Here is a 57,671-nt window from a genome sequence, read left to right as displayed (position 1 = left end):
GGTCGATCGCGGTGCCGTCGGTGCCGTCGTCGACGGTGGCGAGTGCGGCATGCAGCCCGGTGAGCAGGACCGCGCGGTCACGTTCGCCGTCGTCGTCAGGTGCAGTGTCGCTGTCGGCGTCCTCGCCGTCGATGAGCTGGAGCATCCGGGAACGCACCTCTTCGACCGTCGGGGCGTCTGCGAGGGCCTCGAGTGTCCGTGCCCCGCAGTCCTCCGGGGGGTGCCCGTCACGGTCGGTGCCGCACTGGCGGAGGATCTCCCCGGAGATCGCCTCGGACTGGTCGGCGAATATCGCCGTGCCCCCGGCGACGGGTGTGCCGTCGAGGGCGTCGAGCTGTTGGACGAGAGTCTCCAGGTTCTGGTCGGGCCGGGGAGGCTCTGTGGAACAAGCGGTGACCGACGCTGACGCGACGGTGAACGCTGCGCCGACGGCAAGCACCCGTCGGACGGTGGGACGGCGCCGCCGCTGGATCGCGGTGGCGGAGGCGAGGGTGGGTGAGGAGACGTGCACGGTCCCATAGTGCCATCCCCGGTCGGTGATAGGGTTCACGGCATGGCTTTCCCTTCTGAACAGGACCTTGCCGAGGTCGTCGGCCCGCTGGCCGGAGAGCTCGGCCTCGACCTTGAATCGATTACCGTGACCAGGGCGGGGGCGAAGTCCGCGGTCCGGGTGGCCGTCGACGCCGACGACCGGCCGGACCTCGACCAGCTCGAGGAGCTCAGCAAGGCGGTGTCCGAGGAACTCGACGCCCGTGAGTCTTCCGGGGCACTGAACTTCGGACCGGGCTACACCTTCGAGGTGACCACGCCCGGACTGGAGACCCCGCTGACCGCACTGCGGCATTTCCGGCGCAATGTGGGCCGCCTGGTGAACATCGACGGGACGCAGATGCGTATCGCAGCGGTCGACGGGGACACCGACGAGATCTGGCTGATCCGTCCGGGGGAGAAGAAGAAGGACGCCCCGCAGGTCGAGGTCCGCGGATTGGCGTCGGTGGCGGGGGCTTTGGTAGAAGTTGAGTTTTCCGAACCCCCGGTCGACCAACGTGACCTGGTGGGCCTTGATCCCGAGAAGTACCGTGCGCTCCGAGCGCAGAAGGACGACAAGTGAAAATTGACCTGAGTGCCCTGACCGCCCTGGAGAACATCGAGCACGTGCGCAGAAGCGCGCTGTTGGGCGCGATCTCCGCGGCACTGCTGGACTCCTACCGCGAGCTGACCAAGGTGGACGGGCCCGCCCGCGTGGAGATCGACCGTACCGACGGGACGGTCACCGTCCTGCGCCTGGAGAAGGACGAGGACGGCAACACCACCGGCGAGTTCGACGACACTCCGGAGGATTTCGGCCGCGCCGCCGCGAAGGCAGTCCGGGACGCCATCCGTGGGCAGATCAACATCGCCCGGGCGGACACGACGTACACGAAGTACGCGGACCTGGAGGGCACCGTGGTCTCGGGAGTGGTGAACCGGGACGCACGAGCCAACGACCGCGGTATCACCGTGGTCCACCTCGGCACCGAGGCGGACGGGCAGGACGGTCTGATTCTCGCTGCCGAGCATATGCCCGGTGAGAAGCTGGAGCACGGTGACCGGGTGAAGTGCTACGTCACCGCCGTGAACCGTGGCCAGCGTGGCGTGCAGATCCTGCTGTCCCGGACCCACCCGGAACTGGTGCGCGGACTGTTCGCCCTCGAGGTTCCGGAGGTCGCGGACGGGTCGGTCGACATCACCGCGATCGCCCGGGAGGCAGGTCACCGGTCGAAGATCGCGGTGACCTCCACGGTCAACGGTCTCAATGCCAAGGGCGCCTGCATCGGTCCGCGTGGACAGCGGGTCACCGCGATCATGGAGGCACTCGGCGGAGAGAAGATCGACATCGTGGACCACTCCACCAACCCGGCGGTCTACGTGGGTAACGCGCTGGCACCGGCGAAGGTTGTCAGGGTCGACGTCACCGACCATGACATGCAGATCGCCCGGGCCGTCGTACCGGATCACCAGCTGTCGCTGGCGATCGGCAAGGAGGGGCAGAACGCGCGTCTGGCCGCACGGCTGACCGGCTGGAAGATCGACATCCGCCCGGAGTCAGCCCCCGATGACGGTGCTGACGGTGCCGGTAGCTCCGACGGCACTGACGAAGCCCTGCCGCAGATCTGACACCGTTGTCATTCACGGCCGGCTGTGCCGGTAGATGTGGATGACGTACTTTCGCCGCGCGATGGCTGGTCAGGAGCGTCCCCGGCACTCCTGCAGAGATGTCTCGTCGTGGCGGTTGGCTCCGCGGGGCCGTCGCACGTTAGACTGTGTACCGGTCTGACGACGAGGAGAAGGAGAACACGCATGTCTGATCGTGTTCCCGACTCTTCGCCGGATGCGGGTCCGCTACGGACCTGCATCGCCACCCGTCAGGTTCATCCGGCGACGGCGCTGTTGCGCTGTGTCGTCGAGAGGGACGGTGCGGGTGGAGGATCGGGGTCGGTACGTGTCGTCCCCGATCCCGGACGGCGCCTGCCCGGTCGTGGTGCGTGGATCACCGCGACTGTCAGTGCGTATGAGACCGCCGTACAGCGTCGTGCTTTTGCGAGGGCGCTGAAAGTGCCTGTCGAGGCGGACACGACTCCGGTTCTGGAGTATCTCCGGCGCCCCGGTGAGAACCCGGGGAACGGAGCGTCGATGTCTCGGAGGGTGCCGCATCTGACCACCAGCCCGGTGGCCGAGAAGGAAAAGGAAACCGATTACTGATGAGCGCACGATGAAGCAGCATCAGCGATGAGTGTCCAACTGACCTGGAGTCGTACGTAGTCGTCCTCGTGGAATGAAACCACGGGTGGCCGGCCTGCGACTCCACCATTACGAAGGAGAGCAGTGCCCGGAAAGCTACGTGTCCATGAGCTTGCGAAGCAGCTCGGAACGACAAGCAAGGAACTTCTCGCCACGCTCAAGGAGCAGGGTGAGTTCGTGAAGTCGGCGTCCTCGACGGTGGAACCGCCGGTCGTCAAGAAAATGAAGAACCACTACGGAGCGGGTGCGGAGTCCAAGAAGGACGATGCCGCGCTTCCGGACCTGAGCGGTCAGCCGACCGCCCAGGCGTCCAGCTCTGCGGCGCCGACGGGCGAGCCGACCGGCTCAACCCCCGGCGCTGCGAAGCCGGGTCCGAAGCCCGGTGCCGCCAAGCCGGGGGCCGCGAAGCCCGGTGCCTCGGCCAAGCCTGGCCCCGCCAAGTCGGCGGCCAAGCCCGGAGCGTCCGCCAAGCCGGCGCCTGCCGATGCACGCCAGGCAACGCCGGCGGATGCGTCACCGGCGGCAGCCGAGAAGGCTGCACCGAGTCCGAAACCGCAGGCTGAACGCCCGAAGCCGGGCGCGGCGAAGCCTGCCGCAAAGCCCGCCCCGCAGGACGCGGCGTCCTCGAAGCCGGGCCCGCGTCCGGCCCGAAGCCCGGTGCAGCCCGTCCGGGTGCCAAGCCGGGTCCGAAGCCGGGTGGCCGCGCACCCCGTGTCGCCAACAACCCGTTCTCCTCCGGGACCGAACGGCCGTCCCCCCGTCCGCAGGGCGGTCAGGGCGGCCAGGGTGGTAAATCCGATATGCCGCGCCCCGGCGGTTCAGCCGGACGCCCGTCTCCGCGTCCGGGTGGTAGCGGGGCAGCGAAGCCGGGCGGACGTCGTCCGAGCCCCGCGTCGATGCCCAGCCACCCCAGCCCCGGGCAGATGCCGGCCAAGGCCAGCACCGGTGGTGGCGGCGGTCGTGGTCGTGGCGGCCAGGGCGGTCCCGGCACCGGTGGTCCGGGAGGTCCCCGCGGTGGTCGCGGCGGACGTCGCGGCGGTACCGCAGGTGCCTTCGGCCGTCCCGGTGGCGCACCGCGTCGTGGACGTAAGTCGAAGCGGCAGAAGCGGAACGAGTACGAGGCGATGCAGGCTCCGAGTGTCGTCGGTGGCGTCAAGCTGCCGAACGGCAAGGGTGCCAAGATCCGTCTGCGTCGCGGTGCGTCGCTGTCGGACTTCGCCGAGAAGATCAACGCCGATCCGGCTGCGCTGGTGCAGGCGATGTTCAACCTCGGTGAGATGGTCACCGCGACCGCGTCTGTCCCGGACGACACGCTGAAGCTGCTCGGCGACGAGATGGCCTACACCGTCGAGGTCGTCTCCCCCGAGGACGAGGACCGTGAGCTGCTGGAGTCGTTTGACCTGCAGTTCGGTGAGGATGTCGGTGGTCAGGACGACCTGCAGCACCGGCCGCCGGTGGTCACCGTCATGGGTCACGTCGACCACGGTAAGACCCGCTTGCTCGACACCATCCGCAAGACCAACGTCGGCGGCGGCGAGGCCGGTGGCATCACCCAGCACATCGGTGCCTACCAGGTGCCGGTCGAGGTCAACGAGGAAGAGCGACTGCTCACGCTGCTCGACACCCCCGGTCACGAGGCGTTCACCGCCATGCGTGCCCGTGGTGCCAAGGCGACGGATATCGCGATCCTGGTTGTCGCCGCGGACGACGGCGTCATGCCGCAGACCGTGGAGGCGATCAACCACGCCAAGGCGGCGGACGTCCCGGTCGTGGTCGCGGTGAACAAGATCGACAAGGAGGGCGCGTCCCCGGACAAGATCCGTGGTCAGCTCACCGAGTACGGCCTGGTTCCCGAGGAGTACGGCGGCGAGACCATGTTCGTCGACATCTCGGCGAAGCAGGGCACGAACATCGAGAGCCTCCTCGAGGCAGTGGTGCTCACCGCCGATGCGTCGCTGGAGCTCGTCGCCAACCCGGACATGCCCGCCCAGGGTGTGGCCATCGAGGCGCACCTCGACCGTGGACGTGGCCCGGTGGCCAACGTCATCATCCAGCGCGGTACCCTGCGCGTCGGCGACTCGATCGTCGTCGGTGACGCCCACGGTCGTGTGCGTCGTATGGTTGACGAGCACGGTGAGGACGTCAAGGAGGCGGGCCCCTCGATGCCGGTGCAGGTCCTCGGACTCACCAGTGTCTCGGGTGCCGGTGACAACCTGCTCGCCGTGGACGACGACCGGACCGCCCGGCAGATCGCCGACCAGCGCAACGCCCGTCGCCGTAACGCCATGCAGGCACGGTCCCGTAAGCGGATCAGCCTGGAGGACCTGGACAAGGTGCTCAAGGAGACCAGCCAGCTCAACCTCATCCTCAAGGGCGACAACGCCGGTACGGTCGAGGCGCTGGAGGATTCGTTGTTGCAGATCGACGTCGACGACGAGGTCAGCCTGAACATCATCGACCGTGGCGTGGGTGCCGTCACCCAGACCAACGTCGACCTGGCTGCAGCGTCCGACGCGATCATCATCGGCTTCAACGTCCGCGCGGAGGGCAAGGCCACTGAGGTCGCGAACTCCGAGGGCGTCGAGATCCGCTACTACTCGGTCATCTACGACGCGATCGACGAGGTCGAGCAGGCACTCAAGGGCATGCTCAAGCCGGTGTACGAGGAGCGGGAGATCGGCACCGCCGAGATCCGTCAGCTGTTCAAGGCTTCCGCTGTCGGCCTGATCGCCGGTTCGATGGTCCAGACCGGGAAGATGCGTCGCAATGCGCAGGTGCGTCTCATCCGCGACGGCAATGTCGTCACGGAGAAGGCCACGATCGAGTCGCTGCGACGTGAGAAGGATGACGTCACCGAGGTCAACCACGGCTACGAGTGCGGTATGGTCCTGTCCTACCCGGACATTCAGATCGGGGACACGATCCAGGCGTACGAGCTTGTCGAGGTTCCGCGCGACCAGGTGAAGAAGGACGGCAAGGACGGCAAGGACGGCAAGGACAGCTAGGACAGCTGGAGATCCTTTCCGCCCGGCCCTGACACCCCGGTGCCGGGGGACGTATGAAGATATGTCCCCGCACCGGGGTGTCGCCGTGTCTGCGGCTAGAATCATCGTCGGGAAGCTCGACCACACCAACAACCAGAAGGGGTGCCACCGATGGCAGACCACGCCCGCGCCGCCCGTATGGCCAAGCGCATCATGACCATTGTCGCGTCGGCGATCGAGCGCGACGTGAAGGACCCACGGCTGGAGTTCGTCACCGTGACGGACTGCCGGGTCACCGGCGACCTGCACGACGCCACGGTGTTCTACACCGTGCGCGGTCGGACGGTGGAGGAGGAGCCGGACACCGAGGCTGCGGCTGAGGCTCTCCACCGCGCCCGCGGGCAGCTCCGGAAGATCGTCGGCGACCAACTCTCCGTCCGGTTCACTCCGACGCTGCGGTTTGAGCTGGACACCGTACCGGAGGCGTCGGCGCACCTGGAGGAGCTGCTGGCCAAGGCCCGCGACATCGATTCCCGGGTACGGGCCCAGGCGGAAGGCGCGACCCCGGCGGGGGAGGCGGACCCGTACCGCTCACCCGCGGACGAGTCAGAGGAGTGAGTGCAACACCTCCTGCCGGCGTGAGGGCGGACACCCGGACCATTCTCGGTCTGGCGTGGCCCGCCCTCGCGGTGTTAGCGGCCACCCCGCTGTACCTGCTGTGGGACACCGCGGTGGTCGGACGGCTCGGTGCCACGGACCTGGCCGCCCTGGCGGCGGGCGCGACCGTGCTGGCCCAGGTCACCGTGCAACTGACCTTCCTGTCGTACGGGACGACGGCCCGTGCGGCGCGGAGGTACGGAGCAGGGGACAGTGCGGGGGCCGTCGCCGAGGGCGTTCAGGCGTCCTGGGTCGCCGTCGGTGTGGGGGCGGTCCTCGCGGTCCTGGTCGCGGTCTTCGCCACACCGGTGACGGGGTGGTTGACCGGCGGATCCGCCGACGGTGGATCCGTGGTGGCCGACGAAGCGGCGTCCTGGTTGCGGGTGACGTCACTGTCCGTGATCCCGGCGTTGCTGACGATGGCCGGTAACGGGTGGTTGCGTGGCGTGGCCAACACCCGCGCTCCGCTGTACTTCACGTTGGCGGGTGTCGTGCCGATGGTGGTGACGGTTCCGTGGGCCGTGGACCGCTACGGTCTGGTCGGTTCGGCCTACGCCAACGTGCTCGGTGAGGTGATCACGGCGACATGTTTCGTGGTGGCGGTCATCGTGACATGGCGCAAGGTCGGCGACGGCCGGTCCGTGCGGCCCAGCTGGGCGGTCATCCGCCCCCAGTTGTCGATGGGCCGTGACCTCATCCTGAGGTCGATGAGCTTCCAGGTCGCTTTCATCTCCGCCGCAGCGGTCGCCGGTCGGATGGGGGACGCGTCCCTTGCCGCCCACCAGGTGATGCTGCAACTGTGGAACTTCCTGACGCTGGTGCTGGATTCGGTCGCGGTCGCCGCCCAGACCCTGGTCGGGGCGGCCTTGGGTTCTGCGTCGGTGCGGGCTGCCTGGCAGGTCGGCCATCGCGTTCTGCGTTTCTCCGTGGGGGCCGGCCTGGCCCTCGCGGCCCTGTTGGCGGTCGGCGCTTTTGTCATCCCGGGGGTCTTCACGGCCGACGAGACGGTGTTGTCGACGATGTGGGGCCCGTGGTGGATCCTCGTGGCGATGGTCGGGCTCGGCGGTGTCGTCTTCGCGATCGACGGCGTCCTGCTGGGTGCGGGGGATGTAGCGTTCCTCCGGACCGCCTCGATTGTCTCGGTGCTGGCAGGTTTCCTCCCTGGCGTGTGGCTGTCCTGGATATTCGACCTGGGGCTGACCGGGGTCTGGTGCGGTCTGCTCGCTTTCATCGTGATCAGGTTGGCTGCGGTGGTGTGGCGCTACAGGAGTGGACGGTGGGTCCGCACTGGAGAGTGATTTCTGTTTTAGAAGTGACGTATGTGTTTGCAGTGACTAGAGTGACGTAAATGATGAGTGGGAGCGACGTGGAAGAGGGTACAGAGACAGACACCGGTGTGCAGCGCCGGACGCTGTGGGCTGTCTCGGACCTCCACGTGGCGGCCCGCGGGAACCGGGAACTCGTCGAGCGCACCGTACTCCCGGAGAACCCCGGGGACTGGCTGATCGTGGCCGGTGATGTCGCGGAACGGACCTCCACGATCTTGGAGACCCTCCGATCGTTGTCGGAGAAGTTCGCCCAGGTCATCTGGGTGCCCGGCAACCACGAGCTGTTCTCCCGGTCGTCCGATGAGGTACATGCGGTCCAGAAGTACGATGAACTGGTCAAAGGCTGCCAGTCGATGGGCGTGCTCACCCCTGAGGACCCGTACCCGAAGTTCGCCGGCCACACCATCGTGCCGATGTTCACGCTGTACGACCATTCGTGGCGGGACCCGTTGGTCACGGTGGAGCGTGCGCTTTCCGCGGCAGAGGGCAATGGCGTGGTGTTCACCGATCAGGTCGCGATCGCCCCCTATGTCGACGTTCCGCTCTGGTGCCAACGGCGCCTGGGATACACTGTGCGTCGACTGTCGAAGGTGTTGGGGCCGACGGTACTGGTCAACCACTGGCCGCTGGTGCGTGAGGTCACTGCACGGCTCCGGCTGCCGGAAGTTGCGTTGTGGTCGGGCAGCCGGCATACACAGGACTGGCCGGTGCGCTTCGGTGCGGAGACGGTGATTTACGGGCACCTGCATATCCCGGTCGTGACCGAGGTGGACGGTGTCCGCCATGTCGAGGTGTCGCTGGGCTACCCGCGGGAACGCCAGCGGACCCTCGACCAGCGCCGCGAACGGAACCTCTGGCCGTATCCGGTGCTGACCGAGTCAACCGGAGAGGAAGCGGGATGATCATCTCAGCACCGTATGTCGCCGTGGGTTTCGGTGACACTGACCGGACTCCGGTCGTTCCCCGCGACCTTATCCCCGCCGACGCCGGCCTGGTGGAGTATCACCCGGGGCGGGTCATCGATCTCACCCACTACGACGAGCTCGACGAGGAGGAGAGGCGAATCGTCGGCGCGGCAGTGGACTCCCGCAAGGCCGAGTTCGGCGACGGCCGGTGGTGCGCCCACCGCGCACTGCGCGGTCTGGGGATCGACGGTCCCATCCTGCGCGGTGACAAGGGACGGCCCCTGTTTCCGGGGCCGGTCACCGGCACCATCTCGCACACCCGGGGCCTGCGTGTCGCACTCGTCGGCAGGACGGACCGGTGGCGCAGCCTGGGCCTGGATGTGGAGGTCGCACAGCGGCTGCCGGACGGTGTGTTGTCGGCTGTCAGCTCTCCGCTGGAACGCCGCTCACTCCAACGCGCGGCGCAACGGGCACCGGGGCGTTCACTGGGCACTGTGCTGTTCAGCGCGAAGGAAGCGGTCTACAAGGCGTGGTTTCCCCTGGTCGGGCGGTTCCTCGACTTCGATGAAGTCGAGCTTCACCTTGATGTGGGCCCGCGGGACGACATAACCTCCGTCGACGAGGTCGGCGGAGGTTGGCATGCCCGTGTGCTGTCCCAGCCGAGCCCGGTGCCCACCATCGAGGGGCAGTGGGTGATCCGGGACGGTTTCGTGGTGACCGTCTGCGCGATCCCGGGGTGACCTCAGGGCATACCGGCGTGGTTCAACAGGGGGATGTCAGTAGTACCCGCCCTGGCGGAAGTCCCAGGAGTTGAACTGGTCGGCGAGGATCAGCACGATCTCGTCGTTGTAGATGCCCTTGCGGATGAGTGTGGGGCAGGGGGTGATCCCGCGCTGGCCGTTCTGCTCGGGCACCAGCGTGCCGTCGTCGTCAACCATGGAGACCATGACGCCCTGCTCGTACCGGGTGTCGATGTTCTTGTCCGGCTGGATCGAGGCGACATAGTCGTTGCCTTCGATGATCAGGTCGGCTTCACCGGCGATCTCCTCGCCGATGCCTTCGATCAGCCCGCGGTTGCCCTGGCCGGAGGGGTTGGCCGATGACGCGAAGACCAGGCGGCGGTCCTTCTCCCACAGTTCCCGGGCGATGTTCTCGCCAGGGGTGCCGAACTTGAGCACGAAGCAACTGGTGTTGCGGGTGTCGGACGCGAGCTCGCCGGCGCCTTCCGGCATGTACTTGTCCTGGGCACCCTCCTTCCACGGGAGGATGCAGCCCATCAGGATATCGCGGTCCACGCAGGTCTGGTAGAACTTCTCGATCTCGGGGGTCAGTTGAGCGAGTTCCTTGAGCTGCTCGATCGACCCACACAGCACGACGCCGGGTTTGTTGCGCTTGCGGTGCTTGACAGCGAACTTGCGCTCCAGGCCCTCGCGGTCACTCGTGGCGATGATGTAGCCGACCTTGGTCGGGGTGACCACGATATGCCCCGGGGTACGGAGCAGGTCGACGGCCTCCTGCTGCAGTCCACCATTCCACTGGATCTGGCGGGAGTTCTCGTTCTCTGCCATGTGTTCCTCTCTGAAGTCCAACTGTTGTTCGGGTGCATCTCGGGGCGACAGTGTCTCACTGGTCGGGAGAAGCTATCTCACGTTCTGGCATTCTAGTGCACCGTTGCGACGCCTGCTGAATCGGGGCCGGGGTGCACCGTCGTGTCGTCGGAACCCGGGTGCGATATGTCACAAAGGGTTGAACTCGGCGCCATGAGGTCCAGTATGGGAGGTGAGGCAAACCTAACGGGCACCCTCGTCCGTTCGAGGAGGCCTCAGAAGAAAGGAGCAGGTGATGACGGAAGTACAGGAACTCGCCACTTTCGTGGAAAAGGCAGATCTCGGCGACCTCAGTCCGGAAGCTCTTGAACAACTCAAGATCCGGGTGCTCGACACACTCGGAGTTGCTGTCGGTGCGCTCGACGCTGAACCGATCGACGCGATCAGGGGACTCCTGGATGACCTCGGCGGGACTGAACAGGCGACATTGATCGGCGGGGGAAAGACCTCGCCGGAGAAGGCGGCGTTCTTCAACAGTGCCCTCAGTCGCTACCTCGACTTCATGGACGCCTATCTCGCGAAAGGCGAGACCAACCATCCCTCAGACAACTTCGGGGCGGTCCTCGCCGCAGCCGAGAGTGTTGGAGCCAGTGGGGCGGATCTGCTCACCGCTTTCGCGGTGGCGTACCAGGTCCATACCCGCCTGTCGGACGTCGCGCCGGTCCGCGCCCTCGGATTCGACCACACCACCCAGGGGGCGTTCGCTGCAGCGTGTTCGGCAGCCAAGGCACTCGGTCTCGATGCCGACCAGATTGCGAATGCCGCGGCCATGGCGGGCACGGCGAACGTGGCCCTGCGTGTCACGCGCACCGGCAACCTCAGCCACTGGAAGGGGCTGGCGTACCCGCACGTCGCCAAGGAGGGGGTGTGGTCGGCACTGTTGGCGTCCCGAGGCATCACCGGGCCCGGGGAGGTCTTCGAGGGCAACAAGGGATTCAAGGATCTCGCCGGCGACTACACGCTGGACTGGTCGTCCGAGGACCTCGAGAGTGTCACCCGGACAATCATCAAGAAGTACAACGCCGAGATACATTCGCAGTCCGCCCTGGAGGCGGTCCTGGATATCCGCTCCCGGGAGGGTTTCGACCCGTCGCGTATCGACACTGTCAGGCTGTCCACGTTCGACGTCGCGTACTCGATCATCGGCGGCGGCGAGGAGGGGGACAAGCAAACCATCCGTACCAAGGAGGAGGCGGACCATTCGCTCCCGTGGATGCTGGCCGTTGCGCTCCTCGACGGTGAACTCAATCCCCGTCAGTATGACCCGTCTCGCATCGTCGCCGAGGACGTCCAGCAGCTCATGACCAAGGTCACGATCACGCCGGACGATGCGTTGTCCGACCGTTTCCCGGAGGAGATGCCTGCGGAAGTCACCGTCACGCTCGATGACGGGACGGAGTTCAGCGCCGAGAAATCCGCCTACGACGGATTCTTCACCCGCCCCCTGGACTGGGACGCGGCCTGCGTGAAGTTCAACGTCCTCACCGCGCCATTCGCTGACCGGGCGCTACGCGACGAGATCAGTGACATCGTCCACGACCTCGACAACCGTCAGGTCACCGAGTTGACCACTGCTCTGGCGAAGATCTCCACCACGCGCACGGAAGGGCAGCCGTGACTGCCGACCCCACCGACACCACCGGGCGACTCAGTCCATCCCCGCCGGGCGTGCCACGAACACGCTGGATGCGCGCGTGCCCTTCTCCTCGAGAAGAGCCACGGCCCTGCCGTCAGGAGTGACGGCGGCATAGACGCCGCGCATCCCGACCGGAGAGAGCCATTTACCCAACGACAGTGCGTCTCCGTCCGTACCGGAGACCTCACGGACCGGGAAGCAGATCGACATGGCCTCGTCCAGGGACATCGTCAGTGCGGGGGAGGCGCCGGTGTCCTCGCGGACGGCGAAGAGCTCCTCGAGCGTCCGGGCCTCGGCCACGGCGAACGGCCCTGCGCTCGTACGCCGCAGCGCGCTCAGATGGCCACCGACACCGAGGGCCTCGCCGACATCCCGAGCGATCGACCGGATGTAGGTGCCTGACGAGCAGTGCACGCTGATGTCGGCCTCGGCGACCCGCTCTCCGCCCTCACCGTCGATACGCACGTCAGACACCGCGAGTTCGTGGACGGTCACGGGGCGTTCGGGAAGTACGACGTCCACACCCTCCCGGACGAGTTCGTGGGCCCGACGGCCGTTGACCTTGATTGAACTGACACTGCTGGGCCGTTGCATGATCTCGCCGGACTGTGCGGCGAAAGCCTCCCGGACACCGTCGACCGTCAGGGAGTCCATCGCCTGGGCAGGTGCCGTTGAGACCGCGTCGCCCTCGATGTCGTCGGTGACGGTGGCGGACCCGAAGCGGACCGTGGCGTCGTACCGTTTGTCGTGTGTCACCACGTGTGCGAGGAACTTGGTGCCCCGTTCGACTCCGACGACGAGGACGCCGGTTGCCATCGGGTCCAGCGTTCCGGAGTGTCCGACCCGTCGCGTGCCGAAGATACGTCGACACCGTGAGACGACATCGTGACTGGTCATTCCGGCGGGTTTGTCGACGATGACGAGACCGGAGCGGGCGATGATCCCGTCGGCTGATTCTCTTGCAGGCATGGAGCACAGTCTAGGTGGTGACCGGAAGTGTCGTAGTGTGGTGTCCGTGGATATCTGGAACGGACTGGACGAGGTTCCCTCGGACCTCCAGGGAAGCGTGGTGACGATCGGTGTCTTCGACGGAGTGCACCGTGGACACCAGACGTTGATCGACACGGCGGTCACCAAGGCACGGGAGCTCGGTGTGCCGGCGGTGATGATGACCTTCGACCCCCACCCGACGGTGATCTTCCTGCCGAAGAGTGTCCCGCCGTTGCTTGCCACGGTCGAACAGCGGGCGGTGAGTGCCGCCCGGTACGGTATCGACGCGATGCTCGTGGTCGCCTTCGACGACGAGATCATCTCCTGGAGCCCGGAAGAGTACTTCCGACGGGTCATCGTCGATCTCTTCAAGGCTAAAGCCGTGGTGGTGGGGGACAACTTCACCTTCGGGAGCCAGGCATCCGGCACCTCGGAGACGATGAAGGAACTGGGGGAACGTTACGGTGTGGACGTCACCGTCCACGGACTGCTGCGTGACGGCGACGGTACCGACGGCACCGACGGCCACACGGTGTGTTCGTCCTGGATCCGTGAGCAGCTCGCCGCTGGAAACGTTGCGGGTGCTGCAGGGGCTTTGGGCCGGAACTTCACCGTCCGCGGCGTCGTGACCAGGGGCGCAGGCAGGGGTGGCGCCGCCCTGGGTTTCCCGACCGCGAACCTGTACTTCCCGGACAGCCAGGCCCTGCCGGCGGACGGAGTCTATGCCGGAGACCTCCGTATCCTGCCGACCCAGAAAGACCCCGTCGGCGCCCTGGTCGGCGACATGCCGGTCGACGTCCACCTCCCTGCGGCGATTTCAGTCGGTACGAACCCTACGTTCGGCGACGAGACGCGCAGCGTGGAGGCATTCGTCCTGGACCATGAGGCCGACCTCTACGGCAGGAAAGTCACCGTCAGTTTCATCGACCACATCCGTGGCATGGAGAGCTACGACGGTCTCGAGGAACTTGTCGAGGCCATCGGCAATGATGTCGAGGCCACACGGAGATTGGTGCCCCGCCAGCGGGGATGATAGTGTCATCCGGTCTGTGACTGTGGTTCGCGGTAGTCACAACGGCGCCCGCCCCCGGGGCGGTGTGTCCTCATCTTTCGCGCGGACTGAAACAACCATCAGGAGAATCACCATGGCTCTGACCAAGGACCAGAAGGCCGAGACCCTCAAGGAATTCGGCGTTCACGAGACCGACACCGGCTCACCTGAAGCACAGGTCGCGCTGATGACGGTGCGTATCCGTCAGCTGACCGAGCACCTCAAGTTCCACAAGCACGACCACCACTCCCGCCGCGGACTGCTGCTGCTGGTCGGTCGTCGCAAGAGGCTGCTGAAGTACCTGCAGGAGAACAACGTCGAGCGTTACCGTTCCCTGATCGAGCGCCTGGGCCTGCGTCGCTAGACGTCCCCAGCGCTGGCACTGACCCCGTAGACCGTCACCGACGGTGTGCGGGGTTTCGTCGTCCCAGGATTCGGGGAGGGTGTTTCGGCCGGTGGTGGTGTAGGATGATCTGCGGTAATTGTCCAGAACACGAGAATCCGTACCCGAGGCCGGCACCGACGACCGGCACAGGGACCGAAAAAGACGCAGAAGGTATACGCACCAACGTGACATCGCAGAACGAGAACGACACCCAGCCGAAGAAGGCCTCGACGAAGAAGGCACCGGCCAAGAAGACCGCCGCGAAGAAGGCGCCCGCAAAGAAGACGGCTGCCGCGGGGGCGACGGGAGCTGCCAAGGCCCCCGCCAAGAAGGCTCCCGCGAAGAAGACGCAGGCGAAGAAGGCTCCGGCGAAGGCTGCAGCGGAGAAGAAGACGCCGGCGACCAAGACGCCGGTCGCGCCGACCCACAAGGCTGAACTCATCGACGCCGAGTCCGGTATCTGGGAGTCCACCGCCACCATCGACAACGGTGACTTCGGCACCCGGACGGTCTCCTTCGAGACCGGTCTGCTGGCACGCCAGGCGGACGGCGCCGTCACCGCCTACCTCGACGACGACACGATGATGCTGTCGACGACCACTGCATCGAAGAAGCCGAAGGAGAACCTCGACTTCTTCCCACTGACGGTCGACGTCGAAGAGCGCATGTACGCCGCAGGGCGCATCCCCGGCAGCTTCTTCCGGCGCGAAGGCAGGCCGGGCACCGAAGCCATCCTCGCCTGCCGTCTGATTGACCGGCCGCTGCGCCCGACCTTCGCCAAGGGAATCCGTAACGAGGTCCAGGTCGTGGTCACGGTCATGTCCATGGATCCCGACGACATGTACGATGTGGTCGCCATCAACGCCGCCTCAGCCTCCACGCAGCTCTCCGGCCTGCCGGTCTCCGGCCCGGTCGGTGGCGTGCGGATGGCCCTCGTCGTCGACGAGGACCATGCCGAAGGCCAGTGGGTGGCCTTCCCGACCCGTCAGCAGCAGGAACAGGCCGTCTTCGAGCTCGTCGTCGCAGGCCGCGTCGTCGAGCCGGTCCGTAAGGGACGTGGTCGCCGCAAGCCCGTCCCCGGTGAGAACGTCGCCATCATGATGGTCGAGGCCGGGGCCACCGACTCCGTCGTCCAGCGCGTCTCCGAGGGAGCGCCGGCGCCGACGGAGGCCGTCGTCGCCCAGGGCATTGACGCCGCACGTCCCTTCATCGCCGAACTCTGCGGTGCCCAGGCAGCACTGGCCACCGCGGTCGACGCCCAGGCACGCGCATTCGAGCTGTTCCCGCCCTTCGGCGAGGACGTGTTCGCCGCCGTCGAGTCCGAGTCCGCCGACAAGCTCTCCGGCATCATGTCCATCGCCGACAAGGCCGAGCGCGATGACGCGCTGTCCGAGGACATGGCCGCAACCGTCGAGGCGCTGGAGGCGCAGTTCGAGGGCCGCACCTCCGAGATCCGTAACGCCCACAACGAGGTCACCCGCCAGCTGGTGCGTACCCGCATCCTCACCGACGGGTTCCGCATCGACGGCCGTGACGCCACAGCCATCCGCGATCTCGGCGTGATGATCGACCTGGTGCCGCGTGCCCACGGTTCTGCTCTCTTCGAGCGGGGCGAGACTCAGATCCTTGGTGTGACCACACTGGACATGCTCAAGATGGAACAGAGCATCGACAGCCTCGGGCCGGTGGACTCCAAGCGGTACATCCACCACTACAACTTCCCGCCGTACTCCACCGGTGAGACAGGACGTGTCGGATCCCCCAAACGTCGCGAGATCGGTCACGGTGCCCTGGCAGAGCGTGCCCTGCTGCCGGTGATCCCGTCCCGTGAGGAGTTCCCCTACGCGATCCGGCAGGTGTCCGAGGCACTGAGCTCGAATGGGTCGACGTCCATGGGTTCGGTCTGTGCGTCCACCCTGTCGCTCTACAACGCCGGCGTGCCCCTCAAGGCCCCGGTGGCGGGTATCGCCATGGGTCTGGTCACCGGCGACGTCGACGGCAAGGAAAGCTACGTCACCCTCACCGACATCCTCGGTGCTGAGGACGCTTTCGGCGACATGGACTTCAAGGTCGCCGGCACCGCCGACTACGTCACGGCCCTGCAGCTGGACACCAAGGTCGACGGCATCCCGTCCGATGTCCTTGTCGCCGCTCTGGCTCAGGCCCGCAGCGCTCGCCTGGAGATCCTGTCCACCATGGGTGAGGCCGTGGCAGGACCGGAGGAGATGAGCGAGTTCGCCCCCCGGATCACCACCGTCAGCGTCCCGCAGAACAAGATCGGCGAGCTGATCGGGCCGAAGGGCAAGACGATCAACCAGATCACCGAGGAGACCGGTGCGAACATCTCCATCGAAGATGACGGAACGGTCTTCATCTCTGCCGCGGACGGCAAAGCCGCCGACGCAGCGGTTGACAAGGTGAACTCGATCGCGAACCCGCAGTTGCCGAAGGTCGGGGACCGGTACCTGGGCACCGTGGTGAAGACCACCGCCTTCGGCGCCTTCATCTCCCTGCTCCCGGGCAAGGACGGGCTGATCCACATCTCGAACCTCGGCGGCGACCGTCGTGTCGAGAAGGTCGAGGACGAGGTCTCGGTCGGTCAGGCCCTCGAGGTCGAGATCGCCGACATCGACAACCGGGGAAAGATTTCCCTGGTCCTCGTTGACGCCAACTGACCTCTCCGGACGTCAACCGCCAGCCACACACCACCGGAATGATTCAGGAGTAGATGTACATGACGAAAGTCGGAGTTCTCGGAGCCCACGGCAGGGTCGGCACCGCCGTCGTCGCCGCCGTGGAGAAGACGGACGGTCTCGAGCTGTCTGCGGCCCTCGACCACAGGGATGACCTCGCGGCTCTGGTCGACAGCGGCACCGAGGTTGTCGTCGACTTCACCGTTCCGGACGCCGTCATGGACAACCTGGAGTTCTGTGTCGCGAACGGTATCCACGCGGTCGTCGGGACCACGGGCTGGACGCCGGAACGCTATGACACGGTCCGGGAGTGGCTGGAAGACTCACCCGCGACCGGAGTCCTGGTCGCGCCGAACTTCGCCATCTCCGCGGTGCTCACGATGAAACTCGCCGAGATCGCCGCGCCGTACTTCGATTCCGCCGAGGTCATCGAACTACACCATCCCAACAAGAAGGACGCGCCCTCGGGGACCGCGGTGCACACCGCGGAGGGCGTGGCACGCGCTCGGCGTGCGGCAGGGCTGGGCGCCCAGCCGGACGCCACCGACCAGTCACTGGACGGGGCCCGCGGCGCCGATGTCGACGGTGTTCCGGTTCATGCGGTACGTATGACCGGTATGGTCGCTCATGAGCAGGTCATCCTGGGTGCCGCCGGACAGACCCTGACCATCAAGCAGGATTCCTACGACCGGGAGTCTTTCGTTCCCGGCGTGCTGCTGGGCGTCGACAAGATCGCGTCGAATCCGGGGCTGACCGTCGGTCTGGAGAAGTTCCTCGGTCTCGACTCTCTCGGTAGTCCCGCCGAGTAGGTCGCGCCACCCTCTCCAGACACCTTCGACCGACAGGGAAGCGTACACAGGCGATGCCCACCACCTCCGAGTTCTCCGCCAGGCTTGTTTCACAGACGACGTTCCTGCCTCCAGAGGATGTGCCCTGGGAGCCCTCGGAGACGGGCGGAGACGCCTCGAACCTCGTCGAGTTCGCCGGTCGCGCGTGCTACGAGACGTGGGACCGTCCCAACCCGCATACCGCGGAGAATGACGCCTACATCCGGCACATCCTTGATGTCGGTCACCTGAGTCTGCTGGAACATGCCTCGGCCGGGGTGTACCTTCGCGGTGTCTCGCGGTCGTGCGCGCACGAGATCATGCGGCACCGTCACTTCTCCTTCAGCCAGCTGTCACAGCGCTACGTGCCGCCGGGGCAGTCGGAGGTCGTGGTCCCCGACACGATCGCCGCCGACCCTGAGATCGCCGACCTGCTTCTCCACGCCACCGACGTCGCACGGGACGCCTACGAGGAACTGCTGGAGGCACTTGAAGCCCGCTCCACTACGGAAACCAACTCCGTGCTGCGGGCCAAGCAGGCCCGTCAGGCCGCCCGTGCGGTCCTTCCCAATGCCACTGAGACCCGTTTCGTGATGACGGGGAACATGCGTTCATGGCGTCATTTCATCGGGATGCGTGCCGCGGAGCACGCCGACCCGGAGATCCGGCGCGTCGCCGTGGCATGTCTCGGCCTGCTGCGCGGGGTCAGTCCGGCGATCTTCGATGACTTCACGGTCACTGAACTGCGTGACGGCACGATGATGGCGACCAGCCCATACGTCGCCGACATCTGACGACTCCGGCGCGTCGCGGGGGTCCTGGTACACATCGGGGGCCGTGGGCGGTAACCTATGCTGACATGAGCACAGGTATGACAGCGACAAGAGGAGCCGAGTTCTTCGGCACGGTCTCTGTGGCGATGGTGACGCCCTTCGCGAAGGACGGCAGCATCGACCTGGACGCCGGTGTATCCCTGGCGGGACACCTGGTGGACCAGGGTTGTGACGCTCTTGTTCTGAGCGGCACCACGGGTGAGTCACCCACGGTCCGCCCCTCGGAGAAGATCGACCTGCTCAAGGCGGTCCGCGCTGAGCTCGGTGACCGGGTGAAACTCGTCGCCGGCAGCGGTACCTACAGCACCGCGGATTCCGTGGAGCTGTCGAAGGCATCGGCAGCTGCCGGTGCGGACGGCCTGCTCGTGGTCACCCCCTACTACTCCCGACCGAGTCAGGAGGGGCTCTACCAGCATTTCACCGCTGTAGCGGATGCGGTAGACACCCCGATCTGCCTCTACGACATTCCGTCCCGGTCCGTGGTCCCGATCGAGTCCGACACGCTTCGTCGGCTCGCCGACCATCCGAACATCCAGGCGGTCAAGGACGCCAAGGGCGATTTTCCTGCAGCGATGCAGTTGCTGGAGGAGACGGAACTGGCGTGGTATTCAGGGGATGACCCGTTGAATGTGCCGTGGCTCGCTGTCGGCGCAACCGGCATGATTTCCGTTATCGGACATGTCGCTGCCCCGCAGCTGCGCGCACTCCGCGACGCCGTCGACGCCGGTGACATCACCGGCGCCCGGTCGATCGCCAACCGCCTGATCCCACTGACCCGCGCCCAGGCCCGGCTCGGTGGGGTGGCATTCGCCAAGGCGGCACTCACACTTCATGGAATTGAGGTGGGCGCACCGCGCCTGCCCATCATCGAACCCACGTCGGCGGACATCGACCGACTGGCAGAGGACCTGCGGAACGCAGGGGTATAAGGACACTATGACTGAGAACCGTTCCCGGGCACGCAAGGTGACCCGGAAGGCCGCTCCGCCGAGCGCTGACACCAGCGCTGCGGACGTGACCGCCACTTTCAATGACGGCGGACAGGCCACCAACTCCGCACCGGAGACGAACAGCAATGCCGGTGACACCGACGGCGCGTCCGACTCCGGTCCTTCGACGTCCTCCAACGCGGACGCAAACTCCGGCAACAACTCCGGCGGTGGAAACCGGTCCCGGTCACGCCGGTCCAGGGGCCGCGGTAACGGCGGCGGAAACAACGCCAACAACGGTGGTAACAACCAGGGCGGTAACAACCGCAACCGCGGAGGCCGTAACCAGGGCAACCAGAGCAATCAGGGCGGCGGCAACCGTAACCGGGGTAACCGGAACAACCAGGGTGGCGACCGTCGTCGCAACGCCGTACAGACGATGCAGGGCGCCGACCTGACCCAGCGGCTGCCCAAGCCGCCGAAGGCCCCGAAGGACGGCCTGCGCATCATCGCGCTCGGCGGTATCTCCGAGATCGGCCGCAACATGACGGTCTTCGAGTACCACAACCGCATCATCATCATTGACTGCGGTGTGCTCTTCCCCTCGTCGGGGGAGCCGGGCGTGGACCTGATCCTGCCGGACTTCTCGTACCTCGACGACAAGTGGGACCGGGTGGAGGCACTCGTGGTCACCCACGGCCACGAGGACCACATCGGCGCCATCCCGTGGCTGTTGAAGCAGCGTGCGGACATCCCGATCATCGGCTCGCGGTTCACCTGTGCGCTGATCGCCGCGAAGTGCCAGGAGCACCGGCTACGTCCGAAGCTCATCGAGGTCGACGACACCTCCCACGAGAGCCGCGGTCCCTTCGACCTCCGTTTCTTCAACGTCGGTCACTCGATCCCGGAGTGCCTCGGCATCGCGTTGAAGACCGGTGCCGGACTGCTCGTCCACACCGGTGACGTGAAGCTCGACCAGACGCCCGCGGACGGGCGTCCGACGGACCTCCCGGCCCTGTCCAGGTTCGGTGACGAAGGCATCGACCTGTTCCTCTGCGATTCGACCAACGCCACGACACCGGGTGTCTCGCCGTCGGAAGCGGCCATCGGGCCGAACCTCCGGCGCATCGTCACCGAGGCGAAGCAGCGCGTGATCATCGCGTCGTTCGCCTCCAACGTCGCTCGTGTGCAGATGGCTGTCGACGCGGCCGTGGCCGCCGGACGCAAGGTCGCGTTCAACGGTCGGTCAATGATCCGCAACATGGAGATCGCCGAGCGGCTCGGGCTGCTGACCGCGCCGCGAGGCACCATTGTCTCGATGGACGAGGCCAGCCGTATGGCCCCGCACAAGGTCGTGCTGATCACCACCGGGACCCAGGGTGAGCCGATGGCCGCCCTGTCCCGTATGGCGCGTCGTGAGCACCGCCAGATCACCGTGCGCCCGGGCGACCTGATCGTCCTGTCCTCCTCGCTGGTCCCCGGCAACGAAGAAGCCGTTTTCGGGGTCATCAACATGCTCTCGCAGATCGGCGCAGAGGTCATCACCGGCAAGGATGCCATGGTGCACACCTCGGGTCACGGCTACTCCGGCGAGCTGTTGTTCCTGTACAACGCCGCACGCCCGCGCAACGCCATGCCGGTGCACGGCGAGTGGCGGCACCTGCGTGCCAACCGCGAACTGGCGGTCTCCACCGGTGTGGCACGTGACCACACCGTCCTGGCGCAGAACGGTGTCGTCGTCGACCTCGTGAACGGTCAGGCTTCGGTCGTGGGGCAGATTCCGGTCGGTAACCTCTACGTCGACGGCGTCACCATGGGCGACGTGGGAGCTGAGGAGCTCGAGGACCGGACCGCGATGTCGGAGGGTGGCCTGATCTCGGTGACCGTGGTCATCGACAACCGCACCGGGCGGCCGCTGGAGGACCCGCAGGTTCAGGCCCGCGGCTTCTCGGACGCGTCCAAGGACATGATGCGTCAGGTCGCTGAACTTGTCGACAACGTCATGCTGGACCTCTCCGGCCAGGGCGAGAACGACCCCTACCGGATGGCGCAGACACTGCGCCGGAAGGTAGGCAAGTTCGTCAAGGACAAGTGGAAGCGTGAGCCCTTCATCGTTCCGACGGTTGTGCCGATGACGAGCGAGATCGTCGAGGAGCTCGACCCCGAGGACCACGTCCCCTCCCTGTAGTCACCCGCCTCGGACGACAACGGTCCGTCAGCAGCCCGCGTAGCATCGGGAGACATGACAGTCTCCCATGATGAACGCCAGGCGCTGGCGGACCTTCTGTTGTCCCTGGGCCCCGACCGGCCCACGCTGTGTGAGGGGTGGATGACCCGCGACATGGCGGTCCACCTCGTCCTGCGAGAGTACCGTCCGGACGCGATGGCCGGTATGTTCCTGCCGCCGTTGGCGGGGCACCTGGCGTCGTTGAGCCGGCAGTACGAAAGCCGGGACTTCGAGGAGCTGGTGGAGCTCTACCGTGCAGGACCGCCGGTGTGGAACCCGATGCGCCTCGGCGACCGGTTCATCAACCTCGGGGAGAACTTCGTCCACCATGAGGATGTGCGTCGAGGGGGAGGGGAGTGGTCGCCCCGCGACCTGCCCCGAGAGACCAGGGACACACTGTGGGGAGCGGTCAGGCAGATCTCCCGCGGCCTGATCCGGGGCTCTGGTGTCGCGGTGACTCTGGTGCGTACCGATGGGGCGGGTGAGTCCGTGAGAGTAGGGAACGGCTCACAGGAGGTCACCGTGACGGGTGAAACGGGCGAGTTGTTGCTGTGGATTTACGGGAGAATCAAGGCCTGTGCCGTGACTGTGGTCGGAGATGAGGATGCCGTCCGCCGGATCAGTCTCTGAGTGATGGTGTTATGAGTGTCACCGGAGTGACGCGTGTTGCGACTGTTAAAGGTGGTGTTCTCGGGCTAAACTGGCGCGCATGTCAACGACCAGTCGTACGCGTACCTCTCCCGGGTCCTCCTCCCGGCGCTCCACTGGGCGATCATCCCGTCCGTCAGCGGGCTCGTCGACGAAAGCATCGTCAGCCACGGTCCGCACGCGACGGACGCCGTCATACGACACCGCCGACTTCGAACGGACCGGCGGTGCCTTCGGTGCGGTCGGCTCGTCGGTCGGTTCGATGGTGGGGGGAATGTCCCGTGGCCTCGGCGGTCTCGCGCGGAAGCTTTCGGTGAAGGTTCCGGACGTGCCAGACACCAGCGTGGGGCAGGACGACGCGCCCGACGAGTTGCCGACCACCGTGCTGGACCGTGCCAGTGCCTCGAAGAAGAAGAAAGCGGCCCGTACCCGGTCGAAAGGAGCGGATGACGACGTGGAGGCACAGGCCACCCCGGATGATGCTGAACAGCTGCCGGAACACGACGACAGTCAGGGGAGCCGGATTCGTGTCGGTGGTCATTCCGACGGTGCCGCCCTGGGGGCTCTCGCGCTGGCGCTGATCATCGCGGGCACCTCGTGGTTCGGCGTCGGTGGCGCGGTGGGAAGCGGCATCGACTTCGTGCTGACCTACCTCATCGGCGCGGCGGCATTGCTCGTCCCGGTCGTGCTCGCAGCGACGTCGTGGGTGCTCATGGTGGGTGTCGACACCACGCAGCGTTCGCGGCTGCGTCTCGGTGTCGGTATCGGCATCATCGTGCTCGCCGTCCTCGGGACGATTCACATCCTCGCCGGGCAACCGTCGGAGATCGAGGGACGGGCGTCCGCCGGCGGGATCGTCGGACAGTTCGTGGGTACGCCCATGGCCGTCGGGTTCAGTGAGTACGTTGCCGTCCCGCTGTTACTGATGGTGATCGTCTACGGCGCTCTCCAGCTGACGGGCATGACGGTCCGGCAACTGGTCGGCTCGCTTGCCGGCTGGTTGGGGTACCGTGCACGCGGCCGTCGCGGCAGCTACGACTCCTATGATTCCTACAACGAGTCCGACGACGAGTACGACGAGTACGCGTCCGTGGACCGTGAGTTGGACGATGCTGTGAGGCAGGACCGTGCACCGCGGGCGACGTCGCGTGACCGTCGCAGCCCGTCCGCCGACGCTCAGTACCGACCGAGATCCCGCCCCCGGCCGTCGCGCGCAGCGACGCCCATGGACAACTACCCCGTGGATCCGGAGGCTGACGATCAGGCGACCCTCGTCTTCCGCGGCGAGGCGTCCCCGGCTCCTGTCGAGGACGATCTCGAGGCGCCGACAGTGGACGACCCGGCGTCCGCGGACACCGGGCGGGCACCGGTGGCACGTCCGTCCCGGTCAGCCCGGACAGCCCGGCGAACTGCCGAGACGACGTCGACCATCGACGACGACCTGCTCGCCTCGCCGGTCACGTCCACGGCAATCCCGGGTGACGAGGAAGCGACGCAGACCGAGCACACCGCTCCGGCACCGTCGGCCCCCGCGGTTCCGGCGGAGCGGCCGACGTCCGGTGCACAGTCGGCCGCCGACGAACGGGAGGAGACCAGGCGACGCATCCTGGCACGTTCGGGTGCCGACGTCGCTGCGTCGTCCGCCACCAGTCCCGGTGCCGTGACGGACCGCGCCAGCGAGGACGTCGAGCGTGCCCCGGACGTCACCTCCGCAGAGTACCTCCTGCCGTCCACGGAGCTGCTCGTTCCGGGAGAGACGGCGAAGACCCACAGCGCCGCCAATGACCGCATGATCGAGGCAATCACCGACGTCTTCGAGGAGTTCAAGATCGACGCCCAGGTCACCGGATTCTCCCGGGGTCCGACGGTGACGCGCTACGAGATCGAACTCGGACCAGGGGTGAAGGTCTCCAAGATCACCAACCTCCAGTCGAACCTGGCGTACGCTGCAGCGACGGACAACGTCCGGCTGCTCACCCCGATCCCCGGCAAGTCCGCTGTGGGTATCGAGGTGCCGAACTCCGACCGCGAGATGGTGCGTCTCGGTGACGTGCTCACCGCCCAGAATGTGAGCGCTGACCCTGACCCGATGCTCATCGGACTGGGTAAGGACATCGAGGGCACATTCGTGGCCCACTCGATCCAGAAGATGCCGCACCTGCTGGTCGCGGGCTCGACCGGTTCGGGTAAGTCCGCGTTCGTGAACTCCCTCCTGGTGTCGTTGCTGACCCGCGCGACCCCGGAGGAGGTGCGCCTGATCCTCATCGACCCGAAGATGGTCGAGTTGACCCCCTACGAGGGGATCCCCCACCTGGTCACGCCGATCATTACCCAGCCGAAGAAGGCTGCTGCGGCACTGACCTGGCTGGTCGAGGAGATGGAGCAGCGGTACATGGACATGAAGTCCACCCGGGTGCGTCACATCAAGGACTTCAACCGCAAGGTGAAGTCCGGTGAGATCACCACTCCGGCCGGGTCCGAGCGGGAGTACCGTCCCTACCCGTACATCGTGTGCGTGGTCGACGAGCTGGCGGACCTGATGATGACGGCCCCGAAGGAGATCGAGGACGCGATCGTCCGGATCACCCAGAAGGCCCGCGCCGCAGGCATTCACCTCGTCCTGGCGACGCAGCGGCCCTCCGTCGACGTGGTCACGGGCCTGATCAAGACCAACGTCCCGTCCCGTCTGGCCTTCGCGACGTCCTCGCTGACTGACTCGCGCGTGATCCTCGACCAGGGTGGGGCGGAGAAGCTCATCGGCATGGGTGACGGACTCTTCATCCCGCAGGGTGCGGGTAAGCCGTTGCGGATGCAGGGCGCCTTCGTCACCGACGAGGAAGTCCAGGCCGTGGTCGACGCCGCCAAGGACCAGGCTGAGCCCGACTACACCGACGGTGTCACCGAGGACAAGGCCGCCGAGGCGAAGAAGGACATCGACCCGGACATCGGTAATGACCTTGAGGACCTGCTGCAGGCCGTCGAACTCGTCGTCACCAGTCAGTTCGGGTCCACCTCGATGCTGCAACGCAAACTGAGGATCGGATTTGCCAAGGCAGGACGGTTGATGGATCTCATGGAGACCCATGGTGTCGTGGGGCCGTCCGAAGGCTCCAAGGCCCGGGACGTGCTGGTGAAGCCGGACGAACTGGATACCATCATCTGGATGCTCAAGGGAGCTGACCCTGCCGAGGCGCCCAGGGAACTCCAGGGGGACGCAGTCGACGGTGGAGAATACGATGCACCCGCTGCGACCACGGGTGGGTACACCGGCCAGGACGGTGATCCCACCGGTGAGATCCCCGTGGTCGACGACGGGCAGACCAGAGTTGTCCGGGCAGATTCCTCTCACACGACGGGTGCTTTCTAGCATACTTCTGGTAGAATCCGGATCTGTCAGGAGGGGAGTACCCCGCCCGCGGCACTGATCGTCAACACGGCGACCGCCTTCGGTCCCCGGTCGTGCCGGCCACCACGAGTAGTTCGCGGTGGTGGGGGAGACCTCCGGTCCACCTAGCCGACCGGAGGTTTCGACCAGTCATGGAAGTCAACGCACTCACCTGGATCATCACCATTGCGGTGATCGCCGGGTTCTTCATCTTCGATTTCTACGCCCATGTGCGTACACCCCACGCACCATCCATCAAGGAGTCAGCCTGGTGGAGCCTGTTCTACGTCGGGCTGGCCTGCGCGTTCGGCGTCTTCCTCTGGTTCACCTGGGGTGAACCGGGGGACCCGCACGCACACGGTGTCGAGTTCTTCACCGGGTACGTGACCGAGAAGGCCTTGAGCGTGGACAACCTGTTCATCTTCGCGCTGATCATGGGCACGTTCAAGGTCCCCCGTGAATACCAGCAGAAGGTGCTGTTGATCGGCATCGCCCTGGCCCTGGTCTTCCGCGGCATCTTCATCGCTTTCGGTGCCGCAGCCATTGAAGCCTGGTCCGACGTGTTCTACATCTTCGGGATCTGGCTGCTGTGGACGGCCTACACCGTCGTCCGTGACGAACTGTCGGACAAACCCGCCCGCGACCCCAGTGACATGAAGCTGATCAAGGTCCTCAACAAGGCGGTCCCCGTCGCTGACGACTACAGCGGTGACAAGCTGCTGGTGCGCCGGCTGGGCAAGCGTGCGGTGACCCCTCTGCTGGTCTGTCTCGTCGCCATTGGGATGACGGACCTCATGTTCGCGCTCGACTCCATCCCGGCGATCTACGGCATCACCCAGGAGCCGTACATCGTCTTCACCACCAACGCTTTCGCGTTGCTGGGGTTGCGGCAGATGTACTTCCTGCTCGACGGACTCCTTGACCGGTTGGTGTACCTGCCCTACGGGCTGGGCATCATCCTGGCCTTCATCGGTGTGAAGCTCGTGCTGCATGCTCTGCACGAGAACGGTCTTCCCTTCATCAACGGAGGCGACCCGGTGCTCAACGCCCCGGAGGTTGAGACGGCGGTCTCCCTGATCGTCATCGTCGGTGTCCTGGCTGTGACCGTGGTCGCCAGCCTTGTGAAGTCGAAACGCGACGCGGCGAAAGAGTCTGCCGCAGCAGACTCCACCGTCGAGAGCGCCGCACGCGACTGACACCGGCTACCGCCGGTGCACCAACTTCCGCGTGTACTGGGTAGGATGTGAAACGTGCAAGAGACGCAGCACGAGATGCAGAACAGTGACGGCAACGACAACAGCGGCCACCACGGGGCACCGGTCGGTGCCGGCAGGTCGCAGTTCGGTCGCGCCGTCCACCGGTTCAACCTCCCGAATGTCCTGACCACAGTCCGGATCATCCTGATCCCGGTCTTCGTCTGGCTGCTGATCGCGGCCGGGCCACTGGCGGGGGACCGGGACCTCGACAGTGCGCTGCGCTGGTGGGCCCTGCTGTCCTTCTGTGTGCTCATGGCGACTGATCAGCTGGACGGCTTCCTGGCCCGCCGCTACGAGGTGATCACTGACTACGGGAAGCTCGCTGACCCGATCGCCGACAAGGCGTTGATGATCTCGGCGATGGTGTCGCTCAATATCCTGGGCGACCTCTGGTGGCCTGTCACCGTCGTCATCGTCTTCCGGGAGCTCGGCATCACGGTATGGCGGATGATCCTGGCGCGTAAGGGCAAAGTCGTTCCCGCGTCGAAGGGTGGAAAGCTCAAGACCGTCTTGCAGACGTTGGCCGTGGCGATGGTCATTGCACCGTTGCCGGACTGGACCAACTGGCTCACCTACCCGCTGATCGCCGTGGCGGTCCTGGTGACGGTGGTGACCGGCGTGCAGTACCTCCTGGATTCCCGGAACCGTTCCGATGCCTGAGCCGTCGGGCCCGTCCCTTCCCACCATTCTGGCGCGCAGGCTGGTGTCTTCCGCAACGTCGGCCGGGGTCACGGTGGCGACGGCAGAGTCGTTGACCGCCGGTGACATTGCGTCGACCATCGCGGGCGTCCCTGGCGCGTCTGCTGTGCTCCGTGGTGGTCTCGTCGTGTATGCGACGGACCTCAAGGCAACGCTCGCGGGCGTCGACGAGTCCTTGTTGTCGACCCGGGGCGCCGTCGACCCTGATGTGGCACGGGCTTTGGCCAGGGGAGCGGTACGCCGGTGCGGCGCCGATATCGGACTCGGTGTCACCGGTGTCGCCGGCCCGGACAGTCAGGACGGTCACCCCGTGGGTGAGGTCTACATCGCGGTGTGGTCCCCGTCGCGCCACGGGGAGGAGGCTATCGACCACGTGGTGTCCCTCGGCGACGTTGAGCTTGGCTCGTCCCGGCAGCCTGGTCAGGACCAGCGGGGCGCCATTCGTTCGGCGACGACCGCACGTGCACTGTCGCTGGCCGTCGACGCCGTCGACGCCCTGGATGCACTCGCTGCCGTCGAGGACGACGACTGAGGGTGTTCAGGGGCCCGTGACGCGGTTCCTACGACGTCGGCAGAGGCCGTGGACTAGACTCGGACGGGAACAAAAAGGGATCCCCAACCGTTGGAGACGGTGATGGCAAAGCACACTTCGGTACTCGAGAAAGAACGACCCGACGTCGACCTGGCGGGAGTTGACGCGGTCCCAACGACCCTCGCCGAACCGCTCCTGCGGGAGGCACTGGGCGCGACGCTCCGCGGGTTCCGGGAGGACTCCCACCGCACGCTCCGCGAGCTCGCAGTCGCCGCGAACGTGAGCCCGGGCTACCTGTCGGAACTGGAGCGTGGCCGCAAAGAGGTGTCCTCGGAACTGCTGGCCAGCGTCTGTATGGCGCTGGGGATCCGGGTGTCGCAGGTCATCATCGAGGCTGCAGCGATGATGGCGTTCGATGCCGCCGCAGCCGAACTCACCGCGGCAACACCGGTCGAGCCGGTGTCTGTGGCTTCCCACTGATATACTTTCCTGGTTCACAACAACCCTGCGACCGCCCCGCCCCGTCCGAAGGAGACGTTCAGACTCATGGCAAACCCGTTCTCTAAGGCCTGGAAGTACCTCATGGCGCTGTTCGACTCGAAGATCGAGGAGAACGCTGACCCCAAGGTGCAGATTGAACAGGCCATCCGCGAGGCGCAGAATCAGCACAGGCAGTTGTCGCAGCAGGCTGCCGCCGTCATCGGCAACCAGCGGCAGCTCGAGATGAAGCTGAACCGCCAGTTGGCGGAGATCGAGAAACTTCAGGCCAATACGAAGCAGGCACTGACGTTGTCCGACAAGGCGCGTTCTGAAGGGGACAACCAGAAAGCCGTCGAGTACGAGAATGCGGCTGAGGCTTTCGCCGCCCAGCTGGTGACGGCGGAGCAGTCCGTGGAGGACATGAAGCAGCTCCACGACCAGTCGCTCCAGCAGGCTGACCAGGCGAAGAAGGCCGTGGAGCGGAACTCGATGCAGCTCCAGCAGAAGGTGTCCGAGCGCACGAAGCTGTTGAGCCAGCTGGAGCAGGCGAAGATGCAGGAGAAGGTTGCGGAGTCGCTGCAGTCGATGGACCGCGCCGCCAGTGCAGATTCGCCGAACCTGGACCAGGTCCGCGAGAAGATCGAGCGGCGCTACTCCAATGCACTGGGACAGGCCGAGCTGGCCGAGAACTCCGTCCAGGGCCGCATGGCTGAGGTCGAGCAGGCGGGTGTGCAGATGGCCGGTCACTCGCGACTCGAGCAGTTGCGTGCCGAGATGGGCACGGGAAACGCCGGTCAGAATGCCGTGGCTGGCGGTAGCAATGCCCAACAGGCGATCAATCAGGCGCAGCCTCAGGCCCAGTCTGTCAACAATGATGCTGTCGCCCAGAAGATGCGGGAGCTTCGCGGCGAGTAGCGCGGGTTCAGATTTCGGAGCCTGAGGCAGTACCCGGGGTGGGGTAGTGTACGTCACATGGCGACACAGCGTGATCGTGGTTCCGGCACCGGCGGCGAGCGGTCCCTGCGTGCGACGACGGCAGACAGGGAGCGTGTCCTGACGGAGCTGTCTGACGCGACAGCCCGCGGACAGATCGACCTGGGGGAGTTCGACGAGCGTTCCGCAGCGGCGTGGAGTGCGCCGACCCGGACAGACCTCGCCGACCTTCTGGGCGATATCGTCGTTGACCCTATGGCGGTCGTACTCGGAGACGGGCATCGGGCACCTCTGCGGCGGGAGGATCGCCGGTCCACTGACCTGGCCCCTGTCCAGGCGCCCGCGAGCGTTAGCGGGTCGGCGGATGCTCGAATCACCGGTTCGCCGGGTTCTGCCTGGACCGTAGCAGTCCTGTCAGGGGCCGAAAAGAAGGGGGAATGGGCATGTGGGCGCTCGCACCGGGTGATGACCGTCATGGGTGGCGCTCTCGTCGATCTACGTGACGCAGTCTTTGAGGCGCCAGAAACAGTGATCACCGTGACTGCGGTTATGGGCGGGGTTCAGGTACTCGTACCGGAGGATGTGCGTGTTGTCGAGCACGGGGTCGGTCTGATGGGCGGTTTCGGCAGTGGGCGGGCGAGGTCAGTGACACGGAGTTCGCGCGACCTGCCGCCCGATGCTCCCGTGGTCCGGGTGCGCGGTGTTGCCGTGATGGGAGGCGTGGAAGTCAAGCGTGTGCCCCGCCGGAGGAAACAGCTCCCCGCGTCCTGACAAACGCGGATCTGGTTGTCCTCGGCCTTCGGCGGGTGGCGCTGACACGGGGTTCAGTCTGCTGCTCCGCGGGCCCGGAGAGCATCGGCGATCGCCCGGGCACGGAGAATCGTTCTCACGATGACAGGTACGCCGAAGGCGGTCAGCGACAGCCCGACCGAACGGTTTCCCCGGGCCTTCCGTGCGTCCAGGACCTCATTGACCGCCTGCACCTGCAACGGAATGAGTCTGATCGTCAGCGTGAGCGCCAGACTGACCTGTTCGACCGGCACTCCGACACGTGCACACGGGGCAAGGAGGCGGTCAAAGGTGTCCATCAGCTCAGAGACACGGGTCGTCAACGTGAGTGTGACTGCTCCTGCGACGGCGGCGAACAGGACCAGGACCATGGTGACGGCCTGACGGCCGTCGGCTCTCCACCAGAGCATGAGTCCGAGGAAGACCAGGAGCGGCAGGGCACCAGCTAGCTGACGCATCAACAGTCGGGGAGGAAGACGTCCTACGAGTACAGCTAGGGCGACGAATGCAACGCTGACGGCTCCGCCGACCCATGAATCGACGGCGACTGCAGACACGACCAGGAAGACGCTGAGTACGGCCAGCTTGATTCCGGGTCTGGTGCGGTGAAGCAGGGAGGTACCGGGATGGTAGACCCCGAGTGGTACACGTGAAGGGCTGATCATGGTGCACTGGCCTCGCTCATCCGTCGCACGTAGGCAGCTATGACCTCGTTCGGAGCCCCGTCGTCAATGACCCGGCCGTCCGCGACACATATCGTGCGTTCTGCGTCGGCGGCGAGCTCCAGATCGTGTGTGACCGTGATGACCTGTTGGGAGAGGGAGCCGAGGGTCTTCCGGAGCTGGTTGCGGTTGACCAGGTCGAGGAGACAGGAGGGTTCGTCTGCGACGATGACCTGTGGAGTGAGAGCCGTGATCGATGCCAGCGCCAGCATCTGCTTCTCACCTCCGGAGAGCAGGTGAGGTGACTGTTCCTCCTTGCCCGTCAGGCCTGCCATGGTCAACGATGCAGTGACCCGCTCCGCGACCTGATCGCGTGTCAGTCCAGCGCCGCGGAGTGAGAAGGCGACGTCTTCGGCGACGCTGGGCATGATGATCTGATTGTCCGGGTCGGAGAACAGAAAGCCGACCACCCCCCGCACCTTCCTCCCCCGGCGGCCGACGGGAATCCCGTTGACCTCGACGGAACCAGACGTTGCCGCCGTCAGCCCGTTGATCATCCGGATCAGAGTCGACTTACCTGATCCGTTCGCACCTATGATGCTGATGCGCTGTTCCGAGAGATCCAGATTGACCGGGTGCAGGATGGTCGTGCCGTCAACGGTGACCGACGCGTCACGGAAGCGAACAGTCACAGCGCCGCTCCTGCGTGCCGCGACGAGGGGAGGAGGTCGGGTACGGCACGGACGACGGCAGCGGCGATGATGGCGGCAACCAGCACCTTGACGATGTCGCCGGGAATGAACGGAGTGTTCGACATGAGTGCGCCGGTGAAGTCCATTCCGGTGCGGAACACGAGACCGACGCTGCCGCAGAGGTACTGCACGCAGACTCCGACGAGTCCCGCGACGACGAAAACGACGACGCGGCCGAGATGACGGCGTGGCGCATACTGTGCGACTAGCCCGATGACGACGGCGGAGACGATGTACCCGAGAACGTAGCCGACTGTGGGTCCTGCCACGGCAGCGAGAGCAGGTTTCCATCCGGCCATGTTCGGGACACCGACGAATCCGACGGCGATGAACAGCGCCACGGCAAGTCCACCACGCTTCCAACCGAGGATCATGGCTGTCAGCGCTACCCCCATATTCTGTAGGACGATCGGGACACCAAGTGCGCCGACGGGGATCGTCACGGCCCCGAGCACGATGATCAGCGCAGCAAAGGTCGCCATCAGGGCGATGTCCGCGGCGGGGGACCGGCGCGCGGACAACGTCCGGGGACGGGTCGATGAGTTCACCATGTGAAGAACTCTAGACCGAAACTTGTACGCCGTTCAAGATCGTTGTCCCCACGGCGCGTCTGTTAGCGTGGTGACCATGCGACGTACCGAGTTCGACCGACTTGTCCACGGAGAGTTCGGGGACTCTTTCGGTAGCTGGATTGCCGGGAGTCACGTCCTGGCGGGAATCGGGGCGACGCCGGGGGAGCTGATCGAACAAGGGCACGACCTCAGGGATGTGTGGCTGGCATTGTGCGATGACTTCGATGTTCCGCCAGAACGTCGCTTCGGTGAGGACATCTGACGACGCGGTCCGCGCGTCCGGCGCGTGCGATCTGTTATCGAACACAGGTTCGTGTATTGTCTGGTGTGTCCACTCGGCACGGTAGATGTATTCTTCGATGCCGACAGCCCCGTGGAGGGAACCTCCGGGGGCCCCGGAGAGTCTCTCTGCACTGAGGGAACAACGGCCGCTGCTTACCGGCAGTGTCGAGAACGAGAACGGAAATGAGGCACATGGCCACCAAGAAGAAGAGTACCTCCGGTAACGCCGGTGCTGACCGTCAGAAGGCACTTGATCTGGCGATGTCCCAGATCGAGAAGGACTTCGGCAAGGGTGCGGTGATGCGTCTGGGCGACGACAACCGTCCTCCGATCCAGGTCATCTCGTCGGGAAATATCGCGATCAACGTGGCACTGGGCCTCGGCGGTTTTCCCCGAGGCCGTGTCGTCGAGATCTACGGCCCGGAGTCCTCCGGTAAGACGACGGTGGCTCTGCACGCGATCGCCGAGGCACAGAAGGCCGGGGGAATCGCCGCCTTCGTCGACGCCGAGCATGCACTGGACCCGGATTACGCCAAGAAGCTGGGTGTCGACACCGATAACCTCCTGGTGTCACAGCCCGACACTGGTGAGCAGGCACTGGAGATCGCCGATATGCTCGTGCGCTCCGGTGCCATCGACATCATCGTGGTCGACTCGGTGGCGGCCCTGACCCCGAAGGCCGAGATCGACGGGGACATGGGTGACAGCCACGTGGGCCTGCAGGCACGTCTGATGAGTCAGGCGCTGCGTAAGATGACCGGCGCCCTCCACCAGACCGGCACCACCGCTATCTTCATCAACCAGCTCCGCGAGAAGATCGGTGTCATGTTCGGCTCCCCGGAGACCACCACCGGTGGTAAGGCGCTGAAGTTCTACGCCTCCGTGCGCTGTGATGTTCGACGGATTCAGACGCTGAAGGACGGGCAGGATGCGGTGGGTAACCGTACCAAGATGAAGATCGTGAAGAACAAGGTCTCCCCACCGTTCAAGATCGCCGAGTTCGACATCCTCTACGGAGAGGGCGTCTCACGGGAGGGGTCGATCATCGACCTCGGTGTCGACAACGGTCTGGTGAAGAAGTCCGGGTCCTGGTACACCTACAAGGGCGACCAGCTGGGGCAGGGCAAGGAAAAGGCACGCGAGTTCCTCAAGGGCAACCCTGACTTGTCGGCTGAGATCGAGGACAGCATCATGCGCACCCTCCAGGTGGGGCCGTATGCCGCCGGTAATTCAGCTGACACGGCAGCCACGGAGGACGAGGGAACCATGGATGTGCCCGGTATCGACGACCCCGACAATGTTCCGATCAGCGTGGTCCCCACCTTTGACGATGAGGACGACGACTAGGTCGGGCGGATCGAATGTCTCGGTCGGACGGCGACACTGCATCCACCATTGAGCAGCTTCAGGCTGCTATCGCCGCAGTCCAGCGCGGTGAGGGCACCGGTGACATCATCGACGAGCGGCTGGAGGAGCATCTTGCCCCGTTGAAGAATAAAGCGACCCGCCTCATCAGCCACCGGGACCGATCGGTGGAGGAACTTCGCCGACGGCTGTCCGATACCGTAGGTCCGGACGGCGAAACTGTTGATCCCGACCTGATTGAGCTGGTCATCGAACGGTGCATCGCCAACGGGATGCTCGATGACGTACGTTTCGCCCGTGAGTGGGTCCGGCAGCGGCAACAGAACCGACGGAAGTCCGTCTCCGTTCTACGACGCGAGCTCGTTGACAAGGGAGTGTCTGCTCACGTCATCGAAGGGGCGCTTGAACAGGTCGACGAAGATGACCAGGACGCCATCCTGCACGGGTTGATCACGAAGAAAGCGGGCACCGTGTCCGAGGTGCCCGCCGACCGACGAGAATACGACAAGGCCCTCCGTCGCATCGTGGGGGTAGCTGCGAGACGAGGCTTCCCCGAGGGGCGGAGCCTCGCGGTGGCCCGGGAAGCCCTCGAGCTCAGAATCGAAGAGCTCGGCGGCTGATCCAGGGTGTCGGGGAACTAGTCGGCCGTGGACCTGAGGTCCTTGTGCCCCTCGGCATGCCAGTCGACGTTCACGGTGTCCTTCGTGTCGATACCCTGATCTTTCTGGTGGGGGACCTTCGCGGCGATATTCCGGCGGGCACGACCGGCGCGCAACTGCTGTTCGATACGTTCAGCCAGCTTGGAGAGACCGAAGTTGATCAGGATCATGATCGCCGCGGTGACCAGCAGTGCAGGAAGCATCGCTCCGTAGAATTCACCGAGCTGGCGTCCGGAACGGACGACTTCCACGAATCCGATCATGTAACCCAGCGCAGAATCCTTCAGCGCGATGACCATCTGCGAGACGATAGCCGGCAGCATGGCTGCAACCGCCTGGGGCAGAAGAATCTTACGCATCGTCTGGCCCCAGGAGAGACCGAGCGCTGAGGCAGCCTCGGACTGGCCCTTCGGCAGAGACTCAATACCGGAGCGCAGGACCTCCGCAATTACCGAGCCGTTGTACATCGTCAACGCGAAAACCACTGCAGCGAAGCCCATCGTCGATGACGGGAACACCGCGTAAAGACCGAAGAGCGCGTAGGCGAACAGCATCAGCACCAGGACCGGGATAGCCCGGAAGAATTCCACGACGATACCGCAGATCCAGCGGACGGCACGGATGGTGGACAGACGTCCGATGCCCAGTACTGCTCCGATGAGCAGAGCCAGGATGATGGAGAATACGGCTGCGACAATCGTGTTGAGGAGGCCGGGAAGGATATAGGTTGTCCAGGTGGTGGAGTAGAAGAAGATCTCCCACTTGTCCTTGTCCAACTGACCACCGTCACCGAGTTTCCACAGCACAGAGGCCAGGATCAGTAGCAGGACAACGACCGTGGCCACGGTGAGGATACGGTTGAACCTCACGGCCTTGGGGCCGGGGGTGTCGTAGAGGACTGTTGCGCGTGTAGACATCAGCGCTTCACCGCCCAACGCTTGCCGGCCCAGCCGAACAGCAGTCCGGTAGGCAGGGTGAGGATGATGAATCCTGCTGCGATGATTGCGAAGATGACGAGCAGGTCACTGGCGTAGTTCTCCGTCATGGTCTTCATCAACAGGGAAGCTTCCCCCACACCGATGACTGAGGCGATCGTCGTATTCTTGATCAGGGCGATCAGAGTGTTGCCCAACGGGACGATCGCCCCACGGAAGGCCTGGGGCAACACGACGTAGCGGAAATTCTGTGTGAAGCTCAGACCCAGGGACCGGGCGGCCTCTGCCTGGCCGAAAGGCACGGTGTTGATTCCCGACCGGAGAGACTCCGCCACGAAGGTCGAGGTGTAGAGGATGAACGCCAGCACCGCGAGTCGGAAGTTCTGCTGTTCGATGAAGCTATCGCTGGAGTTCGACGCGAGCAACAGGTTCAGCTGGTAGTAGAGACCCAGCGCCATCAACAATGCTATGAGGGTCAGGGGGGTGTTGCGGACGGTGTTGATGTAGACGGTCGCGACGGTGCGCAGGATGCCGACGGGGCAGACGCGCATCGCCGTGAGGATCGTGCCGAGGATCAGCGCGCCGACGGCAGACCAGAGAGTGAGTTTGATGGTGACCCAGAACACCGGTAGCAGCTGCGGGCCCATTTCGGCCCAGAGATCGGGATTCATGTCGGGACCTCCTTCCTTTCAGTGGTGGATTCAGTCTTCGGTGAACGAGAGGTCGCCGATGTCAGGCTTCGGTCCGATCTCGAAGTCGTCCCCGAGGTTGTCCTTGACGATCTCCTCGAATGCCCCGGAGTCGTACATCTCCTCGAGCGCTTCGTTGACCGCCTCGCGGTCAGTGCCGTCGCCCTTGGGCAGGCCGATGCCGTAGTGCTCGTCCGTCCAGAAAGAGCCGTCCGGATTCTGCAGTTGGATGACGCGGAAGTCGTCGTTGTAGCGTTCCTTGTACCTTTCCGCGAAGCCTGCGAGGATCGTCGCATCAGTGGTCAAAGCATCCACCACGCCCTGTTTCACGCCTTCGGCGCAGGCAGCGTAGGTGTCGAACTCCTGGAGCTGGACTCCTGGCAGCGCCTCCTTGACTTTCTGCGCCGGGGTGGAACCGGACACCGAGCACAGCCGCATTCCGTCCTTGACGTCGGCGAGGCCGGTGATGCCCGTATCTGCCTCGATGAGGAGGCCCTGGTGGGTGACCATGTACGGGCCGGCGAAATCAACGGCGGCCAGACGTCCGGCGTTGATGGAGTAGCTCGCGGTGATCATGTTGACTTCGCCGTTGTTGATCAGCGTCTCACGTTGTGCTGACGGGGTTTCCCGCCATTCCATGTCGGGGACGTCCCAGCCGTGCTTGTCCGCGATGTACGTGATGACGTACCGCGAGACATCGACGTCCATTCCCTCGAACTCCTTGTCCGGTGTGCGCTCGCCGAGACCGGGTTGATCGAACTTCGTGCCGAGGGTGACGCTGCCGTTCTCGATGTCATTGAGCAGTGAGCGTGGCTCGGTGTTTCCGCAGGCCGCCAGACTGACTGCTCCGGCAGTGACGATGACGGTGGCGGCGACCCGGCGCAGGAATCTGCTGTTCTTCTTCATGGATGTCACCACCTCCTAGTGCCCGACGATCTTCGCGAGGAAGTCCTTGGCACGGTCAGACTCCGGCTTGGTGAAGAAGGTCTCCGGGTCAGTGTCCTCGACGATGGCACCGTCGGCCATGAAGAGGATGCGGTCAGCCGCGCGACGGGCGAAGCCCATCTCGTGGGTGACCACCACCATTGTCATACCGCCCGCGGCGAGATCCGCCATGACATCGAGGACCTCGTTGATCATCTCGGGGTCCAGGGCCGAGGTCGGCTCGTCGAAGAGCATCACCTTCGGCTCCATGGCGAGTGCACGCGCGATGGCGACACGTTGCTGCTGACCACCGGAGAGCTGTGCGGGGTACTTGTCGGCCTGCACCGCGATACCGACGCGGTCGAGGAGGCGGTCGGCGCTCTTCGCAGCATCCGCCTTGGAGGTCTTCCGTACCTTCATCGGAGCCAGGGTGACGTTGTCCCTGATGGTCATGTGGCTGAAGAGGTTAAAGGACTGGAACACCATGCCGACATCCGATCGCAGACGGGCGAGGTCCTTGCCCTCTTCAGGAAGGAGCTCGCCGTCGATGTGGATCTCGCCGGTGTCAATGGTTTCGAGCCGGTTGATCGTCCGGCACAGCGTGGACTTGCCCGAGCCGGACGGGCCCAGCACCACGACCACCTGGCCTGAGGGGATGTCCAGGTTGATGTCCTTCAATGCCTGGAAGTCGCCGAAGTACTTGTTCACCCCGGTAAGGGTGATCATGCTTGATGCATTCTCTTGAACAGTCATAGGTGGAGTCTAATGTTATTTCGCCCATTCTGGTGAACCTGGTGAGGTCTGAGTCACGTTACAATCTGGTAAACACGGGGTATCCGCAGTTCCGGCCTGGTACGTCGAGGGTGTCTGTTCGGTCTCCCGGGGGTGCTGGACTAGACTCGGGGACCGTGGTTGAATCCCGTAGTACTGCAGAAATGACCCGGCCTGACCGCCGGAGCACCCGAACGTACGAGGTCCGCACCTTCGGGTGTCAGATGAACGTCCATGACTCCGAGCGGTTGTCGGGACTGCTGGAAGACTCCGGCTACGTTCCCGTCGCCGGCGAAGCGACCCCCGACGTCGTGGTGTTCAACACCTGTGCGGTGCGGGAGAACGCCGATAACCGTCTCTACGGGACGCTCGGCCAGCTCAAGGAAGTCAAGGACCAGAACCCCGGAATGCAGATCGCGGTCGGGGGATGCATGGCGCAGAAGGACAAGGACGTCGTCGTCGACAAGGCACCGTGGGTGGATGTCGTCTTCGGCACGCACAACATGGGGTCGTTGCCAGCCCTGCTCTCGCGTAGCGCACACAACAACCGCGCTGAAGTGGAGATCGCTGACTCCCTCGAACAGTTCCCGTCAGTGCTTCCGGCCAAGCGTGAATCCGCCTACGCCGGTTGGGTGAGCGTGTCCGTCGGGTGCAACAACACCTGTACTTTCTGTATCGTCCCGTCTCTCCGTGGCGCGGAGCAGGACCGTCGTCCCGGAGATATCCTCGCCGAGGTCAAGGCATTGGTCGACCAGGGGGTCACCGAGGTCACGTTGCTCGGGCAGAATGTCAATGCCTACGGTGTGAACTTCTCCGACCCGTCACTGGACCGTGACCGGACAGCGTTCTCGAAACTACTCCGCGCCTGCGGGGAGATCGAGGGCCTGGAACGCCTGCGATTCACCAGCCCGCACCCTGCGGAATTCACCGATGACGTGATCGAGGCGATGGTGGATACTCCTGCAGTGTGCCCGCAACTGCACATGCCTCTGCAGTCCGGGTCCGACCGTATCTTGAAGGCGATGCGACGGTCCTACCGGTCGAAGAAGTTCCTGGGGATCCTGGAGAAGGTCCGGGAACGGATGCCGGACGCGGCCATCACCACCGACATCATCGTGGGCTTCCCCGGCGAGACGGAGGAGGACTTCCAGGAGACCCTGCGGGTCGTCGAGGAGTCGCGTTTCACGAGCGCCTACACATTCCAGTACTCACCGCGGCCCGGGACCCCGGCGGCGTCACTGTCCGACCAGATTCCCAAGGCCGTGGTACAGGACCGCTACGAGCGACTGGAACGACTGCAGGAGCGCATCAGCGGTGAGGACAACGCCGCCCAGGTGGGCCGACGGGTCGAACTCCTCGTCCAGGACGGTGGGGGACGGAAGAACGCGCAGACGCGGCGCATGTCCGGGCGTGCGCGTGACGGTCGCCTGGTCCACTTCTCGCCGGGGGAGACGAAGGTGCGTCCCGGCGACGTCGTGGAGGTCACCGTCACGGGCTCGGCACCGCACTTCCTTCTGGCGGATTCCGCTGTCCACACCCATCGGCGGACGACCGCCGGCGATATGTCGGAGGCGGGTACCGTGCCCACTACCGGCCCAGTGGGCGGCGGCGTGGGACTGGGGCTCCCCGGCATCGGCCGACCTGCCACCCCGACGACACAGAGCGGAGGCTGTGGTTGTGAGTAAAGCGGTGGACAAGAGCGGTGAAAGCCGTGAGTTGATCAACCGGCGGCGTGTCGAGGCGCTGAACAAGCACGTCGAGGAACTCGAACGTGATGCAGGTGGCGACCTCGCCAAGGCTGAACGGCGTGCCGCCGGGACGATAGTGCTCGGATCTTCGTTGCCGGTCCTGCTGTGCGGGATGATCGTCGTTCTCGTGTCGATCTTCATGCCGCATTCCGGCGAGGTGCACGGGTACGACGTGCTGTTCTACTCGGACACGGCACAGACGTTCATCACGACGCTGCCTGAGCGTGTGTACGTGTGGCTCGCGCTTGTCGGTGGAGTCCTGCTGACACTGGGGACCGTTATCTCCCGCTCGTCCCTGGTGGCGTGGCTCCACTGGACCTTGACCGGGATCGGATGGGTCTACGGGGTCCTGGCGATCGGTATGCGGCAGTCGCGCCCACCGACAGAACCAGGAGACGGTCCGTCGTTCGGACTCATCATGGGATTCGTGGGGATGCTGGTGATCTTCATCGCCCTGTCGAGCAGGCTGCTACGGCGTGGCGCGGTGCAGAAGGCGATCGCCGCCAGGCGGCGTGCGGAAGCAGGGAAGGACGAAGAGTCCAGGGCAGCGCAGCTGGTACTGCGCACCGGCCTCGCCCCGCGGCAGGACACCGAACTCATCGACGACCGTAGGGACAAGGTGCGTGCCCGGAGGCAACGGGCTGAGTACACCGGTGAGACCGGAGACGACGCTGACACGGCTGACGCGCCGGAGCAACCGGATGCTCCGGAGGATCCGGAAGAAGACAACTAGTCGCGGACGGCGTCGGCCGCTGTCTGTGCCCAGGAGCGCCATTGTTCTGCCTGGCCCCGTAGCTCCGCAGCTTTGGCGCCGCGTCCCTGTGCCTCGGCCGCGTCCGCATCAGCGGTCAGCTGGTCGACTTTCGCCTGGAACTGCGCGACCCGTGCCTCGACTTCAGGATCGGTCCTGCGCCACTGCTGCTCGGCATAGTCGCTGACCCGTGACTCCAACGCCCCGATCTTGTCCTCGAACTCCTGGACGCGGGCCCGGGGGACGAAGCCGATCGAGTCCCATTTCTCCTGGAGTTCCTGCAGGAGGTCACGGGCGCGGTCCTGGCCTGCAGCCGGGTCGATGCGTGCGTCGTACTCGTCCAGGAGGGACTGCTTGGCTTCAGCGTTCTGCTCGAACTCCGCATCCTTGCGACGGTTGTCCTCGTCCCGTGCGCCGAAGAAGACGTCCTGCGCATGCCGGAACTCGGACCACAGCCGGTCGTCATCGGCACGGCGGGCGCGTCCTGCGGCCTTCCATTCCGCCATCAGGTCCCGGTAGGCACGCGCGGTCTCGTTCCAGTTCGTCGAATCCTGCAGGGCGACGGCCTGTGCAACGAGCTTCTCCTTGGCTCGGCGCGCAGCGTCCCTTTGTTTGTCGAGATCAGCGAAATGGCTGCCTCGTCGACTGTTGAACGTCTCACGGGCGGCGCGGAAACGCGACGCCAGGTCCTTGCCGGCCGCCCGGTCTCCGCCGGCGGAGTTCCAATGCTCGCCGATCTCCTTCAGCCGGTCACCGTCCGACTTCCAGTCTGAACCGGAGTCGGCGATCCGCTCGGCATCTACCACCAGTTCGACACGGTGCTCGGCTACCCGGGCCTCCACCTGATCGGCTGTCGTGAGCAGTTCTGAGAGTCGTCGGTCGAGTCGCGCTACGTCGCCGAGGACCGCAGCCTCGGGCAGACCTTCCCGCAGTCGCCGCGCGTCGTCCCGGACCCGTGCGACGTCCTCCGGGTGGGTACCCAGCCGGGCGACCAGGACCTCCACCTCGGTGGCGAGGTCGGCGAAGCGCCGCGCATAGTGGGCGAGGCCTTCGGCGGCGGTGCCGGCCTTCCATTCCCCGATGCGACGCTCCGTGGACGGGCCGTCCCCGTCGGCGGGTACTGTGAGCCAGACGACTCCCGCATCGTCGATGCGGCCGTGGGCGGCGGCGTCCTCCACGGAGGGAGCGACGGTCGTGCTGACGGGGGCAGCGCCGGCCTGGGGCCCGGGACGTACTCCGGGACGTGCTCCGGGTCGGGGGCCGGGCTTCGGGGCATTCATCGGTCGTCCTTCGGTCGGTTGAGGGTTCTGCCTGACATTATGGCAGACCCCGTCGGGTACCATTACCGCACTGTCGTTACCGGCCGTAGACTCAGGTGACATGACAGCACACCAGCGACTGCCCCGGCCGGTGGCGGTGGTCGGCCCGACGGGGGCAGGGAAGTCCGACACCGCTCTGGCCGTGGCGGAGGCGGTTGGCGGCGAGATCGTCAACATTGACTCCATGCAGCTGTACCGGGGGATGGACATCGGTACAGCGAAACTTCCACCCGAGGACAGACGCGGGATACCCCACCACCAGTTCGACGTACTCGACGTCACGGAGGCAGCCTCTGTCGCCCGTTACCGTGACGCCGCGATCGCTGACGTGGAGGCCGTCCGCGGCCGGGGACGGACGCCGGTGGTGGTCGGCGGGTCGATGATGTACGTCCAGGCACTCCTCGACGACTGGGACCTTCCGCCCACGGACGCGGCGGTACGTCGCCGGTGGGAGCAGGAGTGCGACCGCCTCGGGGTAGAGCGGCTGCACGCCGTACTGGCGCAGAGGGATCCGGAGGCGGCGGCAGTCATCGAGAACAGGGACAGGCGCCGGACGGTGCGGGCGTTGGAGGTCATTGAACTCACCGGCCGGCCGTTCGCAGCCTCGCAACCGCCGAAAGACCGACCGACGCGGTGGGGTACGTCGATGGTCGGGCTTTCCGCGACGGCGGACTGGTTGAATCCGCGACTGGAGGCCCGGGTGAACCGTATGTTCGAGCAAGGGCTCGTCCAGGAGGTCCGCTCGCTGGTGGACCTGGGGCTGCGACGGTCGTCGACAGCGGGACAGGCCATCGGTTACGCACAGGTTCTCGACCATCTCTCCGGGGAGCTCACTCTTGACGAGGCCGTCGAACGCACGGTGACAGGCACCCGCCGCTACGCCCGACGTCAACGGGCGTGGTTCCGGCGCGACCCCCGGATCACATGGTTCGACGCTTCCGCTCCTGACGTCTCCGACCAGGTGGTGGCCGCGGTGCTCGAGGCAGTGGGTGGGACGACGGGGGAGTCGGGGAGCCACTAGACTCTCGACCATGGATGAGCGCACACAACTAGAGGTAATCAAGGGACACGGAACCGGTAATGACTTCCTCCTGATACCTGACCCTGAGGCGGTGGTGGACCTCACCGATGACCTCGTGCGCTCGCTGGCTGACCGTCATCGAGGCATCGGTGCTGACGGTGTGATCAGGATCGCCACGGCGGGTGTGCTCGTCCGTCAGGGCGTCCTGGCGCGACTGCCCGACGGTGTCCGGGACGGGGACTGGTTCATGGACTACCGCAACGCTGACGGGTCGGTGGCGGAGATGTGCGGCAACGGAGTCCGCGTTTTCGCCCATGCCCTCAGCACACTGTCCCTGACGACGTCGGACTACCGCAACGCTGACGGCACCTGGCCCGTCGGTACCCGGGCCGGACGTCGCGACGTGAGGATCCATGCCGCGACCGCCACGGATGCCGAGGTCAGCGTGGACATGGGTGCGCCGCGCATCATGGGCTCCTCCGTGGCGACACTGGACGGTGTCCGGTATGAGGGTGTCGGAGTCGACATGGGGAACCCTCACCTGGCCTGCGTCGTACCCGGGCTCACCTCCGCGGAACTCGCTGAGCTCAGGGTTGACCTGCGCCCCGACTACGAAAACTCATTCTTCCCGACGGGGGTGAACCTGGAGTTACTGACCACGCTGGAGGACGGGCGCGTGCACATGAGAGTGCACGAACGTGGGGTCGGCGAGACATTGTCCTGCGGTACCGGTACTGTCGCGGCCGCCGTCGCGGCCCTGTATGACCGGTTCGACGGCCCGTCGCGGCCGCAGGAAGCCTGGGAGGAGACCGTACGCGTCGTCATTCCCGGCGGGGAGGTGGCCGTCACGGTGGGTGCGGACAAGGACGGACAGCCGATCCCCGCCACGCTCAGAGGGCCGTCGCGCCTGGTGTTCGCCACGACGGTCACCACTGCAGCGCTCTGAGCCCTCTGGGCAGGTCAGTGGTGACGTGAACTGACGGAGTCCTGACGGGCGCGGTCCCAGAGTCTTTGCAGACTCAACGCGCGTTGGTCCGTCTCATGCAGGAGTTCTGTCAGGGACGTGACCGTCGACAAGGACGTGGTGCGTTCGGGAAGGTGCCGGAGGAACCGCTCACATGATCCGGCGGCCGCGTGGAACCGCGACACGCTGGAGATCCCGGAGCGGGCGTCGCAGAGCTCCGGACGGTGCAGTTGGCGGTCACGTACCCGGGCCGGGTCACTGGAATGCCGGAAGTCGTCCCAGTCGTCGAGAATCGCCGCGATATCGGTGGCCGACAGGTCAATGGACCGCTTCAGCGACGCGATCTCGCGCTCGGAATCCTGCCTGATGACCGTGACTGCGGCAGTGATCACCAGGATGACAGCGATGAGTATGCCGAGTCGGCCGAGGGAACTGATCACGACCCATGACAGTACGACCACGAACGCCGCCACGAGCAGGATCTTCGGGACACTCCTAGCCACAGGATCCTCCGCAACCTCCTGACCCGCAACCACACCCGCCCGAGGAACAGGATGCAGGATCCACGGCAGTGGCTGTGAACTGGACTGACCCGGCGAGGATGGTGCCGGGTGGAAGGTCGTCGCCGCCGTCGTCAGGAACGACAACGGTGAACTCGAACGGGGCAGTGACCGTGCACACCCAGAAGGACTGGCCGGTCAGGGCTGCCGTCCTGCGCTCAGCGGTGGAGACCTCGACGGCCACCGATGCCGCCGCGTGGGGTGTGACCGCGCCGGAGTTCAGGTCGGTGAGACCGGTGGAGTCTACTGAACCGACCCGCAGGACGCCCGCGCGTGCGGCATCGTCCCGCGTGCGGTGGATGGCCACGTCCGCGGCGAGTGCGGTCACCTGCATCGGTTGATACGTCAACGTCCCCTCGTCCGACAACAGGGGGCCCTGCGCGATGGTGGCGGTCAACGACGCGATCACCGGCGCGCCCTCGGCTCGGACCTGCAGGAGGGGAGAATCGGCCACGATGTCGAGCACACCGACGATGTCGTCGACCATGCTGAGGTGCGCCGAGGTTTCCGCACCACCGCTGAAACTGGCGAAGGAACCGTAGGGCGGGACAGCGAGGATGACCAGACGTGCACCACTCGGGTCGTCGTACTGCAGTACCTGTCCGTCGCGGACCTCGCCGGTGACCCGTAACGCCCCTGTCCCGTACGCTGCCTCGAGAGCATCCTGCCAGCGGCTGAAATCCAACCCCACACTTTTCAGTTCCGGAATCATGGGAGTGACTCTACTCTGTGGCCGCGACTCGTGGAAAGATGGTGGGTAATGACAAGCATGAACCAGAACCCTGAAGAGATCCACGCGGAGACCACAGTCGGAGAGCTGGACCTCGAGCAGCGGTCGAGTCTCCGGAGGCTCAGCCGTGGGACGAACGTCCACTCCACCGAACAGGACGACGGCTACGACGTCGAGTACCGCAAGCTCCGGCTCGAGAAGGTAGTGCTCGTCGGTGTATGGACCGAAGGCAGTCTCGAACAGATCGAGGCCCGCCTCGCAGAACTGGCGGCCCTGGCGGAGACCGCCGGCTCCGAGATCGCCGACATGCTCTACCAGCGCCGGGACAAACCGGATGCAGGCACCTACATCGGGTCCGGCAAGGTGGAGGAGCTGCGCCAGATCGTCGTGGAGACCAACGCGGACACGGTCGTCGCCGACGGTGAGCTCAGCCCGGGGCAGATGATCGCCCTGGAGAAGGCACTCGACGTCAAGGTCATTGACCGGACGATGCTGATCCTCGACATCTTCGCGCAGCACGCCAAGTCCAAGGAGGGCAAGGCACAGGTCGCTCTCGCGCAGCTGGAGTACCTCATCACCCGCGTGCGCGGTTGGGGCGGGGCCCTGTCGCGGCAGGCAGGTGGACGTGCGGGCTCCAACGGAGGAGTCGGACTGCGTGGACCTGGAGAGACGAAGATCGAGGCTGACCGTCGGCGACTGCGTAGCGAGATGGCCCGTCTACGTCGCGAGATCCAGGGCATGAAGAAGTCCCGTGACATCAAACGTGGTCGTCGTGACGCCTCCGCCATCGCGAAAGTCGCCATCGCGGGCTACACCAACGCAGGCAAGTCGTCCTTGCTGAACTCACTGACCGGTGCCGGGGTCCTGGTGGAGGATGCGTTGTTCGCGACCCTCGACCCCACGACCCGCCGCGCCGAGCTCGCCGACGGACGTGCAGTCGTTTTTTCGGACACCGTCGGGTTCATCCGGTTCCTGCCGACACAACTGGTCGAGGCCTTCCGTTCCACCCTGGAAGAGGTCATGGCCGCTGATGTCGTCCTGCACGTCGTTGACGGATCCGATCCTTTCCCGATGGAGCAGATCGCTGCGGTCAACAAAGTCATCGGTGAGATTGCTGAGGAGACCGGGGAGCCGGCACCACCGGAAATCCTCGTGATCAACAAAGTCGATGCCGCGGATCCGCTGGTGCTGGCTGAGCTTCGCAGCCGGTTGGATGACGTGCTGTTCGTTTCGGCCGCCACCGGTGAAGGCATTCCGGCGCTCGAGAGCAGGTTGGAGCTCTTCCTCAACTCCCTTGACGACCATGTGGTCTTGCAGGTGCCGTTCGACCGCGGGGACGTCGTGGCACGCCTGCACGAGTACGGCACCGTGCTGAGCCAGCAGTACACCGAGGACGGCACCCGTGTGGAGGTACGCTTGCCCGGGATCATCGCGGAAGAACTGTCGGACCTGCGAATCGCGGTCGGCGAGGGGACAGAATAAGCTCGTCCGAATGGACGAGATGAACACGCGGACTGATCGCGTCCCCGAGGAAGCCCCGCGCGGGTCCTTCTTCGGGTGGAGGATGCACGGAGATGGAAGAAACATCAGGCCCGGGGCGGTCGTCGCTCCGGAGGAACGGCTGACATGGCCGCGGACCGTCGGTATCGGTATGCAGCACGTCATCGCGATGTTTGGGGCGACGCTCCTGGTGCCGGCTCTCACCGGGTTCCCGGTCAACACGACACTGCTGTTCTCCGGGATCGGCACGATTCTCTTCCTGCTGATCACCCGGAACCGCGTTCCGTCTTACCTGGGCAGCTCTTTCGCTTTCATCGCGCCACTGACGGCGACCCAGGCGGAAGGCTTCGCCGCCCAGCTCGGCGGTGTACTCGTCGCAGGCTCGTACTGATCCTCGTCGGTGTGCTGGTCAAAGCTGCCGGTCGTCGTGTCCTTGACGCCGTCATGCCGCCGGCGGTGACCGGTGCCATCGTCGCGCTGATCGGGCTGAATCTTGCGCCGGCAGCGACATCCAACTTCGCTGACCAACCGTTGGTCGCCGCAGTGACGATGTGCGCGGTGCTCATTGTCACAGTTGCTGGGCGAGGCATGATCGGGCGTCTCGGTATCCTCATCGGTGTCGTCATCGGATGGGGCTTCGCCGTGGTCACCGGAAACATCGCCGACGACGCACGCGACGTCATCGGCGATGCCGCATGGTTCGGTCTGCCTGACTTCCACACCCCGGAGTTCCACGCCAGTGCGGTTCTGCTGACCTTGCCCGTCGTGGTTGTCCTCATCGCGGAGAACGTGGGGCATGTGAAGGCCGTTGCCGGGATGACGAAGAGAAACCTCGACGACCAGGCGGGCCCTGCGCTTATCGGGGACGGACTGGCGACCACGCTGGCCGGCGGGTTCGGCGGCTCAGGCACCACAACCTACGCGGAGAACATCGGGGTGATGGCCGCGACGAAGGTCTATTCGACAGCCGCCTACTGGGTCGCCGCAGCGACCGCGATGATCCTGGCCTTCGTCCCGAAATTCGGCGCGGTGATCAACACCATTCCGGCGGGGGTGCTGGGAGGAGCGACGATGGTCCTCTACGGGATGATCGGTCTCCTGGGCATCCGGATCTGGCAGGACAACAACGTGAACCTGACCAACCCGGTGAATCTTTCGGCGGCGGCCGTTGCCCTGACGGCGGGGATCGGGAACCTCACTCTGCAGATCGGCTCACTGGAGCTCGAAGGCATCGCCTGGGGGTCCGTGGGGATCATCGTGGGGTACCCGATCCTGAGGTGGTTGTTCGAGAACATCGGTGAAGGCCGCGACCTGTCGGTCCGGGACTACTACCTGAAGTCCTGAACCCTGTGCTACTCCTCGTCGAGGTTCTTGGTGATGAGCGCGGCGATGGCTTCGACGGCTTCGGCATTGTCGGAGGAGACGGTGACCTCGTCACCGTGCTCGGCGCCCAGCGCCATGATCATCAGCGAGGATGATGCGTCCGACGGCTCGTCGTCGTCCTCCCCCGGGAGGGAGAGCAGGATCTCATCGTCGTAGTTGGCCGCTGCCTCCGCGATGATGGTGGCGGGACGGGCGTGCAGGCCGACGGTGGAGCCGACGGTGACAGTGGTGGAGGCCATGGTTCTCAGGTCCTTTTCGAGTCGTCGTATCGTGTCATCAGAAGTGCGGGCACACCGAGTGTGGAGCGCCTCACTCTCTTCCAGACAGCGTAGCCGAACGGCCGGGAATTGTGCTGCACCCGCCTGCACCCTCCGGAAGGCACCCCGGTCGTTACGGTCGTTACGGTCGTCACTGTCGTCACGGTCCTCACGCCGTGACGACAGTGACGTCTTCCGCGGTGAACGCTTCGAGGTACTGGTGTGGAGCCGCGTCGTCGGTCACGAGGACGTCGATCTCGGGCACGTTGGCGAAACTGACGAGGTAGTCCCTGCCGAACTTCGTGGAGTCGCACATGGCGACGACACGGTCTGAGTTCGCGATCATCGCACGTTTCACCGCAGCTTCCTCCGCGTCAGCTGTCGACAGGCCGTGATCCATGGACAAGGCGTTGGTGCCGATGAACGCGATGTCGGCATGGTGGACGCCGATGGTGCGCAACGCGATGTCACCGACGACGGCCTGGGTGATGGGGCGGATGTGGCCACCGATCAACTGGACGTCCGACAGTCCGGCCGCGGACAGGCGGACGGCGAGGGGGAGGAAGTTAGTCAGTACCGTCAGGTTCCGGTACGGGTTGTCGTCGGGACGCCCTGTCTCTGCGATGGCGTGCGCGAGCATGGCAGTGGTTGTGCCGGCGTCGAGGAACACGGTGCCGGTCCTCGGCAGGAGTTCTGTCGCTGCCCTCCCGATCCGGATCTTCGCCTCGGTGGAGGTGGTGCTGCGTAGCTCGATCGGTGTCTCGCGGGTCTGGAATGTATTGGTGGGGACCGCGCCGCCGTGGACCCGGTGCAGTGCACCGTCGTTGTCGAGGACCGTCAGGTCACGACGGATCGTCTCGGGGGTGACGGCAAAACGCTCCGCGAGCTCGACCACGGTGACACGCCCGTTGACTGCGGTCAGTGACGCGATCTGGCGGCGACGTTCCTCTGAGTTCATGATGTGCATTGTATGGGGTCGAGGGGGTGCGAACCTCGATTCGGGGGTGAGGAGCCTGACGGGGGTGGCCCCGACGGGCCCCGAAAAGAGGGGGCGAAGAGGGTACTGTGGACGTCAACCTAATACGTCAACCGATGTCTTTTCAGATGTCCATTCTGAATATTTGTGGGAGACCAGACACTATGGCAGACACGAAAACCTCCGCACCCTCTCATGACGGTGAGCCCGTCGCTCTGAAGGGGAAGTCAGTGGTCCCCGGTACCGTCTTCGCGCCGGTGACCTGGGTGACGGACCGCCCGGAGCTGCCGGGGCCGGACAAGACAGTCGCCGAAGGGGAGAGGGAGTCAGAGTTCGAGGCGTTCACCAGGGCCGTCGACACCGTCTCGGGGCGGCTCAGTGCCCGCGCCGCAACAGTCGAGGGCAACGCCCGCCAGGTGCTTGAAGCCACGGTCGCCATAGCGAAGGACCGTGCGTGGGCCAAGAAGGTACGTAAATCGGTCAACGCAGGCCAGACCAATGTCTACGCGGTCAAACAGGCTACGGATGACTTTGTCGAGATGTTCCTCAAGGCGGGCGGTGTGATGGCGGAGAGGGTCACCGACCTGATGGATGTCCGCGACCGTGTGATCGCGGAGCTGCGCGGAGAACCCGAGCCGGGTATCCCTGACGTCGATTCTCCCCATGTCCTCTTCGCCGATGACCTGGCTCCCGCTGACACCGCGACCCTTGATCCTGAACTGATCGTCGCTGTGGTCACGGAGAAAGGCGGCGCGACGAGTCACACCGCGATCATCGCCCGCCAGCTGGACATTCCGTGCATTGTGGCAATCGGGTCGAACCTTCGTTCCATCGCCGCGGAAACCGAGGTCCTGGTTGATGCGGCCATGGGCACCGTGGAGACGGGCGTGGATCCGGCGGACGTCGAAAAGAGGGTGACGGCAGCCGCGGAACTTGCCTCGAAGGTGCGTGGCTGGCACGGACCGGCTGAAACTGCCGATGGTCACCGGGTTCAGCTTCTCGCCAACGTGCAGGACGGTGCTGCTGCAAGGCAGGCCGCGGAGTCAGTCGCGGAAGGCATCGGGCTGTTCCGGACCGAGCTCGGCTTCCTCAGTGAAACGACGGAGCCGTCGGTCGAGGAGCAGGCGGATCGCTATGCAGAGGTGTTGAGTGCTTTTCCGGAGGGCAAGGTGGTCATCCGGACGCTGGATGCAGGGTCGGACAAACCGGTTCCTTACGTGATGGCGGAGAGTGAGGAGAATCCGGCGCTCGGAGTCCGTGGACTCCGTATCGCGCGGACGAATCAGGAGCTGCTCGAGCGCCAGCTCGACGGGATTGCACTGGCCCTGAAGAAGTCGGGCCGGGAGGAGTCGTCCGCGCAGACCTGGGTTATGGCGCCGATGGTGGCTACGGTGTACGAAGCACAGTGGTTCGCGGAGTTGTGCCATGAGCGGGGACTCGTTGCGGGCGCGATGATCGAGGTTCCCGCGGCAGCGTTGATGGCAGACAAGATGATGCCCTACCTGACTTCGTCTCCATCGGTACAAATGACCTGACGCAGTACACGATGGCGGCTGACCGTATGTCAGCGTCCCTTGCCCATCTGACAGATCCGTGGCAGCCGGCAGTGCTGAGGTTGGTGCACACGACCTGCCGCGCCGGTGCGGTGACACGCACGGCGGTCGGAGTGTGTGGTGAAGCCGCTGCCGACCCGATGCTCGCGTGCGTTCTGGCGGGGCTCGGGGTGACCTCACTCTCAGCGGCTCCGCCGGCGTTGGCGGCGGTGGGCGCTCAGCTGGGTGAGATCGATTTCGCGGTGTGCCGGGAAATGGCGGCCGCAGCGCTCGACGCTGACGGGGCAGAAGAGGCGAAGACCGCCGCAGCAGCGGTCCTCGGCCTCTAGTTCCACGCCCTCGGCGGTGTCAGGGTCCCTGACGGTCAGTCGGCGGTCCGCTCAAATCTTGCGGAGGACAGCGACGACGCGGCCGAGGATGTCGGCGTTGTCACCGGGGATAGGCTCGAAGAGATCATTGTGGGGGAGAAGCCAGACACCGCTGCCGTCCTTCTGGAACTCCTTGACTGTTGCCTCGCCATCGATCATGGCCGCAACGAAGTCGCCGAGTTCGGCGACCTTCTGTGACCGGACAGCGACCCAGTCGCCGTTGAAAATACCCGCGTCCCGCATGGACTCTCCCACTACCTGCAGGAGGAACAGTTCGCCGCTGCCCACCAGTTCCTGCGGCAGCGGAAAGTGAGCTTCCACGTGTTCTTCGGCCAGAATCGGTGAACCGGCAGCGATCTGGCCCACCACAGGGACGAACGACGGAGCAGGCATCCCTTCCGGGCCAGGGGTGGATGCCGGCTTGGGCCCTGGACGGGATACCACCTCATCCTCGAAATCCCGGATGTCTACAGCGCGAGGCTTGTTGTCCTCCCGCCGGAGATATCCCTTCCTCTCCAGCTCCCGCAGGTGGTACGACACTGATGATGTGGAGTTCAGACCCACGGCGTCACAGATCTCGCGGATGCTGGGCGGGTAGCCCCGGAACCGCGTGGCATCTTTGATGACGTCCATGATGCGGCGCTGACGGTCGGAGAGCTTCTCCCTGCCCTTGTCATCACTACCCGCTCCCGCACCGGCGAGGGAGGCGCGCTTTCTGCCCCCTGGACCTGCCCCCGTGGAGGACTTCTGTTTCTCTGCCATCTGACCCACTCCTGGTCTCGTTGTACCGATCGTGGTTTCGACAGTACATCACCGCACCGACATTGTTCATAAGGGTGTTCGAACGTGTCGCGGAAGTTGTGGACTTCCTCGAACACCCGTGCTAGCGTCTGGAGCGTAGGTTAGAGTTCGAACACACGAACGAAGATTGCGATCATGGCGCGAGATGATGTCCGACTGCAGTGCTGTCATGGTCCTGTCAGATTCCGCAGATCAGATTCGTTTTCACGGAAAGTGGGTTGTCATGAGCACGACGTCGGTACGTAATCGCCCGGATATTGACCGTCTCCCTGTCTACCGGCGTCCGGAGTGGACACGTGTCGTGGAGACGGGCCGATCGAACACCTGGGGGCACGGCGCGGTGCGCCACCCCTCTGCGGCTCAGATGGAACGTCGCAGGATCTGCGGGGCCTGTGAAGAACGTCCGTTCGATGCCGGGTCTCGTGCGCGCCGCATACGTCGCCGTATGTCATCTGTCCTCGGTTCTCCGGGCGTTACGTTGGTGTCTCTCGCGTCGCTGGTGGTGATGCTCGCGGCGTCACCGGTGTTGACAGGTCCGGACGAGGAGGCTGTCACACCTGCCAGGACTGCCACGGTAACCGTCGGGGACAACACCAGCCTGGCTGACATCGCCAGAGAGCATGTCCCGGGTGCATCGGTGGGAGACGCAGTGGCGAGGATTGCGTCTCTCAACGACCTCAGTGAATTCGGCGTAGATGCCGGGCAGGGCACCGATGCGGGGGCCACGCGCCAGGTCGTCATCCCGGTCTACTGACCGGACAACGCTCGGAGACGGTTCCAGGGGTAGCATGTGGGGCCGTACCGTTCCACTGATCTCTGTAAGGGAGAACGTCGTGCTTTGTCCCGCGTGCCGCTCCGAAGACTCCCGGGTGGTGGATTCCCGTACGGTCGAATCCGGTTCGGCGATCCGTCGTCGACGTGAATGTCTGACCTGCAGGACAAGGTTCACGACACTTGAACGCTCAGTGCTCCTGGTGACCAAACGAAGCGGCGTGACCGAAGAATTCCGCCGCGACAAGGTCATCAGGGGTGTCGGCCGTGCATGTCAGGGACTCGATGTCTCTGGCGACGACCTCAAGATACTCGCCCATGACGTCGAGCAGTCGCTTCGCGCGTCCTACGGTTCGCAGGTAGCCGCGGACGACATCGGCCTGGCGATTCTCGAGCCTCTGCGTAACCTCAATGAAGTCGCGTACCTGAGGTTCGCCTCGGTGTACAAGTCCTTCCGGTCCACCGAGGACTTCGAGACGGAGATCCGGGCACTCCGTCAGCGTCGTGAAGACGCCGCTGAATAAGTCAGCGGATCTTCGCGAGCGCCTTCTTCACCCGCGCCGCGCTGGCAGGACGGGAGGTCCCGAGGTTCTGGGCGAACAACGACACCCGGAACTCCTCGACCAACCATTCAACATCCTTGAACTGGGGAGACGCTGAGCGTGCGGCGGGGAGCCGCTTCCGGGTCTCGGCAATGGCTTCCGTGCACTCCCTGACCTGGTCATCAAGTGCCGCCTCACGGTCCGGGTCTGACTCCATCATTGAAAGCCGGGACTTCATTGCGGCCACATAGCGCGGCACGTGGCGTAGGTTCTCTACTCCGTTCTTCGCGACACGATGGGGGCCGAGATAGAAATCCAACTGCCCCCTCATCTCATCGATCGCCGCGCCGTCCCAGCCCTCCAGCTCCTGCGACATGTCAGAGACAGCCAGGACAGCGGGGGAGATCGCCACGAAGATCTGCCGGACCAGCCCCGGTCCTTTCTCTCGTGCTGCGGTCACAGCTTCTGCGCAGCGTTCCGGGTCACGGATCACCGGGCCGAAGCGGTTCAGCAGCTCGCGGCACGCGAGGACACGGCAGTCGTCGACCAGAGCATCCGGACCGCCGTGAGGATACGTGTCGACCGCGACACGCTGCCGCAGCGGCAGCCCCTTAACCGTCTGTTTGGTGGACACCTGGCACGCGTCCACCATCATCTCGAGAACCGTCGAGAACTGCTGACCGGCGGCCGCCTGGGCTGTCGGAAACGCCTTGAGAACAACACCGTTCCCCCTCTCCGAGGCGGCTGCAACGAGTGCAGGGTGTGCGGACGTCGTCTGACCGTCCACCACCGTTTCGACGGACTCGGGTATCGTTCCGATTCCCTCGGCTGTCCAGTTCTCCGACCTTGCGAGTATTCCGCCTCCCCCTGCGGAACCGCGCTGGTCCTTCTTCCTCTTTCCCGATTGCTGATGGGCGGCGGAATCGAGGGGGCTGGGGCTGGACCGGCCATGCCCCTGCGATGAACGCGCGGTAGCCGACGCGATCGACTGGGTGATTTCGCCGGAGAGCCTCTCCTGGAGATCACCGAGGTCCTTGGACGCCGCAATGACCTTGCCTCGCCGGTCCACCGCAGCATATGTCATGCGCAGGTGTGCAGGAACCCGGTTCCAGTCGAAGTCGGTGGCGCCGATCCCGGTGCCTCCCAGAGAGCGGAGTGCGTCAGCAAGGGCCTGGTCGACCGGTCCGTCATAGGGGGTCATTCGATCCAGCGCGGCACGGGCGAACTGGGCCGCCGGGACCACGGATGTCCGTAGTGGTTTCGGCAGGGTCCTGATCAGAGCGACGCAAAGCTCTTCGCGCATACCTGAGACCAACCACTTGGTGTCGCGGTCGGTCACGCCTGCCAACAATGGAAGTGGAATACGCATAGTGATTCCGTCCGCCGGATCCCCCGGACGGAAGACGTACGTCAGGTCGAACTCCATCGACCCCTGACGCCACGTATCGGGGAACTCACGGGCCTGGGCGGCACCTCCATCCGAACCGATGAGGGCCTCAGGGGTCATGTCCAGCAGGTGCGGATTCTTCTGCCGGGCTTTCTTCCACCAGGAGTCGAAGTGACGGGCCGAGACGATACTCGCCGGAAGGCGCTCATCGTAGAAGGTGTAGATCGTCTCATCGTCAACGACGATGTCACGACGGCGTGCCTTGTCCTCCAGTTGGCCAGCTTCGTCCAGAAGTTCGCGGTTATGCAGGAAGAAGCGGTGGTTGGTGCGCCAGTCACCGTCGACGAGTGCATTTCGGATGAACATGTCCCGGGCGGCTTCAGGATCGGTTTTGGACAGGTTCACCCGCCGGTCGCTGATGACGGGAAGTCCGAGCATCGATGCTTTCTCGATCGCCAGGGCGGCTCCCTGCTTACTGGACCAGAATGGCTCAGCGTAGGAGTACCGCATCAGCTGCGGGGCGATTTCCTCGATCCACTCCGGCACCACAGGCGCCACGGTCCGCGCGAAAACCTGTGATGTCTCGACGAGTTCAGCGGCCATCACCCACTGAGGCGGCTTCTTCGCAAGATGCGAGGACGGATGGATCACGAAAGACGTGTTGCGGGTTCCCGTGAACTGACGGGAGTTCCCCTGGCGCATGCCTACGTTGGTGACAAGTCCGGCCAGCAGAGATTTATGTATTCCGGTCTCGTCGGGGGAAACCGGCCTGCCCTGGTCCTCCCCGAGGTCGAAGGTCAGTTCGCGGAAATGACGGACATTGGGGATCGACCATCTGAGTTCCTGGATCACGGTGAAGAGCTGCCGGACCAGGTCCATCCACTCGAGGACGCGGACATAATGGATGAACTCGTCACGGCACAATCTGCGGAACTTGTTGCCCGAGAGTTCCTGGCGGCGTGACTGCAGATAGTTCCACAACTTAAGCACGGAAATGAAGTCGGAGTTCGCGGAGAACCTTGCGTGGAGCTGGTCTGCACGGGCCTGGTGCTCCGCGGGGCGTTCGCGGACGTCCTGGATACTCAATGCCGCGACAATGACGGCGATCTGCTCGAGCACCCCGTTGCCATGGGCCGAAGAGAGCATCTTCGCCAGGCGGGGGTCCGTCGGAATGCGCGCCATGTCGCGGCCGGTGTCGGTCAGGGCCGGGGTCGACGTCGATTTTCCGGCGGTGTCGAGTGCTCCGAGCTCCTGGAGAAGTTGCACGCCGTCACGGACCGACTTGGAGTCCGGCGGCTGAAGGAACGGGAACTTCCGGATGTCGCCCAGGTCGAGTGCGGCCATGGACAGGATAACGCTGGCGAGGTGCGTACGAAGGATTTCCGGATCCGTGAACTCCGGTCGTGCCTGGAAGTTCTCCTCGGAGTACAGACGTATCGCGATACCGTCGGACGTGCGGCCGCACCGGCCCGAGCGTTGTTTGGCGGAGGCCTGGCTGATCTCCTCCACGGGCAGACGCTGGACCTTCGTGCGGTGTGAGTACCGCGAGATACGCGCATAACCGGTATCGATCACGTACTTGATACCAGGGACCGTGAGTGAGGTCTCGGCGATGTTCGTCGCCAGCACGACCCGGCGACGGTTACCGGGGGAGAAGACACGGTGCTGCTCCGCTGCCGACAGACGACCGAAGAGCGGAAGAACGTCCACGCCACGGAACTTCTCGTCCTGCAGCGCGTCCGCCGCGTCGCGAATCTCACGCTCACCGGAGAAGAAACAGAGGATATCTCCCGGTCCTTCGGAGATGAGCTCACGGGTGGCTTCGAGCAGTCCCTCGAGCGGATCGGTCTCGACCTCCCGGAACGCCGGGGCGTCCACGCCACTCCTGTTGTCTTCCACCAGGCGGGTCAGCGGACGGTAACGCACCTCCACCGGGTAGGTACGACCCGAGACCTCGATCACCGGTGCAGGGGTGCCGTCTGCGTCGGCGAAGTGCGCGGCGAAAGACTCCGGGTCGATCGTCGCCGAGGTGATGATGACTTTCAGATCGGGGCGTCGAGGGAGAAGTTCCCGCAGGTAGCCCAGGAGGAAGTCGATGTTCAGGCTGCGCTCGTGTGCTTCATCGACAATGATCGTGTCGTAGGCTTTCAGAAGCCTGTCACGCTGGATCTCAGCCAGGAGGATACCGTCGGTCATCAGCTTGACCGCCGTGGACCGGTTGACGTGATCATCGAAGCGGATCTTGTAGCCGACACGACTACCGGGCTCGCCGGCCTTCTCACCGAGTTCGTCGGCGATACGGTCGGCGACGCTACGGGCTGCGATACGCCGGGGCTGGGTGTGTCCGATCCTCTTGTCGGCACCTCGTCCGAGTTCGAGACACATCTTCGGTAGCTGTGTCGTTTTCCCGGACCCGGTCTCTCCGGCGACGATGACAACCTGGTTGTCCCTGATCGCCGCCATGATCTCGTCCCTGCGAGCCGACACAGGAAGAGATTCCGGGAAAGAGAGGTTGTCGGTCAGGTTCAACCGCAGAGACCGGCGGGGAGCATTTCCTGACGTGGAGCCGCGTTGGCGCCCCCGGCCCCTCCTGCGGCCCTTCGGCCTGTTGCCACCTGCGTTGTCTTCGTCGGAAACCACCCGACGATTCTACCACTGGACCTGAAAAAGCCCGCCGCACACCAGTGTGCGACGGGCAGACGGCACCACTCTAGCGTGCGTCCTCGATGTCGATTGCCTGGGCGACGCCCTGGACAACGGCGGCGACCTTAACTGCTTCGAAGACCTGCTCCTTGGTCAGGCCTTCATCGCGCACGGTCTTCTCGTGGGCGATGGTGCAGTGCTCGCAACCGTTGATGGTCGACACGGCCAGCG

At 65.0% G+C, this 57,671-nt stretch carries 51 protein-coding genes and 3 pseudogenes (1 of these 54 running past the window's edge); 36 read left to right on the top strand and 18 right to left on the bottom strand.

What is annotated here, in order from left to right; translation table 11 throughout:
- Positions 1–511: the 5' portion of a hypothetical protein gene (locus BJF89_RS04890; RefSeq protein WP_158026036.1), read on the bottom strand. It extends 455 nt beyond the left edge of the window; the window shows 511 of its 966 coding nt (coding positions 1–511); it begins with the start codon at positions 509–511; its stop codon lies off the left edge, out of view.
- A gap of 42 nt (positions 512–553) precedes the next feature.
- Here BJF89_RS04890 and rimP point away from each other — a divergent pair, with 42 nt between their 5' ends.
- The 8 genes and pseudogenes from rimP (at position 554) to BJF89_RS04850 (ending at position 9,395) form a co-directional block, all read left to right on the top strand.
- On the top strand, positions 554–1,111 hold the full coding sequence (gene rimP / locus BJF89_RS04885; protein WP_075812769.1) for a ribosome maturation factor RimP: 558 nt from the start codon (positions 554–556) through the stop codon (positions 1,109–1,111).
- Complete coding sequence (nusA, locus tag BJF89_RS04880; RefSeq protein WP_075812767.1) at positions 1,108–2,157, top strand: transcription termination factor NusA; 1,050 nt, start codon at positions 1,108–1,110, stop codon at positions 2,155–2,157. Before rimP ends, nusA begins: the two co-directional genes overlap by 4 nt.
- A 183-nt stretch (positions 2,158–2,340) precedes the next feature.
- Positions 2,341–2,742 carry a YlxR family protein gene (locus BJF89_RS04875; RefSeq protein WP_075812765.1) on the top strand — a complete coding sequence of 134 codons (402 nt, stop codon included), beginning with the start codon at positions 2,341–2,343 and terminating at the stop codon, positions 2,740–2,742.
- 123 nt (positions 2,743–2,865) lie between these two features.
- Positions 2,866–5,786, top strand: a pseudogene (gene infB / locus BJF89_RS04870) (translation initiation factor IF-2).
- A 150-nt stretch (positions 5,787–5,936) separates the two neighbouring features.
- Positions 5,937–6,383, top strand: coding sequence for a 30S ribosome-binding factor RbfA (rbfA, locus tag BJF89_RS04865; RefSeq protein WP_075812763.1), 447 nt, complete (start codon positions 5,937–5,939; stop codon positions 6,381–6,383).
- Complete coding sequence (locus BJF89_RS04860; RefSeq protein WP_075812761.1) at positions 6,380–7,720, top strand: MATE family efflux transporter; 1,341 nt, start codon at positions 6,380–6,382, stop codon at positions 7,718–7,720. The genes rbfA and BJF89_RS04860 overlap by 4 nt, the downstream gene beginning before the upstream one ends.
- A gap of 50 nt (positions 7,721–7,770) precedes the next feature.
- On the top strand, positions 7,771–8,652 hold the full coding sequence (locus tag BJF89_RS04855) for a metallophosphoesterase (protein WP_255372491.1): 882 nt from the start codon (positions 7,771–7,773) through the stop codon (positions 8,650–8,652).
- The gene (locus BJF89_RS04850; RefSeq protein ID WP_075812759.1) at positions 8,649–9,395 is read left to right on the top strand and encodes a 4'-phosphopantetheinyl transferase; all 747 of its coding nucleotides are present in this window, start codon (positions 8,649–8,651) and stop codon (positions 9,393–9,395) included. Before BJF89_RS04855 ends, BJF89_RS04850 begins: the two co-directional genes overlap by 4 nt.
- A 36-nt stretch (positions 9,396–9,431) precedes the next feature.
- Here BJF89_RS04850 and BJF89_RS04845 read toward each other — a convergent pair whose 3' ends face one another.
- A complete protein-coding gene (locus BJF89_RS04845; protein WP_075812757.1) occupies positions 9,432–10,223 on the bottom strand; it encodes an L-threonylcarbamoyladenylate synthase in 792 nt (263 codons plus the stop codon).
- 274 nt (positions 10,224–10,497) lie between these two features.
- Between BJF89_RS04845 and BJF89_RS04840 the strand changes: the two genes are divergently transcribed.
- Positions 10,498–11,880: an MmgE/PrpD family protein gene (locus BJF89_RS04840; RefSeq protein ID WP_075812755.1), complete on the top strand. Its 1,383-nt coding sequence runs from the start codon at positions 10,498–10,500 to the stop codon at positions 11,878–11,880.
- Between the two features lie 30 nt (positions 11,881–11,910).
- Here BJF89_RS04840 and truB read toward each other — a convergent pair whose 3' ends face one another.
- Positions 11,911–12,867: a tRNA pseudouridine(55) synthase TruB gene (gene truB, locus BJF89_RS04835; protein ID WP_075812753.1), complete on the bottom strand. Its 957-nt coding sequence runs from the start codon at positions 12,865–12,867 to the stop codon at positions 11,911–11,913.
- A gap of 46 nt (positions 12,868–12,913) precedes the next feature.
- On the opposite strand from truB, the gene BJF89_RS04830 reads away from it, so the two are divergent.
- The 15 genes from BJF89_RS04830 to BJF89_RS04760 all read left to right on the top strand — a co-directional run bounded on the left by BJF89_RS04830 (position 12,914) and on the right by BJF89_RS04760 (position 30,537).
- Complete coding sequence (locus BJF89_RS04830; RefSeq protein ID WP_075813338.1) at positions 12,914–13,921, top strand: bifunctional riboflavin kinase/FAD synthetase; 1,008 nt, start codon at positions 12,914–12,916, stop codon at positions 13,919–13,921.
- A 112-nt stretch (positions 13,922–14,033) separates the two neighbouring features.
- Positions 14,034–14,303 (top strand): 30S ribosomal protein S15, encoded by a 270-nt coding sequence (gene rpsO / locus BJF89_RS04825; RefSeq protein WP_038548233.1) that lies wholly within the window; start codon positions 14,034–14,036, stop codon positions 14,301–14,303.
- Between the two features lie 461 nt (positions 14,304–14,764).
- Positions 14,765–16,999, top strand: a complete 2,235-nt coding sequence (locus BJF89_RS04820; RefSeq protein WP_075813336.1) for a polyribonucleotide nucleotidyltransferase — start codon at positions 14,765–14,767, stop codon at positions 16,997–16,999.
- 59 nt (positions 17,000–17,058) lie between these two features.
- A complete protein-coding gene (gene dapB, locus BJF89_RS04815) occupies positions 17,059–17,826 on the top strand; it encodes a 4-hydroxy-tetrahydrodipicolinate reductase (RefSeq protein WP_075813334.1) in 768 nt (255 codons plus the stop codon).
- A 53-nt stretch (positions 17,827–17,879) separates the two neighbouring features.
- On the top strand, positions 17,880–18,638 hold the full coding sequence (gene thyX, locus BJF89_RS04810; RefSeq protein WP_075812751.1) for an FAD-dependent thymidylate synthase: 759 nt from the start codon (positions 17,880–17,882) through the stop codon (positions 18,636–18,638).
- Positions 18,639–18,703: 65 nt separating this feature from the next.
- The gene (gene dapA / locus BJF89_RS04805) at positions 18,704–19,606 is read left to right on the top strand and encodes a 4-hydroxy-tetrahydrodipicolinate synthase (protein WP_075812749.1); all 903 of its coding nucleotides are present in this window, start codon (positions 18,704–18,706) and stop codon (positions 19,604–19,606) included.
- Between the two features lie 7 nt (positions 19,607–19,613).
- Positions 19,614–21,794 carry a ribonuclease J gene (locus BJF89_RS04800; RefSeq protein ID WP_075812747.1) on the top strand — a complete coding sequence of 727 codons (2,181 nt, stop codon included), beginning with the start codon at positions 19,614–19,616 and terminating at the stop codon, positions 21,792–21,794.
- 54 nt (positions 21,795–21,848) lie between these two features.
- Positions 21,849–22,463: a TIGR03085 family metal-binding protein gene (locus tag BJF89_RS04795; protein WP_075812745.1), complete on the top strand. Its 615-nt coding sequence runs from the start codon at positions 21,849–21,851 to the stop codon at positions 22,461–22,463.
- Positions 22,464–22,542: 79 nt separating this feature from the next.
- Positions 22,543–25,848, top strand: coding sequence for a DNA translocase FtsK (locus BJF89_RS04790; protein WP_083650499.1), 3,306 nt, complete (start codon positions 22,543–22,545; stop codon positions 25,846–25,848).
- A gap of 170 nt (positions 25,849–26,018) precedes the next feature.
- Entirely contained in the window at positions 26,019–27,062 is a 1,044-nt protein-coding gene (locus tag BJF89_RS04785; protein WP_075812741.1) for a TerC family protein, read from the top strand.
- Positions 27,063–27,137: 75 nt separating this feature from the next.
- A complete protein-coding gene (gene pgsA, locus BJF89_RS04780; protein ID WP_075812739.1) occupies positions 27,138–27,782 on the top strand; it encodes a CDP-diacylglycerol--glycerol-3-phosphate 3-phosphatidyltransferase in 645 nt (214 codons plus the stop codon).
- Positions 27,775–28,353, top strand: coding sequence for a CinA family protein (locus BJF89_RS04775; protein ID WP_075812737.1), 579 nt, complete (start codon positions 27,775–27,777; stop codon positions 28,351–28,353). Before pgsA ends, BJF89_RS04775 begins: the two co-directional genes overlap by 8 nt.
- 102 nt (positions 28,354–28,455) lie before the next feature.
- The gene (locus BJF89_RS04770) at positions 28,456–28,833 is read left to right on the top strand and encodes a helix-turn-helix domain-containing protein (RefSeq protein ID WP_075812735.1); all 378 of its coding nucleotides are present in this window, start codon (positions 28,456–28,458) and stop codon (positions 28,831–28,833) included.
- A 66-nt stretch (positions 28,834–28,899) separates the two neighbouring features.
- A complete protein-coding gene (locus BJF89_RS04765) occupies positions 28,900–29,748 on the top strand; it encodes a PspA/IM30 family protein (protein WP_075812733.1) in 849 nt (282 codons plus the stop codon).
- 57 nt (positions 29,749–29,805) lie between these two features.
- Positions 29,806–30,537 (top strand): DUF1707 domain-containing protein, encoded by a 732-nt coding sequence (locus BJF89_RS04760; protein WP_075812731.1) that lies wholly within the window; start codon positions 29,806–29,808, stop codon positions 30,535–30,537.
- Between the two features lie 53 nt (positions 30,538–30,590).
- Here the strand turns inward: BJF89_RS04760 and BJF89_RS04755 are convergent, their stop codons facing one another.
- From BJF89_RS04755 to BJF89_RS04745, 3 genes are read right to left on the bottom strand one after another with little or no spacing between them, the layout of a single operon-like run.
- The gene (locus BJF89_RS04755; RefSeq protein WP_075812729.1) at positions 30,591–31,220 is read right to left on the bottom strand and encodes an energy-coupling factor transporter transmembrane protein EcfT; all 630 of its coding nucleotides are present in this window, start codon (positions 31,218–31,220) and stop codon (positions 30,591–30,593) included.
- Positions 31,217–31,909, bottom strand: coding sequence for an energy-coupling factor ABC transporter ATP-binding protein (locus BJF89_RS04750; protein WP_075812727.1), 693 nt, complete (start codon positions 31,907–31,909; stop codon positions 31,217–31,219). Before BJF89_RS04750 ends, BJF89_RS04755 begins: the two co-directional genes overlap by 4 nt.
- On the bottom strand, positions 31,906–32,520 hold the full coding sequence (locus BJF89_RS04745) for a biotin transporter BioY (RefSeq protein WP_075812725.1): 615 nt from the start codon (positions 32,518–32,520) through the stop codon (positions 31,906–31,908). Before BJF89_RS04745 ends, BJF89_RS04750 begins: the two co-directional genes overlap by 4 nt.
- A gap of 76 nt (positions 32,521–32,596) precedes the next feature.
- Here BJF89_RS04745 and BJF89_RS04740 point away from each other — a divergent pair, with 76 nt between their 5' ends.
- From BJF89_RS04740 to BJF89_RS04730, 3 genes are all read left to right on the top strand, one after another.
- On the top strand, positions 32,597–32,803 hold the full coding sequence (locus BJF89_RS04740; protein ID WP_075813332.1) for a DUF3046 domain-containing protein: 207 nt from the start codon (positions 32,597–32,599) through the stop codon (positions 32,801–32,803).
- A gap of 212 nt (positions 32,804–33,015) precedes the next feature.
- The gene (gene recA / locus BJF89_RS04735; RefSeq protein WP_075812723.1) at positions 33,016–34,170 is read left to right on the top strand and encodes a recombinase RecA; all 1,155 of its coding nucleotides are present in this window, start codon (positions 33,016–33,018) and stop codon (positions 34,168–34,170) included.
- A gap of 14 nt (positions 34,171–34,184) precedes the next feature.
- A complete protein-coding gene (locus BJF89_RS04730; protein ID WP_075812721.1) occupies positions 34,185–34,808 on the top strand; it encodes a regulatory protein RecX in 624 nt (207 codons plus the stop codon).
- Positions 34,809–34,825: 17 nt separating this feature from the next.
- Here BJF89_RS04730 and BJF89_RS04725 read toward each other — a convergent pair whose 3' ends face one another.
- Genes BJF89_RS04725 through BJF89_RS04710 form a run of 4 tightly spaced genes read right to left on the bottom strand, consistent with a single transcriptional unit; the run spans position 34,826 to position 38,121 of the window.
- Positions 34,826–35,764 carry an amino acid ABC transporter permease gene (locus BJF89_RS04725; protein ID WP_075812719.1) on the bottom strand — a complete coding sequence of 313 codons (939 nt, stop codon included), beginning with the start codon at positions 35,762–35,764 and terminating at the stop codon, positions 34,826–34,828.
- Positions 35,764–36,453 (bottom strand): amino acid ABC transporter permease, encoded by a 690-nt coding sequence (locus BJF89_RS04720; protein ID WP_075812717.1) that lies wholly within the window; start codon positions 36,451–36,453, stop codon positions 35,764–35,766. Before BJF89_RS04720 ends, BJF89_RS04725 begins: the two co-directional genes overlap by 1 nt.
- A 30-nt stretch (positions 36,454–36,483) precedes the next feature.
- Positions 36,484–37,377, bottom strand: a complete 894-nt coding sequence (locus BJF89_RS04715; RefSeq protein WP_075813330.1) for a glutamate ABC transporter substrate-binding protein — start codon at positions 37,375–37,377, stop codon at positions 36,484–36,486.
- 15 nt (positions 37,378–37,392) lie between these two features.
- A complete protein-coding gene (locus tag BJF89_RS04710) occupies positions 37,393–38,121 on the bottom strand; it encodes an amino acid ABC transporter ATP-binding protein (protein ID WP_075812715.1) in 729 nt (242 codons plus the stop codon).
- Positions 38,122–38,330: 209 nt separating this feature from the next.
- Here BJF89_RS04710 and miaB point away from each other — a divergent pair, with 209 nt between their 5' ends.
- Positions 38,331–39,851: a tRNA (N6-isopentenyl adenosine(37)-C2)-methylthiotransferase MiaB gene (miaB, locus tag BJF89_RS04705; RefSeq protein ID WP_083650498.1), complete on the top strand. Its 1,521-nt coding sequence runs from the start codon at positions 38,331–38,333 to the stop codon at positions 39,849–39,851.
- Positions 39,844–40,647 carry a hypothetical protein gene (locus BJF89_RS04700; protein ID WP_187344676.1) on the top strand — a complete coding sequence of 268 codons (804 nt, stop codon included), beginning with the start codon at positions 39,844–39,846 and terminating at the stop codon, positions 40,645–40,647. The genes miaB and BJF89_RS04700 overlap by 8 nt, the downstream gene beginning before the upstream one ends.
- On the opposite strand, the gene BJF89_RS04695 is transcribed toward BJF89_RS04700, so the two are convergent.
- A complete protein-coding gene (locus tag BJF89_RS04695; RefSeq protein WP_075812711.1) occupies positions 40,644–41,945 on the bottom strand; it encodes a DUF349 domain-containing protein in 1,302 nt (433 codons plus the stop codon). The genes BJF89_RS04700 and BJF89_RS04695 overlap by 4 nt on opposite strands.
- 118 nt (positions 41,946–42,063) lie before the next feature.
- Between BJF89_RS04695 and miaA the strand changes: the two genes are divergently transcribed.
- A complete protein-coding gene (miaA, locus tag BJF89_RS04690; RefSeq protein ID WP_369803657.1) occupies positions 42,064–43,005 on the top strand; it encodes a tRNA (adenosine(37)-N6)-dimethylallyltransferase MiaA in 942 nt (313 codons plus the stop codon).
- A 10-nt stretch (positions 43,006–43,015) separates the two neighbouring features.
- Entirely contained in the window at positions 43,016–43,951 is a 936-nt protein-coding gene (dapF, locus tag BJF89_RS04685; RefSeq protein ID WP_075812707.1) for a diaminopimelate epimerase, read from the top strand.
- Positions 43,952–43,965: 14 nt separating this feature from the next.
- Here the strand turns inward: dapF and BJF89_RS04680 are convergent, their stop codons facing one another.
- A complete protein-coding gene (locus BJF89_RS04680; protein ID WP_083650497.1) occupies positions 43,966–44,472 on the bottom strand; it encodes a hypothetical protein in 507 nt (168 codons plus the stop codon).
- A complete protein-coding gene (locus BJF89_RS04675; protein ID WP_075812705.1) occupies positions 44,465–45,241 on the bottom strand; it encodes a hypothetical protein in 777 nt (258 codons plus the stop codon). The genes BJF89_RS04680 and BJF89_RS04675 overlap by 8 nt, the downstream gene beginning before the upstream one ends.
- A 57-nt stretch (positions 45,242–45,298) precedes the next feature.
- On the opposite strand from BJF89_RS04675, the gene hflX reads away from it, so the two are divergent.
- Together hflX and BJF89_RS04665 are read left to right on the top strand one after the other, a co-directional pair.
- Entirely contained in the window at positions 45,299–46,741 is a 1,443-nt protein-coding gene (gene hflX / locus BJF89_RS04670; protein WP_255372489.1) for a GTPase HflX, read from the top strand.
- A gap of 19 nt (positions 46,742–46,760) precedes the next feature.
- Positions 46,761–48,103: pseudogene (locus BJF89_RS04665) on the top strand (uracil-xanthine permease family protein).
- 8 nt (positions 48,104–48,111) lie between these two features.
- Here BJF89_RS04665 and BJF89_RS04660 read toward each other — a convergent pair.
- Together BJF89_RS04660 and BJF89_RS04655 are read right to left on the bottom strand one after the other, a co-directional pair.
- Complete coding sequence (locus BJF89_RS04660) at positions 48,112–48,381, bottom strand: HPr family phosphocarrier protein (protein WP_038548319.1); 270 nt, start codon at positions 48,379–48,381, stop codon at positions 48,112–48,114.
- Positions 48,382–48,568: 187 nt separating this feature from the next.
- The gene (locus BJF89_RS04655) at positions 48,569–49,357 is read right to left on the bottom strand and encodes a DeoR/GlpR family DNA-binding transcription regulator (protein ID WP_075813324.1); all 789 of its coding nucleotides are present in this window, start codon (positions 49,355–49,357) and stop codon (positions 48,569–48,571) included.
- Between the two features lie 182 nt (positions 49,358–49,539).
- On the opposite strand from BJF89_RS04655, the pseudogene ptsP reads away from it, so the two are divergent.
- Positions 49,540–51,257: pseudogene (gene ptsP / locus BJF89_RS04650) on the top strand (phosphoenolpyruvate--protein phosphotransferase).
- 51 nt (positions 51,258–51,308) lie between these two features.
- Here ptsP and lexA read toward each other — a convergent pair.
- Positions 51,309–52,058: a transcriptional repressor LexA gene (gene lexA, locus BJF89_RS04645; protein ID WP_083650496.1), complete on the bottom strand. Its 750-nt coding sequence runs from the start codon at positions 52,056–52,058 to the stop codon at positions 51,309–51,311.
- Positions 52,059–52,320: 262 nt separating this feature from the next.
- Between lexA and BJF89_RS04640 the strand changes: the two genes are divergently transcribed.
- Together BJF89_RS04640 and nrdR are read left to right on the top strand one after the other, a co-directional pair.
- On the top strand, positions 52,321–52,851 hold the full coding sequence (locus tag BJF89_RS04640; protein ID WP_139311880.1) for a hypothetical protein: 531 nt from the start codon (positions 52,321–52,323) through the stop codon (positions 52,849–52,851).
- Positions 52,852–52,930: 79 nt separating this feature from the next.
- Positions 52,931–53,392 carry a transcriptional regulator NrdR gene (gene nrdR / locus BJF89_RS04635; RefSeq protein WP_075812697.1) on the top strand — a complete coding sequence of 154 codons (462 nt, stop codon included), beginning with the start codon at positions 52,931–52,933 and terminating at the stop codon, positions 53,390–53,392.
- A 1-nt stretch (position 53,393) separates the two neighbouring features.
- Here nrdR and hrpA read toward each other — a convergent pair whose 3' ends face one another.
- Both hrpA and BJF89_RS04625 read right to left on the bottom strand, forming a co-directional pair.
- Positions 53,394–57,437, bottom strand: a complete 4,044-nt coding sequence (hrpA, locus tag BJF89_RS04630; protein ID WP_075812695.1) for an ATP-dependent RNA helicase HrpA — start codon at positions 57,435–57,437, stop codon at positions 53,394–53,396.
- Positions 57,438–57,507: 70 nt separating this feature from the next.
- On the bottom strand, positions 57,508–57,671 hold a 164-nt coding region (locus tag BJF89_RS04625; protein ID WP_187344675.1), incomplete at its 5' end, for a carboxymuconolactone decarboxylase family protein.

The sequence above is a fragment of the Corynebacterium sp. CNJ-954 genome (assembly GCF_001942345.1).
In the GTDB taxonomy this organism is placed as follows: Bacteria; Actinomycetota; Actinomycetes; order Mycobacteriales; family Mycobacteriaceae; genus Corynebacterium.
Note: the sequence above shows the minus strand (reverse complement) of the source record. Positions and strands in the feature narration are given on the sequence as shown.

What these genes read in the sequence shown, in the direction of transcription:
- BJF89_RS04855 (WP_255372491.1), top strand. Translation starts at nt 7,771, where the DNA reads ATGATGAGTGGGAGCGACGTGGAAGAGGGTACAGAGACAGACACCGGT.
- miaB (WP_083650498.1), top strand. Translation starts at nt 38,331, where the DNA reads ATGACCCGGCCTGACCGCCGGAGCACCCGAACGTACGAGGTCCGCACC.
- rbfA (WP_075812763.1), top strand. Translation starts at nt 5,937, where the DNA reads ATGGCAGACCACGCCCGCGCCGCCCGTATGGCCAAGCGCATCATGACC.
- recA (WP_075812723.1), top strand. Translation starts at nt 33,016, where the DNA reads ATGGCCACCAAGAAGAAGAGTACCTCCGGTAACGCCGGTGCTGACCGT.
- BJF89_RS04785 (WP_075812741.1), top strand. Translation starts at nt 26,019, where the DNA reads ATGGAAGTCAACGCACTCACCTGGATCATCACCATTGCGGTGATCGCC.
- BJF89_RS04740 (WP_075813332.1), top strand. Translation starts at nt 32,597, where the DNA reads ATGCGACGTACCGAGTTCGACCGACTTGTCCACGGAGAGTTCGGGGAC.
- dapA (WP_075812749.1), top strand. Translation starts at nt 18,704, where the DNA reads ATGAGCACAGGTATGACAGCGACAAGAGGAGCCGAGTTCTTCGGCACG.
- lexA (WP_083650496.1), bottom strand. Translation starts at nt 52,058, where the DNA reads ATGGCAGAGAAACAGAAGTCCTCCACGGGGGCAGGTCCAGGGGGCAGA.
- BJF89_RS04660 (WP_038548319.1), bottom strand. Translation starts at nt 48,381, where the DNA reads ATGGCCTCCACCACTGTCACCGTCGGCTCCACCGTCGGCCTGCACGCC.
- rimP (WP_075812769.1), top strand. Translation starts at nt 554, where the DNA reads ATGGCTTTCCCTTCTGAACAGGACCTTGCCGAGGTCGTCGGCCCGCTG.
- BJF89_RS04720 (WP_075812717.1), bottom strand. Translation starts at nt 36,453, where the DNA reads ATGAATCCCGATCTCTGGGCCGAAATGGGCCCGCAGCTGCTACCGGTG.
- BJF89_RS04675 (WP_075812705.1), bottom strand. Translation starts at nt 45,241, where the DNA reads ATGATTCCGGAACTGAAAAGTGTGGGGTTGGATTTCAGCCGCTGGCAG.
- thyX (WP_075812751.1), top strand. Translation starts at nt 17,880, where the DNA reads ATGCCCACCACCTCCGAGTTCTCCGCCAGGCTTGTTTCACAGACGACG.
- BJF89_RS04790 (WP_083650499.1), top strand. Translation starts at nt 22,543, where the DNA reads ATGTCAACGACCAGTCGTACGCGTACCTCTCCCGGGTCCTCCTCCCGG.
- BJF89_RS04730 (WP_075812721.1), top strand. Translation starts at nt 34,185, where the DNA reads ATGTCTCGGTCGGACGGCGACACTGCATCCACCATTGAGCAGCTTCAG.
- BJF89_RS04875 (WP_075812765.1), top strand. Translation starts at nt 2,341, where the DNA reads ATGTCTGATCGTGTTCCCGACTCTTCGCCGGATGCGGGTCCGCTACGG.
- BJF89_RS04800 (WP_075812747.1), top strand. Translation starts at nt 19,614, where the DNA reads ATGACTGAGAACCGTTCCCGGGCACGCAAGGTGACCCGGAAGGCCGCT.
- BJF89_RS04795 (WP_075812745.1), top strand. Translation starts at nt 21,849, where the DNA reads ATGACAGTCTCCCATGATGAACGCCAGGCGCTGGCGGACCTTCTGTTG.
- BJF89_RS04755 (WP_075812729.1), bottom strand. Translation starts at nt 31,220, where the DNA reads ATGATCAGCCCTTCACGTGTACCACTCGGGGTCTACCATCCCGGTACC.
- BJF89_RS04695 (WP_075812711.1), bottom strand. Translation starts at nt 41,945, where the DNA reads ATGAATGCCCCGAAGCCCGGCCCCCGACCCGGAGCACGTCCCGGAGTA.
- pgsA (WP_075812739.1), top strand. Translation starts at nt 27,138, where the DNA reads ATGCAGAACAGTGACGGCAACGACAACAGCGGCCACCACGGGGCACCG.
- BJF89_RS04770 (WP_075812735.1), top strand. Translation starts at nt 28,456, where the DNA reads ATGGCAAAGCACACTTCGGTACTCGAGAAAGAACGACCCGACGTCGAC.
- dapF (WP_075812707.1), top strand. Translation starts at nt 43,016, where the DNA reads ATGGATGAGCGCACACAACTAGAGGTAATCAAGGGACACGGAACCGGT.
- truB (WP_075812753.1), bottom strand. Translation starts at nt 12,867, where the DNA reads ATGCCTGCAAGAGAATCAGCCGACGGGATCATCGCCCGCTCCGGTCTC.
- hflX (WP_255372489.1), top strand. Translation starts at nt 45,299, where the DNA reads ATGAACCAGAACCCTGAAGAGATCCACGCGGAGACCACAGTCGGAGAG.
- BJF89_RS04655 (WP_075813324.1), bottom strand. Translation starts at nt 49,357, where the DNA reads ATGAACTCAGAGGAACGTCGCCGCCAGATCGCGTCACTGACCGCAGTC.
- dapB (WP_075813334.1), top strand. Translation starts at nt 17,059, where the DNA reads ATGACGAAAGTCGGAGTTCTCGGAGCCCACGGCAGGGTCGGCACCGCC.
- BJF89_RS04710 (WP_075812715.1), bottom strand. Translation starts at nt 38,121, where the DNA reads ATGATCACCCTTACCGGGGTGAACAAGTACTTCGGCGACTTCCAGGCA.
- BJF89_RS04760 (WP_075812731.1), top strand. Translation starts at nt 29,806, where the DNA reads ATGGCGACACAGCGTGATCGTGGTTCCGGCACCGGCGGCGAGCGGTCC.
- BJF89_RS04765 (WP_075812733.1), top strand. Translation starts at nt 28,900, where the DNA reads ATGGCAAACCCGTTCTCTAAGGCCTGGAAGTACCTCATGGCGCTGTTC.
- BJF89_RS04745 (WP_075812725.1), bottom strand. Translation starts at nt 32,520, where the DNA reads ATGGTGAACTCATCGACCCGTCCCCGGACGTTGTCCGCGCGCCGGTCC.
- BJF89_RS04845 (WP_075812757.1), bottom strand. Translation starts at nt 10,223, where the DNA reads ATGGCAGAGAACGAGAACTCCCGCCAGATCCAGTGGAATGGTGGACTG.
- BJF89_RS04725 (WP_075812719.1), bottom strand. Translation starts at nt 35,764, where the DNA reads ATGTCTACACGCGCAACAGTCCTCTACGACACCCCCGGCCCCAAGGCC.
- BJF89_RS04840 (WP_075812755.1), top strand. Translation starts at nt 10,498, where the DNA reads ATGACGGAAGTACAGGAACTCGCCACTTTCGTGGAAAAGGCAGATCTC.
- rpsO (WP_038548233.1), top strand. Translation starts at nt 14,034, where the DNA reads ATGGCTCTGACCAAGGACCAGAAGGCCGAGACCCTCAAGGAATTCGGC.
- BJF89_RS04850 (WP_075812759.1), top strand. Translation starts at nt 8,649, where the DNA reads ATGATCATCTCAGCACCGTATGTCGCCGTGGGTTTCGGTGACACTGAC.
- BJF89_RS04775 (WP_075812737.1), top strand. Translation starts at nt 27,775, where the DNA reads ATGCCTGAGCCGTCGGGCCCGTCCCTTCCCACCATTCTGGCGCGCAGG.
- BJF89_RS04715 (WP_075813330.1), bottom strand. Translation starts at nt 37,377, where the DNA reads ATGAAGAAGAACAGCAGATTCCTGCGCCGGGTCGCCGCCACCGTCATC.
- BJF89_RS04640 (WP_139311880.1), top strand. Translation starts at nt 52,321, where the DNA reads ATGAGCACGACGTCGGTACGTAATCGCCCGGATATTGACCGTCTCCCT.